Raw genomic sequence first — 55,740 nt, forward strand, 5'->3', positions numbered from 1 at the left:
CTGCTCCGGCTGGGCGTGCACGCGTTCATGATGACGCCGCTGCTCGCCCGCGGCGTGGTGCTGGGCCTCGCCACCTTCTACCGGACCCGGCCCGTCGGCCCCTTCACCGAGGACGAGATCGCCCTTGCCGGTGAACTCGCGGCCCGCGCCGCGGTCTGCGTCGACAACGCGCGCCTCTACCGTCGCGAACACGACACCGCCGCCGTACTGCAGCGCAGCATGCTGCCGCAGCACATCACCCCGCCGACGGGCATCGAAGTGGCCCACCGCTACCTGCCCGCCAGCGATGTCAACGAGGTCGGCGGCGACTGGTACGACGTCATCGCCCTGGAGGACGGCAGGGCCGCACTCGTCATCGGCGACGTGATGGGGCACGGCACCGCGGCCGCGGCGGTGATGGGGCGGCTCTCCGCGAGCGTCCGGGCCCTCGCCCGCCTCGACCTCGCCCCCGAGGACATGCTGTACCAGCTGGAGGCCGCCCTGAACGATCTCGCCGAGCCGATGCTCGCGACCTTCCTGTGCGTCGTCGTCGACCCGGCCGACGGCCACTGCCGCATCACCCGGGCCGGCCACCCGCCCCCGGCGGCCGTCTTCCCCGACGGCACCGTCCGCCTGCTCGACGTACCGCCGGGTGTGCCGTTGGGCGTCGGCGGCACGCGCTTCACGACCACCGACGTCACCCTGCCCCTCGGAAGCCTCCTCGTCCTGTACACCGACGGCCTCGTGGAGTCCCGCAGCAGCGACATCGACGCGCGCCTCGCCGAGCTGACCGACCTCCTCGCCGAGCCCGTCCCGTCCCTGGCCGGCCTCTGCGACCGCCTGCTCACCCACCTCGTCCCGGCCGCGGCGGACGACGACATCGCCCTCCTCGTCGCCCGCATCAGCACGGGGCGCTGAGCGTGACGGGGCCCGGGGTGGTTCAGCCGACCCAGGTACGGGTGAGCCCCTGCACGGCGGAGCCGTCGAGGTCGGCCAGTGTGGTGGCGACGAAGTCGCGGGCCCACTGCGAGGTCTGGACACGGAAGGGCGGACGGTCGGCGGTCAGGGCGTCGATGATCGGGGCGGCGGCCTCGGCCGGCGTCTGGGCGTTGCCGAAGGACTCCCGGGTGCGGGCGATGTACGCCTGGAGCGCCGGGGCGTAGGGCCCGGCGGCCGCGAGCAGGGCGGGCACGTCCAGGCCGAGGTTGGCGACGAACTCGCTGGCGACCGCGCCCGGTTCGACCACGGTGACGTCGACGCCGACGGTGGCGGCGACGGGTGCGAGGGACTGCATGAAGCCCTCGACGGCGAACTTGGCCGCGCAGTACGCCTCGTTGAAGGGCTGGCCGACGGCGCCGCCGACGCTGGTGACGGTGATCACCCGGCCGCGGGCGGCGCGCAGGTGGGGCAGGGCGGCGCGGGTCGCGGCGACCACGCCGAAGAAGTTGACCTCCATGGCGGCGCGGACCTCGTCGAGGCTCACCATCTCGACGGTGCCGACCTGGGCGGCGCCCGCGTTGTTCACCAGTGCGTCGAGGCGGCCGTGCTCCGCGACGACCTCCTCCAGGCAGCCGACGACGCTCTCGGGGTCGACCACGTCCAGGCGCTTGACCTGGATGCGGTCGGCGACCCCGTTCTCGACGGCGGCCTTCCGCAGGGCCTCCGACCTGCCCGTGTCGCGCATGGTCGCGACGGTCGTCCAGCCGGCCCGCGCGGCGCCGATCGCCGCGGCCAGGCCGATGCCGGAGGACGTGCCGGTGATCAGGACGGTCTTCTCGCTGTTCATCAAGGGGTTCTCCCGTCGGAGTGGCTGACGTCGACAGTAACCGGGGAACTCCCCGTTTACCAGGAACCGTAACCGGGGAGTTCCCCGTTTGTCCAAGTAGACTGATCACCTGACGAAAGGAGCAGTCTTGACCGCCCAGCCGAACCCGTTGCGCGCCGACGCCCGCCGCAACCGGGAGCGCATCCTCGAAGCGGCCGTGCGCGCCTTCTCCGAGCGGGGCGCGGACGTCCCGATCGACACGATCGCCAAGGCCGCGGGCGTCGGCTCGGCCACGCTGTACCGCCACTTCCCGACGCGCGAGGCACTGGTCGAGGCGGCCTACCGCAACGAGCTGGCCCGGGTCTGCGACAGCGCCGCAGAGCTGCTCGCCGCATACCCGCCCGACCGGGCGCTGCGCCTGTGGATGGACCGGTTCATCGACTACCTGGCCGCCAAACACGGCATGGCGGACGCCCTGCGGGCCGCGGCCGCCTCCGGCGCCGACCCCTTCTCCGAGACCCTCGACAGGCTCGGCACCGCGATCGGCACCCTGCTGGGCGCCGGCGCCGAAGCAGGACTCCTGCGCGCGGACGTCGACGCCTTCGACGTCGGCCTCAGCCTCGCCGGCGTCGCACTCGTCACCAGCGCTCCCGACCAGCGCGAGCGCGCCGGCCGCCTCCTCGACCTGCTCCTCGACGGGCTCCGCCACGGCACCGACCGGTAACCCGACCGGGGAGCCGTACCGCCCACGGGTGGAGAGGGATGTCCACCCGGGGCAGACCCCAGGGTTGACGTGGGGGAGCGGGGCGGCGGCCGAGCATGGCGGTATGAGTACGAAGGACTGGTTGATCGACATCGCCCTCGTCGGCGTGGTGCTGCTGCAACTGCGCGGTCGGCGGCTGACGCTGAAGGCGCTGCTGCTGCCCATCGGGCTCGTCGTCTGGGCGGCGACGACGTACCTGCACGCGATCCCGACCTCGGGCAACGACCTCGTGCTGATCGTCGGGACGACGCTGGTCGGCCTCGCGCTGGGCTCGGGTGCCGGACTGCTGACCCGGGTCTACCACGACGAAGCCGGCCGGGTCTTCGCCCGGGCCACGGCCATGGCGGCCGTGCTGTGGGTGGTGGGCTGCGGCTTCCGCATGGCGTTCCAGCTGTTCGCCACGAACGGCGGCGGCCAGGCGATCGGGCGCTTTTCGGCGGCCCACCACCTGGATGCGACGGCCTGGGCCCCGGCGATCCTGCTGATGGCCTTCGCCGAGGTCCTCTCCCGAAGCGGCATCGTGGCCTGGCGGGGCCGGGACGCGCTGCTCGGCCGGAACCCCGGCAGGACGGGCGACTGGTGAGCGACACCCCGAGGTACACCCCGAGGCACGCCCCGCGGCGCACGCCATGGCACACCCCAAGGCACGCGCCGCGGCGCACGCCGTGGCTGCGCGGGCTCGACGCACGCCGGACGCGGCATGCTGGACCGGTGCGTACCCACGATCTCCGCCCGGGCCCGGACGCGGCTTCCCGCCCTCCGGCACCGGCCGGGCTCCTCACGGGCCCGGCCGTCGGGCTGCTCGCCCTGGCCGGGCTCGTCTACGGAGCGGTGCAGGCCACCCAGGCCGGGACCGGCGGCCGGGGGACGGCCGCATGGGGGCTCATCGGGGTCATGGCGCTCGCCTGGATCGGCTGGTGGGTGGGGAGCCGCTCCGGCCGCCCGGCCCTCGCGGTGACCTCGGCGGCGGTGCTGGCCTGCGTCGGCGGGGCGATGGCGCCCCTGTCCTCGTACTCCGCGGTGGTCGTGGGCGTGGCCGCGCTGTGTGCCGCCGGCCGGCTGGCGCTGCGGCCGGCGGCGGCGCTCACCGCCCTGGGGGCCGTGGCCGCGACCGTGGCGCTCGCCGTCGACGGAGTGGGTTTCACGGCACTCCTGGCCGTCGCGGCGGGCGGACTGTGCGGCCTGCTGCTGGGCGTCGTACGCCGCCAGCGCCAGGAAAGCCTCTGGGCGCAGGCCGATCTGGCGGTGGCCAGGGAACGCGGCGCCGTCGAGCACGAGCGTGCGGAACTGCTCGCCGAGCGCAACCGCATCGCCCGGGAGGTGCACGACGTACTGGCGCACACGCTCTCGGCGCTCTCGGTGCAGATGACCGCCCTCGACTCCCTCGTCGAGGACGGCGCGAGCACGGACGACGTACGGGCGGCGATCGGCCGCTCCCGGCGCCTGGCCGTCGAGGGCCTGGAGGAGACCCGCCGGGCCGTGCGGGCGCTGCGCGACGAGCCGGTCGCCCCGGCCGAGCGGCTTGCCTCCCTCGCCGCCGGCGAAGGAGCCGTCTTCCGGGTCACCGGTACGGAGCGGCCGCTTCCGGCCGCCGTGGCCATCGCGCTGGTGCGGGCGGCGCAGGAAGCTCTGACCAACACGCGCAAGCACGCGCCGGGGGCCCATGTCACCGTCGTTCTCGGTTTCCGGGAGGCATCGACCAGCCTGACGGTCACGAACACGGCCCCGGCGTCCGCCCCGCACGGACTCCGCGCCGCGCCGGTCGGCGAGCTCGCCGCCACCGGCGGCGGCTACGGTCTGACCGGAATGCGCGAGCGCGTGGAGCTCCTCGGCGGCACACTGACCGCAGGCCCGCACGAGGGCGGCTGGCGCGTGCGGGTGGAGGTCCCGGAGTGAAGGTGCTCATCGTCGACGATCAGACGATCATCCGCGACGGCCTCGTCACCATCTGCGAACGTCTCCCCGGCATCGAGGTCGTCGCCGTCGCGGGCGACGGCGAGCAGGCCCTGGCCGCGGTCGCCGAACACTCCCCGGACGTGGTGCTGATGGATCTGCGCATGCCCCGCATGGACGGCATCGAGGCCACCCGCCGCATCACCGCCGGCCACCCCGGCACGCACGTCGTGGTGCTGACCACCTACAGCGACGACGAGTCGATCCAGGCCGCCCTGGCCGCCGGCGCGCTCGGCTACCTCACCAAGGACGCCGCCCGCGAGGACATCGACCGCGCACTGCGGGCCGCCGCCCGGGGCCAGGCGCTGCTCGACCCCGCCGTCCACGCCCGCCTCGTCGCCCTCGCCCGGCAGCAGCCCGCCCCCGGCTCGGCGGAGCTGCCCGACGGACTGACCGCCCGCGAGGCCGAGGTCCTCGCGGGCATGGCCCAGGGCCTGTCCAACCGCGAGATCGCCCGGTCCCTGTTCGTCAGCGAAGCCACCGTCAAGACCCATGTGAACCGCGTCTTCGCCAAGACCGGCAGCCGTGACCGCGGCCAGGCCATCGCCTACGCGCACCGCCGCGGACTCGCTTGAGCGCTGAGCCCTGAGCCCGAGTGCTGAGCCCGAGCCCTGAGCTCTCAGCCTCGATCCCCGAGCCCTGAACAGGGGCGCCGCTGCCGCCGCACCGACCGCTCACCGGCTCGCGCGCCGACGGCCCGGCCCGTCGGGCTCCTCGTCGGGCCAGCCCAGGAGCCGGGCCCCGATGACGGCGGTCTGGAGGGTGTAGCGCTGGCCGGGCTCACCGGGGTCCGCGCCCGTCAGCTTGTGTATGCGGTCCAGGCGGTACGTCATGGCGCGGACGCTCAGGGACAGGCGCCGGGCGGCCTCGGCGGCGACGCAGTTGGTGTCGAAGTACGCCGTGAGGGTGTCGATCAGCGGCTGGGCGCCGCCGCGGGCCCGCCGGAGCGGGCCGAGGACGCCGACCACGAGGTCCTCCATGGCCTGCCGGTCGCGGGTGAGGACCGGGTAGACGAGGAGGTCCGCGGAGTGCAGGACCGGCTCGTCCAGGTCCATGCGGGCGGCCAGATCGAGGGCGTTGAGAGCCTCCTCGTACGAGTGGACGACGCCTCCCGCGCCGGGGTGCGGGCGGCCGATGGCGATGTGGCCGCCGTCGGTGGCCGCGTGCGCCAGCTTCGCGAAGTACGTCAGCACTTCGGGTTCGTCGCCGGGAGCGACACAGATCAGCCGGCCGTCCTTGGTGGTCAGCAGAATGCGCCGGGCACCGAAGCGCGCGACGAGGGACGACTCGACGGAACGCGAGACGGGATACCCGTCCCCGTACGGTTCCGGCCCTTCGGCGACCGCGACCGCGTGGGCGTGCGACAGCAGCAGCCCGAACCGTTCGGCACGCTCGGCGAGCCTGCCGAGGTCACTGCGCCCGTACAGCAGGTCGTCCACGAACTCGCGCCGCGCCGCCTCCTCCTGTCGTACCGCCAGGCGCTGGGCGCGTTCATGACCTTCGGCGAAGGCGTCGACCGTCTGCTCCACGACGGCCAGGAGATGACGGTGCGCCGCCTCGGGCAGGCCGGGATGCGACGTCCGGGCGGCGGCCGCGAGATGGGCGCGGACCAGCGACCGCAGCCCGACGCCGGCCGCGGCGGCCTGCTCGCCGCGCGACCGCAGCGCCTCCAGCTCGTCGCGGGTCAGCCGCCGCCCGGTCGCGGAGACGCCGGCCAGCATCTCGGCGTACCCCTCCAGATAGTCCTCGGCCACCGGCCTTCCCGACACGCTTCCTCCCCGGATCCTGATGCGCCTCTGACGGGTTTGACAAGTTCCTGACGCGCGAGGACCAAGGGTGGCATGTCGTTGTGAGGGGACCGCCACCGGCATCAAGGAGCCGTCAAAGGCTGCCGGCGACGGCAACGCGAAGGGCCGGCCCTCGGCCGGCTCGCCGACGGGATCAGTCGCCCGTCGTGCCGTCCAGCATCTCGCGCAGGATGTCCAGATGGCCGTTGTGACGGGCCGTCTCCTCGGTGAGGTGGAGGAGGATCCAGCGCAGGTCGACGTGGAGACCATTGCGGACGGCCCGCCGGGCCTGCTTGTCCAGGCTGTTCCCGGCGACCAGTTCGCGGTAGCGGGCACTCTGTTCGGCGTATTCGTCGAGCAGCTGCGGGAGCGGGAAGTCGACGGCGATCCGCATCTCGCGGTCGGGGTCCTCCTCGGTCCAGGGACCCTGGTCCTCCTCGCCGAGGAAGACCACCTGGAACCAGTAGTACTCGACCCAGCGGAGGTGATTGACCAGTCCGCTCATGGTCATCAGCGGCGAGCCCGGCAGAAGCGCCTTGCGGGCGTTCTCCGCGGAGACGCCGTCGCACTTGGCGCGGGCGGTGTCACGTGCGTAGTCGAGGAACGTGGTGAGCTGGGTGCGCTCGTCCCACGCGGGCGGTGTGTCGTCGATTCTTGTCATCGCGCGAAGCTTCTCCGATACCGCGACCGGTGTCGACGCATTTACCGGTGCCGACGCATCTGTCGACGGGCCCGGCCCCACTCCCCCCGCGTTCCGTGGCTACTTGGCGTGCCAGAGGCCGAGGTTGTTCTGCTCGCTCTGTGCGGCCCGTTCCAGCGCGTCGGTCCGGCCCAGGACGCCATGGGGCAGGTAGCCGGAGCGGACACGCAGTTCCCAGCCGTGCACCTGGACGGCCAGGGCTGCCAGGGCGAGGGCGTCCAGAGGCAGCAGCGTCCGCGGGGCCGGGTCCGCGTCCACGCCTTCGCGGTGGGCGACCAGCCGGTTCACGAGTGCCTGCTCGAAGGCGGCCTGGTCGTCGTCGAGCAGGACGCGCAGCAGCCGCTGGTCCGGCGTCAGGGCGCCGGCCGCGTCCAGTCGCCCGGCAGCCGCGGCGCGCTCCTCCGCGTCGGGCTTGCGCAGGGGCACGGTCGGCCAGTCGCGGGGGAGGTCCCCGCTCGCCTCGGTCAGATAGCCGCAGAGCGCCTCCATCGCCGCCAGATCGGCCGGCTCCGACACCGACGTCGGCTTCGAGTACGGCACGCCGTCCCGGACGGCCGGTGCGAAGTCCTCCCGCAGCAGCAGCCCGGTGACCCGCTTCCAGTCCCACACCAGTCCGCTGACCACGACGGCCGCGAAGGTGTCCAGCCAGGTCCGCGCCGTGGGGGCCTCGTCGATGACGTCCTGGAAGGCGAGCTCCTCGCTCGTCAGCTCCTCGCGGACCAGCGGAAGCCTGATCTCCTGGTCGCCGTTGGGAAAGCAGCCGAGGCTGATCACACCGAGCGAGCACTCCGCCGCCGTCCGCAGCACGGCGCGTGACGCGTCGTCGAGTCCGGGTGCGCTCAGCGTGCGCGCGGCGACGTGGTCGAGCAGTTCGTCGCGCATCTCCCGCAGCCGGTCGAGACGGAAGGAGTCGTAGCGCATGCTGTGCCACCGGCCGAAGGCCCGCCCCTCGATGTCGTCGAGCGCCTGGGCGACGAGCTTCTCGCTCACCTCGTGATGTGCCACTTCCCGCATGACTGACCGTCCGTTCATGATCGATCCCACCGTGAAGCGGCACGCTACCAACGAGCTCGGACATCCCTGCCCGGGGGGCCGGTCCCGCCGGGGGATTCACACCGCGCCCGTCCAGCACGACCGGACAGGCGTCTGCGGAGGGCGTGCCCGAGAGCGACGGGTTGGCCGAGTGACGTCAGTGATGCGTCGTGCCGCCGTGGCGACGGAGGTAGGTCAGGACGGCGCGGACCCGGCGGTGGCCACTGTCGCCGGCGGGCAGGCCCAGTTTGAGGAAGATGCCGCCGACGTGTTTGTGGACGGCGTTGTCGGTGACGAAGAGCCGCTGGGCGATGGCGGAGTTGTCGTGCCCTTCGGCCATCAGCGCCAGGACCTCGCGTTCGCGGGGTGTGAGGGCGTCGACGGGATCGCCGCGCCCGGCGAGGAGCTGGGCGATGACCTCGGGGTCCATGGCCGTACCGCCGGTGGCCACGCGGCGCAGCGCGTCGGTGAACTGCGCGATGCGGCTCACCCGGTCCTTGAGGAGATAGCCGATGCCGCCGCGGGTGTCGGAGAGGAGGCGGCCGGCGTACTCCTGCTCGACGTACTGGGACAGGACCAGGACGGGAAGTCCGGGGTGGTCGCGACGGGCCTGGAGCGCGGCGCGGATGCCCTCGTCGCGGAAGCTCGGGGGCAGCCGCACGTCGACGATGGTGACGTCCGGGCGGTGGGTCTCTACGGCGGAGAGGAATCCGGGGGCGTCATCGGTGATCGCGGCCACCTCGAAGCCCTGCGAGTTCAGCAGGAGTTCGAGGCCGGACGCCAGCAGGACGTTGTCCTCGGCGACGACTACACGCACGGCAGCTCCACGGTGATGGTGGTCGGCCCGCCCGGCGGGCTGATGATCTTCAGGGTGCCATCCAGGGCGGCTGCGCGGCGGCGGATTCCGTCCAGGCCGCTGCCCCGCGACGCGTCGGCCCCGCCGGCCCCGTCGTCGGTGATCTCCGCGGACAGCGTCGGGCCGTCGCGGGTGACGCGCACGGCTGCCCTGGCGGCCCGGCTGTGCCGGGCGATGTTCGCGAGCGCCTCCGTGACGGCGAAGTAGGCGACCGCTTCGACCGCGGCGGGCACCTCACCGAGTTCGCCGATGTCGATGCGGGTCGGCACGCCGGTCCTGGTGGCCAGGGTGCCGAGCGCGCCGGCGAGTCCCTGGTCCGCCAGGACCGGAGGGTAGATGGTGCGGATGACGGAGCGCAGCTCGGCCATCGCCTCCTCGGTCTCGGCCTGCGCCTGCCGTATGAGCGCGGCAGCCGCCTCGGGGGCCTGGGGAAGGCTCTCCCCGGCCACGGCGAGCCGGATGGCGATGGCCACCAGCCGGGCCTGGGTGCCGTCGTGCAGGTCGCGCTCGATCCGGCGGAGTTCCGCGCCGTGCGCCTGCAGGACGTCCGCGCGCGTCTGCGTCAGCTCGACGACACGCGCGGCCAGTTGCTCCGCCGGCGACGGCGCCAGCACCGCCAGGCAGCAGCGCGCGTGCACCCGGGCGAGCGGTGGCAGGGCGATCGTCGCCAGCGCCGCGAGCAGCAGGAGCTGCGCCAGGTTGAGCGTCAGCGCGGGGGACCAGCCGTTGACACGGACACCGAACAGCAGCAGCCGTGGCGGATCCGACGCGGGAAAGGCCCACCACCCCACGGTGACGACAAAGGTGAGGAACAGGTTGCCCAGGCACAACAGAGCGAGTACGCCCGCGGGCAGGCCGCCGGCCACCTGCGTCACGAGCCACAGGAGTGCACGCCGCGGGGTGTACGCGCACGGCTCCACCGGCCGGCCGAGGAGCGCCCCGGCCCGCCGACGGTGGCGCTCCGCCCAGGCAGCCGCCAGCGACGGCACGCACAGCAGCGGCGCCGCCACGAGCGTCACCGTCGCGGTCAGCAGGGTGCCGAGCAGGTAGCGCCCGCTGCGCCCGGTCTGGATCAACCGCGCGCGAGCCTCACCGATCACGCCGTACACCGCCCGCCTTCGTGTGTCGTGTGCCCTGTGCCGTGAGCCGTACGGGACCGGGGGAGCGGCCCGCAGACGCGCCACTGTACGGGCCGGGCGCACCTGCGGCACTACAGCCACCTGTAGGTCTCAACCGGCCTCCCGTGGTAGCGACTTGCCATGCGTCGCCTGCCTAGCGTCTCGTCCATGACATCGACAACTCGGTCCTCCGCGCCGCAGCACCACCCCTCCCGGAAGCCCACCTCCGGCCGACGCCGCCGGATCCGCCGAGGATGGCTGGCCGTCGCGGCGGCCGCGCTCGGCACGGCGTCCGTGGCCATCGCCGTCCAGCCCTCGGACGGCACGGCCACGCCGTCCGCGACCGGCTACCAGCAGGACGACCTGCGCCGGGACACCGATGCCGTCCGGGCGCTCGGGATCACCGGCGTCCAGGCGCGGGTGACCACCGCCTCCGGCCCGGATCTCGTCGCCACCGCCGGAGTCGCCGTGGCGGGCACGAACCGCCCGGTGCCCCGCGACGGCTACTTCCGGATCGCCAGCACCGGCAAGGCGCTCATGGCCACGGTGATCCTGCAGTTGGTCGACGAGGGCAGGCTCTCACTGGACGACACGGTGGACCGCCGGCTGCCCGGCGTGATCGACGGCAACGGCAACGACCCACGGAAGATCACCGTGCGTCAGCTCCTGCAGAACACCAGCGGCCTCCACGACGACCTTCCCGGCTTCGACACCCCGCAGCAGTACTACCAGCACCGCTACGACACCTACAGCGCCGAGCAGATCGTCGCCCGGGCGGTGAAGCACCACCCGGACTTCGAGCCCGGCACCGGCTGGGGCTACTCCAACACCGGCTATGTCGTCCTCGGCATGATCGTCGAGAAGACCACCGGCCGGCCGTGGCAGGACGAGGTCGAGAGGCGGATCCTGAAGCCGCTCGGTATGAACCACACGTATCTGCCGGGCACCACGCCCACCCTTCGCCGCCCGCACGCCGACGGCTACCAGGTCTTCCCCTCCGGCGAACGGACCGACGTCACCGAACAGCTCGTCCCCGACCTCGGCGGCTACGTCTCCACCACGGCCGACGTCAACCGCTTCTTCCGGGGACTGCTCGGCGGCAGACTGCTGTCCCGGGCGCGCATGACCGACATGCAGCACACCGTCCCCGTCGACAAGCGGATCGAGACCTTCTGGCCCGGCGGCCGCTACGGCCTCGGCCTGGTCAGCCGCCCCCTCAGCTGCGGCGGCAGCTACTGGAGCCACGAAGGCGGCGAAGCCGGCTACATCACCCTGAACGGTGCCACGAAAGACGGCGGCCGCGCCGTCACCGTCTCCCTGTCCACCAGCTTCAACGACCTCGAGAACACGCTCCGGCAGCACAAGGCCGCCAGTGCCCTCGTCGACCGCGCACTGTGCGACACCCCCGGCAAGCGACAGGAGAAGTGACCCGCGTGCCCGTCGTGTCGGGCGCGGTGCGCCCCCTGCCCTCAGGCGGGCCGGCCGGGTGCCGGGATGCGGGCCAGGAGCTCCCGGGCGAGCTGATGCAGCTGTGCGGTGATCTCCTCCGGGGAGCGCTGCGGACCCCCGTTCTCCCAGTGCGCCGCCACCGCGTCGATCACGGGGTTCAACTCCTCGCAGCGGCCATAGGCCTCTGCCACGTTGTAGAAGATGAGGGCGATGCCCTCCGCGGGGCCGAGCCAGCCGCCGACGATCTCGGAAGCCCACCAGCGGGCGAGCGCCAGCCGGCCTGCCCAGTACTCCTCGGGCGGGTGGAAACCGAAGCCGAGCTCGTCCATCACCCGGCCGAACAACTCCGGTGCCAGATCGTGCTCGCAGGGGCTCAGCGCGGCGAGGTGCAGCAGCGACGGTGTGTCGAGACCGGCGCACAGGGCACGCAGAGCAGCCTCGGTCAGAAGCCCGGCTTCACCCTGCTGCCCGTCGACCCACGAGTGGGCGATCTCCCGCAGTTCCTGCACCGCGTCGGCCGGTGTTGCCGGTGCTTCCCCCATCGACATGGCGGAATACTCCCACGTCCCGCCGAGCCTGGTACGCCCTGCCTGCTGTGCTGTCCCAAAGGTCGCTCAACGCAGGCATCGGTTTTCACAAGTCCCGCTGCGGTGGGCCCGGGTGGCGCCCTCGTACCCTGCGCGAGGTCAAGGAGCGTACCCGCTGCGCCCACCGCACCGGGAAGCCCCTGGCGCGGGCGCTCCTGTGTCAACCGTACTGACGCTCCCTCGCTCGTCCCCGCTCAGTCCGTCCGCATCCCTGAGCGGCAGCGCTCGCGAGGGCGGGCGTCACGGCCTGTGGTCGCGTCCGTCCCGTGGGGCGAAGGCGGCGAGGGCCTCGGCGTCGGTCGCGCGGGCGTGCAGGAAGTAGTCGGCCCACTCGGCGATCTCGGGGTAGGACGAGTCCTGGCGGAGCTGCTCGGCGGCGGCGTTGAGGTCGAAGTGGGTCGTGCGCAGTGCGACGCCCGGGCCCAGGAGGGCCCAATGCGCTCCGGTTCGTCCGTAGGGCATGCCGATGCTGCCCGGGTTGACCACGAGTCGGCCGTGAGCGAGGCGGACGAACGGCATGTGGGTGTGGCCGCAGACCACGGTGCGGATGTCGGAATCCAGTCCGTCGAGGACTTCCTGCCAGCGGTCGAGGCGGGAGTCGACCAGCACGATCTCCTCGTCGTCGCGAGGGGTGGCGTGGCAGAACAGCACCTTTCCCAGGCCGTTCACGGACAGGGACAGTGACCGCGGCAGCGAGCCGAGCAGGTCGAGATGGTCCTCGCGGAGCTGTTCGGCTGCCCAGGGGCCGATCGGATCGGGGATCGTGTCGCGTTGGCCCCGGCGGTATTCGAGGAGTTCACGGTCGGCGTTGCCGCTGATCCAGATGACCCGGTCGCCGAGGCTGGTCAGCAGGTCGAGAACCCGGGTCGGTTGCGGGCCGGCGGTGATGTCGCCGGTGAGCACGATGTGGTCGGCGGCGCTGACGTCGGGCTCGGCGAGCACTGCCTCCAGGGCAGGCAGCACTCCGTGGATGTCGGACAGGACGGCTACTCGGTTCGGCATGGTCACCACTGTGGGCCGAAGACCGCCGAGCGGTGTGATCGTTCGCCCGGCGCGTAGTCGCCCCTGTCACGCGGCGGGTCGGGCGGCGAGCCGGACCGGGAAGGCCCGGCCCGGTGATGTTTGACGGACCACGCGCCGTCGTAAGGCGCGGTTCGCCGTTCGGCAGGGCCCGGGTCGAGGCGTCTGCGTGCGGACCCTCCCGTTCCGCCCGACCGGGTGAAGCCGGGGCTCGGCGCGGCGATGAGTCTGGCGTCGCCCGCCGGTCTGACTCTTGATGGAGAAAACCAACGCGTCGGGAGTACGGCATGGGCCTCATCCACATCGAGCTGTTCGCAACCCTTGATCTCGTCGGGCAGGCGCCCGGCGGCCCCGACGAGGACCCGCTGGGTTTCCCGTTCGGCGGCTGGCAGGCGCCCTTGCTGGACGAGGTCTCCGGGGCACAGGTCGGTGCCGCGTACGAGGGCACGGACGCCCTCCTGCTCGGCCGGCGGACGTACGACATCTTCGCCGCCTACTGGCCGCACCAGGAGGGAGGCGAGGACAACGAGATCGCCACGCTCTTCAACAGCGTCCCGAAATACGTGGCCTCCCGCGGCAGGCCCGACCTGTCATGGGCCGGGTCCGCACAGCTCGGCCCTGACCTGGCCGGGGCGGTGCGCGAGATCCGTGACCGGCACGAGCACGTGAAGGTCGTCGGGAGCCTGAACCTGGTGCAGAGTCTCCTGCGCGAGAAGCTCTTCGACCGTCTCGACCTCTGGGTGCACCCGATCGTGCTCGGCGTCGGGAAGAAGGTGTTCGACGGCGGCGCGGTGCCCACCAACCTCACGCTCCTCGAGCCCCCGGCAGCCGGCCCGAAGGGCACCGTGTTCCTGCGCTACGGGCTCGCCGAGGGCACGCCCGCGACAGGGGACATGAGCGCTCCCGACCGCGGTCTCGGCAGCGACGACTGAGACCACCCCGCGCCGGGCCCGTGAGGCTGCGAGGCGTCCTCTGTCTCGGACCCCGACGGCAACCCGCTGAACCTCACCCAGCCGATCCCGGCCGGGTGACGCCGCTCCGGGTGCCTGTACGGTCCAGCCGCTGCGTCGCCTGGCCGGGCCGGGCCCGGCCAGGCCAGGCCGGTCAGAGCATGCCTGTGCGGCCCGTCAGCCGGGTGAAGCGCTGGTACAGCGGCCGGTCTGTCCGTCCCGGGGCGGCCTTCCGGGCAGACCGCGCGGTCGGCTGCGTCTCGCAGTTGACCACGATGTTCGTCCCGCCCTCCCCGTCGCAGTCGTCGACGCCGGCCTGGCCGTCGAGGGTGTCGTCGGCGGGGCCGCCGCGCAGATAGTCGTTGCCGTCGCCGCCACGCAACGAGTCGCGGCCGCCGGCCGTGCCGAGAGTCTGGGACCAGTCCGAGTTGTCGCCGAAGATCCGGTCGTCGCCGCCGCGGCCGTCGATCTGGTCGTTGCCCGCGGTGGCCCCGGTGGGATCGACGAGGGAGCTGTCGCCGATGAGGATGATCTCGCCGGTGGTGCCGCCGACGATCCGGTCGTTGCCTGAGCCGACCGCGGTACTGCCGGACGTGTGGTCGCCGACGGCGCCGAACGCGCCGTCCGGTCCCAGGTCGATCAGGTCGTCGCCGCCGGCCCCGGTCGCGGGGCCGAACAACGCGACGCTGTCTCCCGTGACGTCACCGAGGGTGCCGGGGCCTTCGAGCAGGACGTCGTCACCGGCGCCCGACGCCGTGTAGTAGCCGACCGAGTCCCCGACGATGACGTCCTCGCCGTTGCCGCCGATGATCCGGTCCGGGGCGCCCCCGTTGGCGTGGTCGCCGCGGTCGTCCCCGTACAGGACGTCGTCGCCGTCGCCGCCGACGAGGACGTCGGGGGAGGCGCCACTGGCAGTGCCCTGGATCGCCAGGTTGTCCCCGATCAGGGCGTCGTCGCCGGTCCCGCCGTCGAGGTAGTCCCGGCCGGTGGCGCTCGTGACATCGCCGGTGTACGCGCGCTCGTCGCCGCCCAGCTCGTCGTTGCCGGCGTCGCCGAAGATACGGTCGTCGCCGGTCCCGCCCGAGATGTGGTCGTCGCCATCCCCGCCGTGGATGTAGTCGTTGCCCCCCAGGCCGCAGATCAAGTCGTTGCCGCCCTTGCCGTCGATGAAGTCATTGCCGGGTGTGCCGATGATGACGTCGTCGCCCGGGGTGCCCGTGGTGCCGCTGACGGTCGCGGCGGCCTCGAAGCAGGTGGGCGCGGCGGCGGCCGGGCCGCCGGTGGTGACGGTGAGTGCCGCGGCGACGAGCACGGGGGAGCAGAGAAGGCCGATGGTCCGGCGGTGGGAGGCGGGGCGGACGGCTGCTCTCAGGGTCATGCGGGGTGGTTCCTTCCCGTGGCAAGGAGGCAGGGACAGGGGCAGGGGGAATCGCCAAGGAGCGATCGCGTGGTGCGATGTGTGCCCCGCGCCGTGGATCACCTGGATATACGGAAAGTAATTTCACCCGATGAGTCGGCGGCCACCCGCGCCGCGCCCCGGGCTCGCCGACAGGGCGTCAGACCGCTTCCCGAGCCCGGCACCGGCTGGGCCGGGGCGGTGCCGGGCTGACACGGGATCCTGGTTGTCGGACACCCGAGAGCGTCTGCGGTTCAGCTGACGAACTCTTCGTCGCCGTAACGCACCTCGGCCGTGTTCCAGTCGATGCCCAGGTCCTTCGTGAACCTCTACGCCAGGGGCAGGTCGGAGATCGGGGCGATGAGGATGAGCCGCCCGTCGAGAGTGACCGAGCCGCCCGCGAGCTCGTCGCGAGCCTCGGGGTCCGCGAGCAGTGCGTCGCGCAGACGAGCCGGGCTGACGCCGGGGGCCTGGATCTCGACCGCGTCGGTTTCAGGCGAGGTGCGGGGCAGGCAGCGGAAGGTCAGTACGGCCTCCTGGCGGTACTGCTTGGCGATGACGCCGGCGATGTGGTGCAGCCCGTCCCGGCCGACCCGGTGGACGTCGAACTCGCGCGTGCGCTCATAGGTGGCCTGCTCGAGGTCGTCGGACCAGAAGACGCCGTCGAGGAGTTGCGAGGCGCCAGGCCTCGCGCCGTTGGCCTGGATGATCCCGCGCACCTCCCGATCGAAGCGCGTCAGGCGGGTCCTGAGCCGGGGGTCGGCCGGATCCGTGATGATCGCGGTGTTGTTCGTGGCGAAGACCTCGCCTGCTGGGCAATCCCGTTCCACCGGCCTCGCCTGTGCGCTTCCCGCGTCCGCAAGACCCAGCGTGAGGGCGCAGAGCGTGACCAGGACGCGCAGCCGCCGCCGTACGATGACGTTCTTCATAGCGTGATCAACGAGCTTCGGCGGCGTTCGTTGCGTCTGCCACAGGTCCTCGCGCTGCTCTGAACGCTCTCACCCCATGACGTCCAGGACGATCTTGCCCTGGAGGTGCCCCCGCTCGGCGCGGGCATGGGCGGCGGCCGCGTCGCGCAGAGGGAAGACGCTGTCCACGGCTACGCGCACCCGCCCGGTGTCGATGAGGGCGGCCAGCCCGGCCAGATCCGAACCACTCGAACGTACCTGCCGCATCGTCTCGACGGCGATCCCGAGTTCGGCCGCGCGCTCCGGGTGGTAGTCGCCCAGGATGACGGGTGCGATCCGGCCGCCGCGCCGAACGTTGGGCAGCAGGCGGTGACCGCCGACTGTGTCGAGCAGCAGGTCCACGTCGCGGGCGACGCTCTCGGCGGGCGTTCGGGTGTAGTCGACGAACCGGTCGACGCCCAGGCCCAGGAGGAAATCCTCGTGCCGCCCGGAGGCGACGCCGATCACCTGCTGCGCGCCGGCCACCCGGACCAGCTGCGCGGCGAAGTGGCCGACGCCGCCCGCCGCGCCGTTGACGATGACCGTGGAGCCGATGCGGCCGCGCAGGTGGGTGAAGACGAACTGGTACGCCGTGAGTCCGGCCATCGGTACGGCGGCGGCCTCTGTGTGGCCGAGAGTCGCCGGCTTGGGGGCCAGGTGGGCAGCGGGCGAGACCGCGTACTCGGCGTACCCGGACGCGCGGCCGGGGAAGTTGACCAGGCCGAACACCTCGTCGCCGGGCCGCCACTCGGTGACACCCGGGCCGAGGGCCGTGACCACGCCGGAGATGTCGCTGCCCAGGATCAGGGGCGGCGTCCAGTTCGGCCGGAGCTCGACCGGGAAGTTCTCGAAGCCGCGCCTCGCGTACCAGTCCGGCGGGTTGACACCTGCCGCGTGGACCCGGACCAGTACCTCACCCGGGCCGGGCTCGGGCCGGGCCACCTCCTCGTAGAGCAGTTCCTCGGGCTCGCCGAAGGCGTGCAGCCTGACCGCGTGCATCGTTGCCGTACCCATGGGTTCCTCCCTGAATCCCGATGCGGAGCACCCCGGATAGAATCCGGAGCACTGCTCCGGAAAAGCTAACCGGAGCGGTGCTCCGGTTGTCAAAGGTAAGGTGCCGTATGCCCATTGAGTCGCGCCCCGGCAAACCGCGCGCACCGCGCACCGACGCGCAGCGCAACCGCGACCGCATCCTGGAAGTGGCTGCGGAGGCCGTCGCGGAACAGGGAACCCTGGCCTCCCTGCGGGAGATCGCCCGGCGCGCCGGCATCGGCCTCGGCACGCTCTACCGGCACTTCCCGAACCGTGACGCCCTGCTGGAGGCCCTGCTGCACCGCCGCTTCACCCACCTCGCCGAGCGGGCGGACGCCCTCGCCGCCACCCCGCCGGAGCGTGCGCTGGCCGAGTGGCTGTACGAGTTCACCCTCGATGCGGGCGCGTACCAGGGCCTGCCGGCCACCCTGATGGCCACGCTGAACGATCCGCAATCACCCCTGCACACCGTCTGTCTGACGATGCGCCAGGCCGGTGGCAGGCTGCTGGAGGCGGCCCAGGAAGCAGGCAGGATCCGGCCGGACGTGGCACCCATCGACCTGTTCGCACTGGCCAACGCCCTCAGCTGGATCGCCGACCAGGCCCCGACACTCACCGAGCGCCGGGAACACCTCTTCCGCCTGGTGATGGACGGGCTGAGGCCGCGGTCCGACCACGACTGACCCGCCACCCGTGAAGCGCGGACGGGACGGCAGCGCCGCGAGGTGAATCCTATCCGGGCCGGTCTGCCTCTTGTATGTGTTCCGGCCGCACGGGCCGGCAGAACAGGAGGAGACACTCATGATGGTGACCGGTCTCGCGGTGATCGGAGCGCTGCTCGTGGGCGCGTGCGGCTGGCATTTGATGCGGCGTTACAAGGGCCGAAGCTGACGATGAACATGAACCCACGTTTTCGTTGGCCGGACGAGCGGCTCATCAAGGCTGCTCAGGACGGTGATGTCGGTTCGCTCACCACCGTCGTGATGGAATCGCAGCCGCATGTGCGCAAGTTCGCGCTGTCGCTCTGCGCCTCACCGCAGGACGCGGAGGACGCCGCGCAAGAGGCGCTGATCATCCTCTATCGGAAGATCGGCACCTTGCGGGCCACGGGCGCGCTCGCCTCGTGGATGTTCCGGATCGTGCGCAACGAATGCCTGCGGCAGGTACGGCTGCTCATCGCGTCGAGCGGCGAGGCGCCGGCCGAACCGCAGGGGCCCGTGCAGCCGTCCGCCGAGGAGGCGGTGCTGCACAGGCTGGAGGCGGAGCGGATCGCGGCCGCGGTCTCGGCTCTGCCCCGCGACCAGCGACAGGTCCTGATCATGCGGGATGTCCAGGGCCTGCCGGGCAAGACCGTCGCCCGCGCGCTCGGTCTGAGCACGGCCGCGATGAAATCGCGGCTGCACCGAGCCCGCGCGGCGCTGCGGCACGCACTGGAAGCGACCGGCCAAGCACCGGACCAAGCCGTCGGTCGACCAGCCGAAGGAGGAGAGTCACCATGCAGGTCGTGAATGCCGTGAAGCCCGTGCGGGAGACGAAGGAGCCGACAACCGCGCACTCCGCGGCGCCGGGGACGAACTTCGCCAGCAAGTCCGTCCCGCGCCACCTGGCGCGTGGCGCCATCGGATTCGGGCTGATCATCGGCTCCGTCGCCCTGGTGCCCGTCGCCGGCCCGGCCACCCTGCTGGCGGCCCCCTTGGCTCTGATCGCCTTCCGCGGCTGCCCCACCTGCTGGATGGTCGGCCTGGCTCAGACCGTTTCCCGGGGCCGCCTGGAGCGCCAGTGCGTGGACGGCGTCTGCACGCTCACCAAGGCGCACCCGGCGGCAGCGCGTGCAGACGAGCCGGCAGCTGAGCTCGGGGAACGGGATGACGGGCGGTGGACGTAGGCCGGACCGTCACCGCCCCGGCCCGTCACACGAGGTTCTTCTCCAGGGCCGCGACGTAGTTCTTGATGGGGTGGTCTCGCAGGGCGTCGCTGGCGGGGGCGAGGAGGTCCGCGGTGGCGCCCTTCAACCGGTCGGTCAGTGCGGCCGTCAGCGGCATGGAGGAGCGGATGCGGCCGCTCGCGTCGATGTAGTGCAGGGTCTCGACGTGCGTGTAGGCGGGCTCCGGCGGCAGTTGCGGGACGATGTCGTTGTTGTTGACGTAGCGGTGCAGGCGGTCCTTGAAACCCTTGTTGCAGGAGGCGGCCAGGAGCCGGTCGCAGGTGCGGGGCTGTCCGTACGTGTAGATGCCGTCGGCCTGCAGCCTCGGCTCCTCCAGGTACATGCGGCAGCCGGCGAGCATCGCCAGCGCGCCGCCGAGGCTGTGGCCGGTGAACCACACGCTCTGGTCGTTGTCGCGGAACTCCGCGAGCGCGTCCTTGACGGTCGGGAAGACCGAGTCGAGGGCCTGGCCGAAGCCGTAGTGGATGTAGCCGGTCCTGGCCGGTCCCGGCCACGGGGGAGTGGTGGCGTCCGAGAGCCAGTCCCGGATCTGGGCGGGCTCGGTGCCCCGGAATCCCGTGATGATCATCTGGTCGCTGGCGATCGTGTACGCCTGGGTGTCCTCGAGCGGGAACGGCGGCGTGAATCGCGTGTGGTGGTGACGTACCCGGCCGAAACCCCACTCGCGGGCTTTGGCGTCGATCGTGGCCTCGTCCTTGTAGGCGAGATCGGCGGCCTGGACCATCCAGTACGCGAGACGTGGGCTGTGCTTCTTGGCGCTGTGGTCGATCACCGACGGTTCGGACACGGCTTTGCTCCCGGCATGGGTGAGAAGTGCGTGGGACCGCCCGCTGAGCGGCGGCCCGCGGACTGATGCCGTCCGGCCCGTTCGCGTACCGAAAGACCGGCCCAGGTCGGACAGGCAACAAGACGCTAGCCGGGAACCGGTGCGGTTCCCGGCCGGCGAGCCCTGGCCGATGCGCAGAATCGATCCCCCGTCACCCGTACGGAAGGGGGACGGACCGGGACTGCTCGCGAAAGGTGTCTCAGTGTCCGGCAGGGCGAGCAGCGCGAGCGGGGCTGACCGGGAGTGTCTCGGTGCTGTTGCCGATGAAGCTGCGCTGGTGGGGCAGTTCGGTTTCGGGGACGGCGAGGTCGAGGTCGGGGAAGCGGGTGAAGAGCGCCTCCAGGGCGATGGTGGCCTCGAGGCGGGCGAGCGGGGCGCCCATGCAGTAGTGCGCGCCGTGGCCGAAGGAGAGGTGGCGGGCGGTACCGGGGCGGGTGACGTCGAAGCGGTCGGCGTCCGGGCCGTGGAAGGTCTTGTCGCGTCCGGCGGCGGTGTAGCCCGCCAGGACGGGGGTTCCCCGCGGGATCACGGTGTCGCCGAGGGGCAGGTCGCGGGTGGGGTAGCGGAACGGGAACCAGCTGACCGGGCTGTCCCAGCGCAGCGTCTCGTCCACCACGTCCGACCAGGTCGCCCTGCCTTCCAGGACCAGCGTCAGCTGGTCGCGGTGGGTGCACAGGGCCCGTACGGCGTTGCTGATCAGGTTGAGGGTGGTCTCGTGGCCCGCGACCAGCATCAGGCGCATCGTGCCGATGAGTTCGGCCTCGCTGAGCCGGTCGCCGTCGCCGTCGCGGGCGGCTATCAGGGCGCTGGTGAGGTCGTCGCCGGGGGCGGCTCGGCGGGCGGCCGCGATCGTGCCGAGCAGCTCGACGAGCTCGCGCACCGCGGCCATCACCTCCGCCGGGGTGGTGTCCGTGGCGATGATCACCGTGTAGGTGAGGTCGTGCAGCCGGCCCCGGTGCTCGGGGTCCACGGCGAGCAGCTCGCAGATGACGCTCAGCGGGAGCGGCAGCGCGAAGTGGGTGCGCAGGTCCGCGATGCCGTCGGGGTCCGCGGCGGCGGCTCGGGCGAGGTCGTCGAGGAAGCCGGCGGTCAGCTCCTCGATGCGCGGCCGCAGCCGCTCCACCTGGCGGGCGGTGAAGGCGTTGCCGACGAGAGAGCGCAGCCGGCGGTGGTCGCCACCGTCGGCGGTGTGCATGCCCTGGGCGTCGGCGAAGACCCGCAGCGGCCAGTCGGCGGGGATCGTGCCGTCGCTCAGAGCGGGGCAGTGACGGGCGTCCTTGGCCACGTCGGGGTGGGACAGGAACTCCTTGAGCGCGTCGTGCCCCAGGACCACCGCGGCGGGTACGCCGCCGGGCAGGACGATGTCCGCAACGGGCCCCCTGGCCCGCAGACCCTCGTTCAGGGCGTGCGGGCAGCCGCCGGCGGGATCGACGACGTGGGCGGGCGTGGGCGAGGGGGTATGAGTGGACAAGCCGGAACTCCTGACCGTAACGAACGAATACCGGCCAACAGTGCGACGCCGAAGGCCGGTTGTACAAGTCCGTCCCAACCGGAGCCTCCGCCGGCGCCCAGCCGGCGAACCGTTCCCGTGCATCGCCTGGCGCAGCCCGCAGCCCGCAGCCCGCAGCCGGTAGTGCAGTTGTTCGTCGGTGACCATGAGGTCGTCGCGTTCCGGCTCTGGACCGTTCAGGAGCTTGATGCGTGACCGGGGACGGACTCCTGCAGCCCCGGAAACGCGTCAGCGACCCCCTGCGCCGAAGTCCCGGCGAGACTCTCCGCGTCCTTCCGTCACATTTCCCTGCCGGCGTCCGTCAGCGAGATGAAACCAACCGGCAGATGGAAGGACAACACGATGCTGACGAACATCATGTACGCCACTCTCTACGTCACCGATCAGGACCGTGCGCTGCGGTTCTACACCGAGCAGCTCGGCCTGGAGAAGCGCATCGACTTCCCGAATCCCAGCGGGCGTTTCCTCACCGTGGGTGTTCCCGGCACCTCCGTCGAGATCCTCCTGTGGGCGAACGCCGAAGCGGCGGGGCAGCCGACCGAGCTGGTGCCGGGCGCCACGCCCGGCCCGGTCATCCTCGAGTCGGACGACCTGCGGGCGGACTTCAAGGTGTTCCGCGACCGCGGGGTGACCTTCGACCAGCCGGAGCCGGAGGACTACGGATTCGGCGTCCGTATCGAGACGTCGGACCCGGACGGCAACCGCATCTCCCTGCGCGAGCGCAGCCGCGCAGGCCGTGACAACGGCTGACAGCGCACAACCCCGGTGTGGCAGGCGGGGCTCGGCCCCGCGCACCGCCTGCCACACCGGGCCGAGACGAACGTCCGCGACCCCCGGCATCGGCGACGAACGCCTCCCCGTCCTGCGCCGGTTCCTGAGTGGTCGTCATGACTCCCTGCCAAAAACCCTTGCGCAATGGTCAAGAGTCGTTGACCATTGCTCGCATGCCTACCGATGATCTTCCAGAGACGTTTCACGTCACCACCGACGAGCAGCTACGCGCCGTCTCCAACCTCACGCGCCACCGGATCATGGCCGTACTCCGCTTCGAGCCCGCCACGATCACGCAGATCGCCGAGCGAGTGGGCCTCGCGAAGGGGAGTTCCAGCTACCACGTACGGCTGCTCGAACGAGCCGGCCTGGTGAAGGTCGTCCGAACGCGGAAGGTGCGAGGCGTCACCGAGCGGTACTACGCGATGGCCGCGCGGGCGATCGAGCTGCCGGATCCGGGCGAGGGAGGGCCGGACGTGCTGATGCGCCACGCGGTGGCGGACCTGGAGGCGTCGCCGGCGGGCCGGGAGCGCCACGTACGGATGGCGCATCTGCGGCTCACCGACGAGCAGTTCGCCGAACTCGGGTCGAAGCTGCAGGCACTGGCGGACGAGTACCGCGAACTGTCCGATCCGGCACTGCCGGACACGTCGCTCGTCTTCGCACTGTTCCACCCGGCATCGCGCAACCAGTCCGAAGGGGAGGTCAAGTGACCTCAGACATTCAGAAACTGCCGACCGGGTTCGGACGGCTGTGGACCGCGCAGACCGTCTCCTCGCTCGGCGACGGCGTCACGCATGCCGCGCTGCCCCTGCTCGCGCTGACGCTGACGCGGGATCCCATGGCGCTCGCCGTCGTCACGGCCGCCGGAACGCTGCCGTGGCTGCTCTTCGGGGTGCTCGGCGGCGCACTGGTGGACCGCTGGGACCGCCGCCGCACGATGTGGGTCACCGACGCGGCGCGTGCGGTGCTGCTCGCGATCCCGGCCGCTGCGGCCGCGCTCGACCTGCTGAGCATTCCCCTGCTCGCGGCCGTCGCTTTCCTGCTCGCCCTCGGCGGACTCTTCTTCGACACGGCCGCCGCGGCCTATCTGCCGGATCTGCTCGGCCGTCACCCCGCACTCCTGGAGCGCGCCAACTCCCGCCTCCGCGGCACCCAGACCGCCGCCTCCGGCTTCGCGGGACCGCCCGCGGGCAGCGCCCTGCTCGCACTCGGGCGCGCGGTTCCGCTGCTCGCCGACGCGGTGTCGTTCGCGCTCTCCGCACTGCTCGTACGTTCGCTGCCCGCCACGCCCCGGCCCGTAGCGGAGGCCCGTGAGTCGCTGCTTCGACAGGCGCGGGCCGGCGCCTCGTACGTCTTCCGTGACCGCTTGCTGCTCGGGCTCGCGCTCCGCCCGGCGGTCGGGAACATCGCCTTCCTCGCCGTGGAGACCGTCCTCGCCCTCTTCGCCCACGACCGCCTCGGCATCGGCGCCTTCGGCTTCGGCCTGCTCCTCACGGCGGAGGCCACCGGCGGCCTGCTCGGCGCGGGCATCGCCTCCTTCCTCGGCCGGCGGCTCGGCACCGGCACCGCGCTGATCTGCACCGCCGCCGTCGAGGGGCTTGCCGTCCTGGGCCTGGCCGCTGCCCCGAACCCGTACGTGGCCGGTCTGGCGCTCGCCGTCTGCGGGGCCGCCATGGGCGCCACGATGGTGCTCGGGCCCTCCCTCCGGCAGACGATCGTCCCGGCCCACCTCATGGGCCGGGTCGCCTCCACCTCCCGCATGCTGGCCATGTGCGCCGCCCCCTTCGGGGCTTTCGTCGGCGGCTGGCTTGCCACCACCTACGACATCCGCACCCCGCTGTACGCGGCTGCCGTCCTCCTCCTGGCGATGACAGCCGTCACGGCGTCCATGACCAACAACCGCCGGATCGAAGCGGCGCTGAGTGCCGCCGCCTCCGCCGCGGATCCCGATCACCAGGCTTCCCGGGACCGCGCCCAGGAGAGCGCACCTGACCTGGTGTGACGGGCGTCCGGGGCCCGGAAGGTGCAGGCCCTGCCGGGAGCGCCGGCTTCGCAGTCGCCCGTAGCGGTCCAGGAAGGTCACTCAAGGGCTCGGTAGTCCGGTGACGGATGAGCCGACGCGGGGTGTTCCACGACGTAGCCATCGCCATGGATCGCCCGCATCGCCCAGTGCCATGCCTCGTCGTGGAATATCAGCCCGCGGTACGGAGCCTCGGCCGGTTCGTACGGGTAGCGCTCCAAGGCGGCCTCCTCGGCCTCCTTCGGACCCAGCCCGCCGTGATGCCGCATCACCCATGCGTAGCCGCGCCGCTCGGACTGCAGGCAGTCGAGATACTCGGCTTCGTTCCAAGTCACCGCTCAACGGTAGACCGGTCGCGGAGGATGTCCTGCCGGCGCGGGCGGTCGCGTACCGGAGCACGGTGTCGGGACCCACCCCAGGTGCCGGAGAGACGCGCGGCGTGGGTGACCGACGGCGGGGGAGTGCCGAAAGCCCTTCGGCTGCCCCTGGTTAATGTTGGCCTCGGAGATGGGCCCGGACCTGCTTCGCGGGGAACTTTCCCGCGATGGACGTCGTCTGGGTAGGCACACGATCAAGCTTCGGGGGGCGGGCAGTTCATGGGGCTGAGGGGCAAGTACAGCGCGCACATAGCCATGGTCGCCTCGGCCGTCGTGCTCAGTCTGGCGGCGTGGGGGGCGACCGTGCTGACAGACCACGAGGCCGACACTCAGGCGCGGGCGGGGGCCAGGGGCCGGCCGGACGCCCGAGTTCCGGCGGAGCCTCAGGGCCGGCCCGAGCAGCCGGTGCGCATACCCGAGAGCATCGCGCACGCCGCCGAGGCCGGCGGCAGGTCGGTGAACATCACCATCGACGACGGGCCGGACCCGCGATGGACGCCGAAGGTGTTGAACGTGCTGAAGGAGAACGGGGTGAAGGCGGTGTTCTGCATCGTCGGGCCGCGCGCACAGGAGCACCCGGACCTGGTCAAGAGGATCGTCGCGGACGGGCACCGGCTCTGCGACCACACGGTGTCCCACGACACCTCGATGGACAAGAAGCCCGTCGCCTACCAGCAGCGGCAGATCCTGGACGCGCAGAAGATGATCGAGGACGCGGCCGGCGGAGTGAGGGTCGAGTACTACCGGGCGCCGGGTGGCGCGTTCACTCCGGACAGCAGGCGTATCGCCGCCGCTGCGGGGATGCGACCGCTTGGCTGGAACGTCGACACCAAGGACTTCGAGCGGCCCGGCACGGCGGCCATCGTCAGCACGGTGAAGCACGAGCTGCCCAACGGCCCGACGATCCTCTTCCACGACGGTGGCGGCGACCGCGGCCAGACGGTCGCAGCCCTCGAACAGGTGCTGCCCTGGCTCAAGCAGCAGGGCCACTCCTTCAGCTTCCCGGTGCGGACCACTCCCTGACGAGGACGAAGAACGTGCCGCTCGTCCCGCACACGCTGCGGACCGGCCCACGCCCGTCTGGTTGCTCTGCGAGGCGAGCGTGAACGTCGCGGTGCCACGGCAGCTGTTCAGGTCGACCGACTTGTGTTGACCGAGTGCGCTACGGGCGGACCGCCGAGATCAGTCCGCCGGGCCGCTCCTCGCGCTGCGGCGGCGTGCTGATCGGGCGGCCGTAGGCGGCAGCGCATGCGCGCAAGGTGTGGCTGTGGGCCTCCCAGCCGTGCCCGGCCAGCCAGCCCACCGGGTCGTCGGGCATCTCCGAGACCCACAGGGACGCCGCCGATCCCGGCACGGCGTCCGCGCCGAAGCGTTCGATCACGCCGCGCGAGCCCAACGTCAGCCCCATCCGACTGCCTGCCGCCGACGCCGCGCTGATCCGGGCCACCAGCAGCTCCACCGCGTCCTGGGGCAGATAGATCAGCAGTCCTTCGGCGATCCACACGGTCGGCACCGCCGGGTCGTGCCCCGCGGCAGCCAGCGCGCCCGGCCAGTCCTCACGCAGATCCACCGCGACGGTGATCCGCTCGCAGCGCGCGACGGCCCGCTCCTGTCGCAGCACCGAAGCCTTGAAGTCCAACGGCGCAGCGGTGTCCACCTCGAACAGCCGGGTGCCCTCCGGCCAGTCCATACGGAAAGCCCGACTGTCCATCCCGGCGCCCAGCAGCACGACCTGCCGTACCCCGGCGGCGGAGGCCTCCTCCAACAGGTCGTCGAGGAACTTCGTCCTGATGACGACGGAGAACGACACCGCCGACCGGCGGCGTCGCGCGGCCTCGTCATCGGGCGGCGGCGAGGAGGGCCACAGGCCGCCGGCGGTGGCGAAGGCCCGTGCCGGCGGGTCGCGGAACAGCGCGTCCTCCCGCTCGGTCTCCAGCGCCCGCACGCGGGCCACCCCCACCGCCGTGGCCCATACGCCTGACGGCTGCACCCGCTCCTGCTCATCAGTCACCGCGCCAGCCTAGACGGCCTCCCCCCGGGAGCGCTGGTCGACCTCGGTGGGAGTTCATCCCGTACGTGTCCGGAAAGTGATCACCGACATCCCTCCGCTGCCGCGTCCTGTCCCTGTAGAAGATCGAAAACAGGGGGAAACACGTGTGGACCGTGGTGTCGTCGAGCGGGGTGCCCGCGACCGAACGCTTCGACTGGTTCGCGGACATGGTGGCGCGCGAGGTGGTGCCCACAGTGATCAGCAGTGAGTGCCCGGCCCGCTTCCAGGCCGAGGCCGCCGTACTGGACCTGGGCGGCCTTCGAATGTCCCGCCTCGCCTACCTGCCTCTCCGCTCACGGCGCACCCCCGCGCTGATCAGACGCAGTGACCCGGAGCAGTACCAGTTGGCACTGGTCACCAAGAGCTCCATGGCGCTGTCCCAGCAGGACAACGACTGCGCAGCCACCACCGGAGACCTCGTGATGTGGGACACCTCCCGGCCGTGGCTGGCCCAGTCCCAGGCCCAGGGCGGCATGGGCGAGCTCGTCGTCCTCCAACTGCCCCGGTCGGCCCTCCCGCTGTCGGCCCGGCAGATCGAGCGCCTGCTCGCCCGCCGCATACCCGGCGGCCAGGGCATGGCGGCGATGCTGGCCTCCTTCATGAAATCCCTGGTGGACAACGGGGACCGGTGCACACCCCAGGAACTGGGCCGCCTCGGCACCATCGCGGCCGAACTCGCGGCGGCCTGCCTGGCACAGCACCTCGACATCGAGGAAGACCTGCCGGCCGAGGTCCGCGCAACCGCGCTGTTGCGGCAGATTCACATCTTCATCGACCACCGACTCGGTGACCCCGAGCTCGCTCCCTCCGTCATCGCGGCCCACCACAACATGTCCCTCCGCGCACTCCACCAGCTCTTCCACGGTACGAGTGAAAGCGTCCAGGCCAGGATCCGCCGACGGCGCCTGGAGCAGTGCCGCGCCGATCTGGCGCGTCCCGGACTGCGCGCACCGATACAGGCCATCGCGGCGCGCTGGGGCTTCAGCAGACCGGCGGTGTTCAGCCGGACCTTCCGCGAGGCGTACGGACTCAGCCCTTCCGAGTTCCGTGCGCTGAAGATCAAGGAACTCTGCGCTGAGGGCAAACCGCGGTGACGATCTTCTTTCCTAGGCTCGGTGGCGACTGATCAACCACCAGTACAGGGGAGCCTCCATGGTGAAGAAGACAGGCATCCAGGCGGCGATGGCAACGGCTGCCGTGGTCGCCTTCGGAGTGGTCACGGCATCTCCGGCGAGCGCCGGCGGCGTCAACATCCAGCGGATCGTCAACGTGAACAGCAACAAGTGCCTCGAGATCCCGATGTACCACGACTACGACGGAGCCCCGGCCCAGCAGTGGGACTGCAATGGCGGCGCCAACCAGAACTGGATCGTGGAGGGGGTGCAGACGGCCGACGGTCGCCTGGCCTGGACGTTCCGCAACGCAGAGAGCGGCAAGTGCCTCGAAGTCGCCGACTGGCGCACGGACGCGGGGGCCCCGGTGCGTGTGTGGCAGTGCACCGGTGGCGCCAACCAGCAGTGGGTCGACCAAGGCGGCCAGACCGGCGTGTCCCTCCGCAACGTCAACAGCGGTATGGCGCTGGACATGCCGGGGTTCAGCACGGCCAACGACACCGATGCGGTTCAGTGGTGGCCCAAGGGCTTCAGCGAGCCGGCCGCCAACCAGGAGTGGTACTACAGGGCCGGCTGAGCCCGCACGGCGACGGACGGCGCGCGACCGCGGCCAGGTTGTGGCATCGAAGGGTGTTCAACGGTTCGGGTTCCGGAATTGGGCGAGTGTCCTGGTGAGGGACTTGAGCGGTGAGGTGTTCTGTTTGACCGCAGGTGTGGACGTCTGGGGCGCGTCGGCACCGCTGGTCGCCTCGGCGAGTGCCGCGAGCGCCGACTCGGCTGCTTCCCGGTAGAGGTCGCAGGATGCCGTCATGGCTTCGAGCGCCTTGGCGTACCGGGTGACCATGGCCCGCGCGTGGACGAGTTCCTCGTCCGGCGTGTACAGGTGCCAGCCTTGGCGCAGTCGTGTCACGGCCTGTTCGGCGTCAGCCGGCATCGGCTGCGGAAGCGCGGCGAATTCCACGATCTTGTCGAGGAGTTCGGTTGGCTGTGTACCGTCCAGGAAGACGTTGCGTACGGTGAAGCGCTCCGCGTCGTAGTCCGGAACCTGCGGTGTCGTGGGCAGGACGACGGCGCCGCCCCGCGGTATCCCGACTCCCAGCTCGCGTTTCATCACGAAGTCGGCGGTCAGCGCCTGCTCCGGTGCGGCCCGGTGCTCGACCACCCGGTGGCGCAGGCTCGGCGGCAGGAACGCCGTGACCGGCCGGAGCCCCAGCGCGTCCGGTGTCATCGCCTCGTGCACCACGACATGGACGAACCAGCTGTGCCGGGTGCAGTCCCGCAGCCGGCGGCGGAGCTCGTCGTCGTCCTTCGGCAGCGGGTTCGCCGTGCGCAGGCGTACGCCCGGCACTGTGTCGTGATCCCATGCGACCTGGTCGCTGTCGGGCCAGAAGACGGTGGCGGGTGAGGGCCAGCCCGTTTCCCAGGCCCGTGCCGCCTCGGCGGCCAGGACCCAGGTGACGCCCTCGCTCTTCATACGTCGGGACTCGGGCTCGTACGTGGTCAGTTGCCCGCGCACGGTGACCTCGTCGGCCACGCGCCAGCGAGCCTCGAAGACGCGACGGGCCAGCGGGCCGGGGTCGGCGGACTCGTCCCGGGGGTAGAGGTCGGTGGACCGGGCCGCCTCGACGGGGTCGAGGTCCAGGAAGTCGTCGATCACCCCGGCGGCCTTGAGGGCGATCAGGTTGCGCCGGACGTCCCGCTCGGGCTCGGGCCCGAGGTGACGTCCACGTCCGAGCCACGTGGTGTCGGGGACGGTGGTCGGTGGAGTGCTGTTCTTGGCCATGGAACCGTTCGGTGGGTGAGCAGGGCCAGACCAGTATGGTCTGCGGCCCGGGCAGCGGGCGATACCCCGTCCACGCCATGGGTGACCGAATTCCGGACCATCCCGCGAGCACCCTTCCTCGCGTACGAACGGTTGTGGCACTCGCTCGTACGCCGATCACCTGGCATCGCGATCTGCAGGGAGCCGAGGACACTGCGCGCGAGGTACGGGCCCACGGCCGGCAGGCCTTCGTCGAGCACGCGGACCTGACCCGGCTGCCGGACGCCGTCGAGGTCGTCGACGTGCTCGCCGACCGGCTCGGCCGCGTGGACGTTCTGGTCAACAATGCCGGCACCGGCACGGCCACCACGCAACGGCGTCCGGGTGTTCCGCTGGGGCGGCCGGGGGACGCGCGCGAGGTGGCAGCCGTGATCGACTTCCTGGCCGGGCCGGACGCCTCGTACGTCACCGGCGCGTCCTGGGCCGTCGACGGCGGGATGCCGCGGATGGGCCCGATGGCCGGCTCGCACCTCCAGGACGGCTCCTGGCGCCAGGCCTGACGCAACGGACGCCCGGCCGACCGCTTCGACAACGCGCGGGTTTTCATGGTTGCAGCTCCGGTATGCACGCCGTGACGACGCCAAGCATCGCGGCCTACTTCCACTGGCGTGCCGAGTACCGACTGATGCCGGCCCTCGTGACCGCCCACAGGACGAGCGTGGAGAAGACGTTCCGGAGGAAGGTGATGGCCGGCACGCCGGTCGAGGCCATCAGCAGTTTGGCGAAAGCCGTTCCGAACTGCAGGGTCGTCGGCGTCCCACGCAACGGAACACGGCCACCACCCACTGTGCCGCTCCCTCGCCGAGTGACTCCGCCGAGCCGGGTCGGCACACACGCGTGCGCCGGGGGCCGAGCCGGGTCGGCACACGCGTGCGCCGGGGCCGCCCACGGGCATCACCCGGTGCCCAGCGGGCACTCGCAGGGGGTAAGACAGGCCCGACGACGGAAGGCGCAGGCCATGACGGGCTCCGGCGGTTCGCGGGACGCCGTGACCACGACCTTGGACGGCTTCGGCTCGGGCGCCTACCTGGTGGACGAGCAAGGCCGGATCGTGGCCGTGAACAGCCAGGGCGAGAAACTGCTCGGTCGCGCCGCCGCCGACCTGGTGGACCAGGACGCGCACGACCTGCTGCACCGCACCAGGTCGGGGGACCCCGTACCGCGGGCCCAGTGCCGGATGCGGGAGAGCGTCCTCGACGGACGCACGGAGCAGGGCGAGGGCGAGTGGCTCGAACGCGGCGACGGCACTCTGCTGCCGGTGTCGTGGCTGGCCACCCCCTGCCGCATCGACCCCCGGCCGACCGGCACGCTCGTCCTCTTCCACTCCGCCGGGCCCGCCGACCGGCCCGCGCGGCGGGCCCTCGCCGGTACGGGGCTCTCCGAACTGGAACGACTCGCCCTGCTCGCCGAGACGACCACCCTGCTCACCTCCACCCTCGACATCCACGAAGCACTGCGTCGCCTGATCAACCTCGTCGTGCCCCGGCTCGCCGACTGGGCGGTCATCGACCTGATCGGCGAGCGGGACGAGGTGCAGCGCTTCGCCGTCGCCCAGGCCCAGAACGGCGGCGTGACCTTCCGCGAGGACCTCCAGGGGCCGATGCCGCCGGTGCCGCAGGAGTCCTCCATGCCGCTGTCCCGAGCCCTGCGCGGCGTGGCGTCCTCCCTCGCCGGCCCCGAGACGTACCACGGGCCGCCCGACTCCGGCATCGCGGTCGAGCAGCAGCGCCTGTTCAAGGCGACCGGCATGCACTCGGCGGTCATGGTCCCGCTCCGCAGCCTGCACGACGTGCTCGGCGCCCTTACTCTGGGCCGCGCGGACCAGCCCCGGCGTTTCACCGCGGCCGACACCGTCCTCCTGGAGGACATCGCCCGCCGCGCCGGCTTCGCACTGGAGAACGCCCGTCTCTACGAGCGGCAGCGCAAGGTCGCCGAGACCATGCAGCGTCATCTCCTTCCGAAGCTGCCCTACACACCGGGCCGCACCATGACGGCCCGCTACCTGCCCGCGCCGGACGCCTCCCAGGTGGGCGGAGACTGGTACGACGCGTTCACCCTGAGGGACGGCGCGACGGCCCTCGTCATCGGCGACGTCGTGGGGCACGACCTGGACGCCGCGGCCGGCATGGCACAGCTGCGCAACATGCTGCGCGCCTACGCGCTGTCCCAGGAGAAGCCGCCGAGCAGGATCGTCGAGTGGCTCGACCGGGCCGTCCTGGACGTCGCCGAAGTCTCCATGGCCACTCTCGTCTTCGTCCGCATGACGCAGCGGAAGAATCACTGCGAGCTCTCCTGGACCAACGCCGGCCACCCGCCGCCGCTCCTCGTCACCCACGAGGGCGTCGCCCGTTACCTCACCGAGGGCCACGGAATCCTCCTCGGCGTCGCCCCGGACGAGGACCGCCCCGACGCGACGACCGAGTTCCCGCCGGGCGCGACCCTCCTTCTCTACACCGACGGCCTGATCGAGTCCCCGGGCCACAGCCTCGCCGACGGCCTGACGAACCTCCGCCGCCACGCCGCCTCCCTGGCCCACCGCCCCCTGGAGTCCTTTACGGACCAACTCCTCGCCCGCGCGCGCCCCGTGGACAACGACGACGACGTCGCCCTCCTGGCGATCCGCCACGCGACGGGCACCTGACCGCGTCGGTCGAGACGCGACGGGTACCTGACGTCGGTCGCCACGCGACGGGCCTCTGACCGCGTCGGGTCGCGAGACGGTGGCGCCAGACGACGGGACCGGGCGACCAGGCCGTTCACCACGGCCGGTGGCCGCACGGCGGAGGCCGGCCACCTCGGGTGGTGGACGCCGCGGTCATCGAGCGGCCGGGGCACGGGGGGCGCGCCTGCGCGCAGGCCGCGGGTCAGGTCGCCAGGTTCAGCGCGGCACGCCTGCACGCAGGCCGCGGGTCAGGTCACCAGGTTCGGGCGAGCAAGTGCGTGAACAGCGGCTCCAGTTGCTGTACAGCCGGGGACGTCAGCGGTGTGTCGCGCAGGGCGCAGAGGGCGGTGTCCAGGTGGCGGCGCGCCTCGTCGCGGGTTGCCGACCGGCCGCCGGCCTTCTCCACCAGCGCTGCGACGTGGGCGGCCTCGTCGTCGTCCATCCGCCCGGTGGACGTGAGGAACGCCGCGAGTTCGTGTGCGGCCTCGTTTCCTCCGGCCAGAGCCGAGAGGACCGGGTACGTTTTCTTGCCCCGGAGCAGGTCCGCGTGGACGGGCTTGCCGGTCACGGCCGGGTTGCCCCAGATGCCGAGGATGTCGTCCACCGCCTGGAAGGCGAGGCCGAGATGGCGCCCGGCCCGGTCGAGCGCGGTCACGGTGTGGTCGGGGGCGCCGCCCAGGATCGCGCCGAGCGCGAGCGCGCAGCCCAGCAGAGCGCCCGTCTTCTGGTCGGCCATCGAACGGTACTCGTCCGGGCTCACCGCTCCGGGCCCGTACCACGGACGGTCCTCGAAGCGCAGGTCCTGCGCCTGGCCGGTCACCAGTGTGTTCAGAATCCTGCAGAGGCACCGGACCGCGGCTCCCGTGTGCCGGCTCCGGGCCTCGGCCAGGGTCGACACGGCCTGGGCGAGGAGCGCGTCGCCGGCGAGAACGGCCGGGCCCGTGCCGTACGCCTTCCAGACCGCCGGACGCTGCCGGCGCAGTGCGTCGGCGTCCATGATGTCGTCGTGGAGCAGCGAGAAGGTGTGGACGAGTTCGACGGCCACGGCTCCCGGGACGGCGTCGGCGCCGTCGGCTCCGACGGCCTCTGCTCCGAGCACGGCCAGGGCCTGCCGCACTCCCTTGCCCTCTGATCCGCCCGGGGCCGGCGTCCCTGACGTGTCGGACCAGCCCAGTGCGTACGCCGCCATCTCACCGGTCCAGGGGTGCAACCTTCCCACCGCCTCCGTCAGCGCCGGCCGGACCAGTGCGCGGCAACGGTCCAGGACGGCGGACGGCGAGGGGTGGTGAGCGCGGGGCGGGCTCATCAGCGCGGCGCCCGCGGGACCGGCGGCGGACGACCCGGCAGGTGCGCCTACGCGTGCACGGGCCGGCGACGACGGCTTCGGCAGGGCGTTCATCGCAGCCCCTCCACGTCCGCCGCCCGCAGGGCCTCCGCCCCGACCGTCGGCAGCACCGGCTCCGCCGCCCCCGCCCCCTCATCGGCCTGGTCCGGTAGCGGCCCGACCCCGAGCTCGGCCGCGGCCTTGTCCACCATGTCCCGGGCGTGCCGCAGTCCGATCCGGTCCAGCGTCGAGCGCAGTTCGGCCAGTTCCGCGGCGGTGTGCGCGGCCTCGCGGCCCAGGCGGGCCTCGGCCTTCACCAGACCCAGCCTGGACAGTGCCGTCCCGCGCGGCTCCTCCATCTCGCGGAACTCTTCCAGCGCCTGCGCGTACAGCTCGCGGGCCTGCTCGTAACGGCCGGCCCGGTACAGGACGTTGCCCCGCATCTTGTGGTTGTACGCGAGCGCGCTGGAGAGGCGTATCTCCCGGCAGGCCTCCTCCGCCTGCGAGAGCAGCGACAGAGCGCGGTCCACGTCCCCGTCGCGTACGGACACGACGTCGGCGATGCCCCGCAGGGCCCACGCCCAGCCGCGCCGGTCCTCGGCACGCGACGCCGTCTCGGCCGCCTCCTCGAACAGGGCCAGGGCCTTGTCGTACGAGCCCGTGTTGCGGTGCATCTGCGCGATGCCCTCCAGCGCCCACACCGTGTGCCGGGCCTCGCCGCGGCGGCGGGCCTCGGCGAGCAGCTGCTCGTGGAGCCGGCCCACGGCCTCGTAATCGCCCTGTATGCGCCCGGTCTCAGCGAGCCCCGCCAGCGAGTAGCCCCGCACGACGACGTCCCCGCCCCGCTCGCCCGCCTCGGCCGCGAGCCGCAGGAGCCGGTACGCCAGCCGGAACGCACCGCGCTGCCGGGCCAGCGTGCCGCCACTCCACAGCGCCCACGCCATCGCCCCCTCGTGGCCGGCCGAACGCGCCGCCCGATAGCTCGCCTTCCACGCCCGGTCGGCCTCCGCGATCCGCCCGAGCCTGCGGCACGCCTCCGCCACGGCCAGCCCGCACCGCGCCATCTCCCGCAGGTCCCCGGCCCGTTCCGCCGCCCGGAGTTCCTCGATGCCCCGGGCGAGCACCTCGGGCAGCGAGGCGTTCACCGACAGCGACCCGAGCGTTCCCTGATACTCCGGCGCGGACGCCTTCGCCCGCCTCGCCTCACGCACCTGACCTGCCATCACAACCTCCTCCCGTCGGCCCGACGATCAAGCCGACGCGAGGGTGGAGACGGTGTCGGCGGTGCCGGGTTCCGTATCGGCCGGAAAGTCCATCTGCGTATGGGCGGCGGGTCATCCTCAAGTGCTACGCGGCCGACGGAAGGTCCTCAACGAGACGGACCCCAGGACCTGGTGACGTGGCACCGTCCGCTCGGCCGGAGCCCTCCTCGCCGTCCCCGCCCTCGCCACTGTCCTGGGCGGCAGGCTCTCCGACCGGCTCGGCGGACGCCACCGGACGGTCGTCGTCGTCCCCGGCATGGCCGTCGCCGCCGTCGCGCTGCTCCTGATGGCGAGCTCGCAGTCCGTCCCCGGCTTCGTCGTCTTCGGCACCCTCGCCGTCTTCGCGGCCTCCATGGCGTACATGCCGATCTTCGCTGTCCCGCCGGCCGGACTCGCTCCGGAGCATGTGGGCGTGGGCAGCGCCGTCGTCATCCTCGGCGGCCAGGTCGCCGGGATGATCACGCCGCCCGTCATGGGCCCGCTCGCCGACGCCTTCTCCTCCCAGGTCGCCTTCGGCTTCCTGGTGCTCGGCGCGGTGATCGCCGCCGCCACGGCCTGTCTGACCCCGCAGGACGCGGACGCCTCCCGTGCCGCCGCCGACCGCGCGCCCGCCCCCTCACTCACCGCAAAGGAAACCGCATGACCCCCGACGCGACCGTCCACCCGCTGCGCGCCGACATGGACGCCTTGCCCGTCAAGGAGGAGACGGCACTGCCGTACGCGTCCACCGCCACCGGCCTCGCAGACGGCGGTCGTCACCGTGGGCCCGCTGCACGCCGGGACGGAGGAGAACGTCATCCCGGACACCGCCGAGCTGCGCGTCACCATCCGCTCGACCACCCCCGCCGTACGCGAGCGGGTGCCCGCTGCCGTCGAGCGCATCGTCCGCGCGGAGGCCGCGGCCTCCGGCGCGCCCAAGGATCCCGAGTTCGCCCCCGTCCCCGGCCCGACGATCCCCATCGGCGTGACCGCCCTGCTCACGGCGGCCGGGGCGTGGCTGGGGACGGGAGGAGGGAGGGAGAAGGGGGCCGACGAGTCCTGAGGGCGCGGGCGATCCCAGGGTGGCCGCCCCGGTCAGTGCTCTGCCGTCGCCGGTCAATGTTCCTTGTCGGAGTGGTTTTGGACGGGGTGGAGGGTTCTACGCGCGTCGGAATCAGCGCCTCCATATGGGAAGGCACGATCCGGAACAGGCCAGATTGGAGCTATCCCCACACCTGTCCGCCAAAGGGCCGTTCAGGCCCCTGACCGGGGGAGAATCCCGTCGCACTGTCCAGAAATTTCAAAGGAAAGATCCGTGCGACCGAGACTTTTCGGCCTGACCGCCTCCGTGGCCGCGTTCGGACTGCTGGGCTCCCTCGTCACCGCGTGTGGCGCGTCCGGGAGCGGCGGGACGACGCTGCGCCTGGTGGCTCCCGAGTACGGCGACAGTCCGGGCACCAGCTCCAAGGCATACTGGGACAAACTGACCGCCGCGTTCACCGCTGCCCACCCCGGCACAAAGATCGAAGTGACGCTCTATCCGTGGGCCGACGTCGACCGTGAGGTGACGCGCATGGTCCAGGAGAACAAGGCCCCGGATGTGGCCTTGATGGGTGCCTACTCCGACTTCGCCGCACAGGGCCGCCTCTACGCGGCCGACGACGTGTTGTCGATCAGCTCGGAGGCCAATTTCCTGCCGCCGCTCGCGGACGCGGGCTCGATCCACTACACCCTCTACGGTCTGCCGTTCGTCGCCAGCAGCCGCCTGCTGTTCTACAACAAGGACCTGTTCGACAAGGCCGGGGCGAAGCCGCCGAAGACCTGGTCGGACCTCAAGGACGCGGCCGAGGCACTGAAGAAGGAGGGCGTGCTCTACCCGTACGCGCTGCCGCTCGGGCCCGAGGAGGCGCACGCCGAAGCCCTGATCTGGGAAGTGAGCAACGGCGGCGGGTACACCGACACCACCGGCGCCTACAGCATCGCGTCCGAGCGCAACACGCAGACCTTCCGCTGGCTCAAGGACAACCTCGTCACGCCGGGACTGACCGGCCCCGTCCCGCCGGCCGAGCTCAACCGGCAGGACGCCTTCGCCGCCTTCCTGCGCGGTGACGTCGGCATGGTCAACGGCTACCCCTCCCTCCTCCACGAGGCGCGCGCGAAGGGCATGAAGGTCGGCACCCTGACCATGCCGGTCTCGGACACCCTGAGCGACGGGGAGACACCGCCGTCGGTGGGCGTCGCCGACTGGATGATGGCCTTCAAGCACGACGACAACCGCGAACTGGTCGGGGCCTTCCTCGACTTCGTCTACGAGGACAAGAACCTCACCGAGTTCGCCGGGCGCTACCACCTCCTGCCCTCGACGGTGACCGCCACCCAGAACTCGCAGAACGGGGGAACCGACCCGAGCACCGAGCAGTTCCTGACCGCGCTGCGCAGCGCCGAGCTCTACCCCGTCAACGAACCGTCCTGGCTGAAGGTCAGCAACACCATCAAGCGCAACATCGGCAAGGCCGTCGAGCCCACCGCCGACCCCAAGGCCGTGCTGGAGGACATCGCCCAGCAGGCCCGCGACGCGGCGCAGCAGAAGTAGCCCCCGGAGTCTCGGACAACGACCGCGTCCTCTCACCTTCCGTCCCACCGGACACTTCTTCCGTCGCTCGCGACGTGCCCACAAGGCACGCGGGGCGACGACTCTCCCGGCACCGGCCGCCGTCCACCGGCCACCGGGCAGTCGGCTACGGCGCGGGGGTGGGTTCACGGCTCATGGCACGGTTTCGATGATGAAGAGCTGGGAGTCCGTGCCCTTGCAGGGTTCGGCGACGGCTTCCGTACCCGCTGCGGTGCTCGCCGCCCTGATGCCCAGACAGGTCCCGTCGGCGATCTGGATCAGATAGGTCTGGCCAACGGTCTCCTCGGACGTTCCGGCCTGTTGGGACGCGCCGGTCCCGGACGCGCCAGACCGGGTGGGGACGAATCGGAAGGAAGTAGTCCGCTCGCATGCCTCCCACGGTTCGAGCAGGCCCTTGCCGGGCCCGGACGTGAGGGCCTTCAGGCAGCCCTTTCCCTGGTCAGGGCGGTACCAGGAGATGCGGTAGGCGTCCTTGCCCGCCGGATCCAGGGTGGTGGTCTGTGGCGCCGTCTCATTGCAGGGGCGCTGCACGGCGACAAGGGAGCCGTACCGTCCGTCCGGTACCTGCCCGTCAGTGACGCACAGGCCCGGGGAGCTGAGCGGCCGAAGCAGGACGTGCCCGTGCGGCGGCCGCACGGACGTCGACCCGGAGATGGACGTGGACACGGATCCGGCCGGGTCCGCCGGCTTCCCCGAGCCGCCGGAGCCCCACAGGGACCAGGTGACGCCGATGATCAGTGCGACGGCGAGGAGTGACACGGCGGCGACGCGCGTACGGCGGGCGCCCTTCAGCCGCCGCAGCGAGCCCCGTTCCGTCACGGCAGACAGACTGCCCGTCGAGTGCCCCACGCTTCCTGAGGCCCCTGAGCCCGGTACCTGCGCCTGCGCCTCGGCCGCGGCTTCGGCGGCCCGCTGCCGGGCGGCCAGCCAGTCGTCCACGTAATCGCCCTCCCCGCACGCGCGCACGAACGCCGCCAGCAGCTCTTGCCGTGGCACCGAGCCGTGGCGCAGCACGTCGGCCAGCGTGCTGCGCGGCAGAAGCTCGCCATGCCGGGCGGCGCGCTCCTCGAGCTGCCGGTACGTCAGCCGGGAGCGCGCCTTGAGCTCGCGCAGTTCCGCGTTCAGGTCCGCCGCGGTCCCCAACTCCTGCAAGGCGAGCGCTCTCTGGTCCATGAGGCCCATGGTTGTTGTGGGCCTGTCATGGATCAAAACCCTTTCCGGACAACGTGCACCGGACGCTATCGCGCCTTCGGCGAGGTGTATCCGAGGACCCTGCCCGCCGTGGCGGACTGCGTCTTCTTGTAGGTGAGCTGTTCGAGCGAGGTGTTGCCCTCCACCGAGTTGTAGACCTTCCGGGAGGAGTTGTACGAGGTCACCACACCGACGTGGTCGGCCCGGCCGTCGCCGTTGTTGTCGTAGGACACGACGTCACCGGGCTTCGGCTTGTACCTGCCCGCCACCACCTGCCCCTTGGCGTGCCAGGTCCCGTTGGACCTGCCGTACGTACGGAAGGAGTCGGCGGCCGCGCTCAGACCGGTGACGTCGGCCTTGCCCCAGTACCAGGTGTACTTGGCGAAATCCGCGCACCAGGCACGCGAGGTCCACTTGACCGTCGTCCACGTCTTCTTCCAGGCGCCGTCGACCTTGACGTACATGTAGCCCTTGCTGCTCCCACAAGCCTGGTGGTTGTTGATCGTCCCGGTTCGCGGGGCGCTCGTGTGGTCCCAGCGGAGGTTGGCCCGGGCCGTCCAGAAGCCGGTGTAGAAGTTGCAGTTGTTCCGCTCGCTGTCGCCGTCGCGGGCGTCGCCCTCGTACTTCCGCTTCTGCACCTCGGCGTTGCCGCTCGTGTACTGGCCCAGCGCCTGCTGGGCAATCAGGCTCCCCGGTGCGGCCGCCGCCCGCGCCGGGCCGGCCGCCGCTTGCGCCGGGCCGGCCATGACGAGGCTCCCCAGGCTCAAGGCCAGAGCGGCCCCCGCGACGACCGTGGTCTTCGCCGTCTTCATCGCAGACATCTCTTGCTTCCTTCCGTCCATCGGTGCCGGGCCCGAGACGGGTTCCGGCTGACAGACCGAAAGGCTGGCCGGGCTGTTCAGAGCGAACAATGGATGGACGCGTCCGGGACGCGTCCGGGACATCACTGACGTGTCCGGCCTGGTCAGAGACTTGTCCGGGCCACGGATGACGAGGCGGCAGCGGGGGCAACCGCGGGCCGGCGCCGGTTCCGAGGGGATCGCGCCGGGCCGAGCGACAGCGCGAGGGCGCGGGCGGAAGCAAGCCCGCGGAAACTACTCACCCGTTTTATGGGTGTCGAGACCACGCCGCTGGCTCCGTCCTCGGTATACCGGTGGATTCAAAGGAGCCGCGCAACGCCAGGGGAGAACCGTCATGACGCTTCAGCGGATGGACAACGTCGGCATCATCGTCGAAGACCTCGACGCCGCCGTCGCCTTCTTCACCGAACTGGGCATGGAGGTCGAAGGCAGGGCGCAGATCGAGGGCCTCTTCGCGGACCAGGCCGTCGGACTCGACAATGTCCGCAGCGACATGGCGATGATGCGGACCCCGGACGGCCACGGCAAGCTGGAGCTCGCGCAGTACCACAACCCCGCGGCGATCCGCGACGGATCGCACAACCCGCCGCCGAACACACTGGGCCTGCACCGGGTGATGTTCGCCGTCGACGACATCGACGACACCATCGCCCGCCTCCGCTCCCATGGTGCCGAACTCCTCGGGGAGGTAGCGCAGTACAAGGACATCTATCGCCTCTGCTACCTCCGCGGCCCCTCAGGCATCATCGTCGCCCTGGCCGAACAGATCGGCTGACGGACGCTTGAGGGCACCGACGACGAACGCCCGCCGCGTCGCACGACACGTATCGACCCAGGCCGAGAAACAGCGTCGACACCGACGTGCCCAAGTCGGTCACGCAGCCGATGCCGCACCGACTCAAGCATCAGGGCCTCAGCAGTCCACCCACCCACCAGTCGTGCGGCTTGCCGTCGTTGGCGATGCCACGATTGCGCAGAGTCCCTTCGACAGTGAAGCCGAGTTTCTCGGCGACGGCACGCGACCCTGCGTTCCCGGCCATGGCCCACCATTCGATGCGGTGCACGTCGAGGGTGGCCCAGCCCCAGTCGCACAGCGCCCGCGCCGCCTCCACCGAGAAGCCCTGGGCGCGCTGTTCCTTGACCGCCCAGTAGCCGAGTTCCCAGACGCCACGACTGATGAGGGTCAGGCAGTACGAGCCGACCAGGGCGCCGGTGTCCTTGCGGAACGCGCCGAGCGTGTAGTCCTTGTCCTCGGCCCACTGGGCGGGCAGCGTCTCGCCGACGAGCTTCTCCGCGTCCGCGCGACGGAACGGCACCGGCACCGGCGTATAGAACTGGATGTCTTCGTCCTGGCAGGCTTCGTGGACCGCATCCACGTCGGCAGAGGTGAAGGCTCGCAGCAGCAGACGGTCGGTCTCCATCGTCACCGGGTCCATTGCGGCAGTATGACCAGCATCCGCGAGCAACGACGAGCGAATATCGCCCGAGAACCCTGGGTGGCCCGGGTAACCCCTTACGGGACGTGGTGCTGACCGGCCTGACGAACAGCGTCGAGCGGGTGCCCCGGTGGTCGCCGGGCGACGACGAGACCGCCAGGGCCGAGGAGCTCATCGGGCTGCTCGGGCTCGGCGACCGGCGCGAAGCGCGCTGGCCGGTGCTGTCCCAGGGACAGCGCACCGCGCCCTCATCGCCCGCTCCCTGATGCCCAGACCGCGACTGCTCCTGCTCGACGAGCCCGCGACCGGCCTGGACATCGCGGGCAGAGAGCAGCTCATCGACCGTCTGGACCTGCTCGCCCACAGCCGTCCCCGGCTGGCTTCCGTGCTCGTCACCCATCACTTGGAGGAGCTTCCGCCCGGGACGACTCACGCGATGCTGCTGCGTGACGGCCGTTGCCTGGCGGCCGGACCGGCCGAGGAGGTCCTGACCGGCGACCAGGTCAGCGCCTGTTTCGACCATCCGGTCCGGCTCACCCGGGTCGACGGACGATGGAGCGTACGGACGAGGCACCCCGCCGCGAGGTAAGGGAAGGCCGGGCCGGCCGGCTGACGGGTCGGGCCGCGCAGGTGGTCGGGGCGGCCCGCACAAGTGGTCTTTTTGGGCGAGTGCGGCCCCGGCCGCGTCCGCTCGTACCGAGAGCTCGAGCTCGTTCACGTTGTCACCACTGCGGCGGCGGCTGGGTCGCCGACGTCAACGCGGTATCCGCTTGCCCGAAGGGGCAACAGCGGCTGCCTCGGTGAACGCTCGCCTGGGACTGCCGCCTCGCACCACGCCGGGCCCACGCTGGAGGTTGGCGCGGACTCCGGGCAGCGAGGGGCTTCGTATGCGAGAGGCGGCTCACGAGCAGAAGGAACCGGAGCGCTCGCCGGAACACCGGGTCCGGCCGGACGGCGACCAGGTGGCCGAGTCTCCGGCGACGACGCGACCGGCGCCGGCGGTACGGCCACTCAGCGCGCGTACCGCCCAGCTCATCCAGGCCGGTGCGGGCAACCGCGCCCTGGCCGGGATGATCGCTCAGCGACGCGCCGCAGAAAAACCGGCCACCGAAGCCAAGCCCCCGGCCGCCGAACCCCAAGAGCTGGCACCTCCGGCCCGTCCTCCGCTGGACAGCCTCCTCGTGGCCGAGCCCCCTGAACCGTCGGACCCCACCGCGACGGTGCAGCGTTATGCGCGTCCGCCCGCAGCCTCAACTCCCAAGTTCAACGCCCTCAAGTCCGATGTCCGAGGGAAGCAGAAGGCCCTGGCCGCGCACCCCCCGCCCGCGTCGAAGGCCGACGCCGCCCAGGCCGCCGCCAAGCCGCCCGCCGACGACAAGGAGGCTCAGGGCAAAGCCGCCAACGCGGAGAAGATGAACGCCGCCCAACCCGGCACCTTCGACAAGGCCGCGTTCATCGCCGCGGTCAACAAAGCGATCGCGGAACAAGCGCCCAAGAACCTCGACGAGGCGGACAAGTTCGGCAGCTCCGGTAAGGCCGACGCCGTCAAGGGCCAGGTCCAAGGCCAGGTCGGTCAAGGCAAGGAGCAGTCAGCCAGGCAGATCGAGACCACCACCAAGGCCGCGCCGGACACCAGCCAGGCCAAGGAGAAGCCGGTCACCCCGCTCGCCCAGGAGCCCGCCCCGGTGAACCCGGGCACCCCCGACCCGGCCAACGCGGTCCCGGACAAGGCTCCGCCGGCGGCGACCGACCTCTCGGCGGGGCCGAAGCAGGTCGACCAGCAGATGGCCGACGCCCAGGTCACCGAAGACCAACTCGCCAGGTCCAACGAGCCCGAGTTCACCGGCGCGCTCAAGGAGAAGAAGGCCGGTGAACAGCACGCCGCCACCGCGCCCGGGCAGATCCGGGCGGCGGAGAACCAGACCTTGACCCAGGCAAAAGCAGGGGCGCAGGCCGGTGCGGCCTCCTCGATCGAGGCGATGCGCGGGCAGAAGTCCGCCGCCAACGCGGCGGTAGCGAAGGGCCAGCAGGGCGCGCAGGGCAAGGACGAGCAGCAGCGCGCGCAGGTCACGGCGAAGTTGCAGGCGGTGTTCGACGCCACTCAGAAGGACGTCGAGTCCATCCTCACCGGGTTGGACAAGAAAGTCGACGACGCCTTCACAAGCGGGGAGAAGGCGGCCCGGGACGCGTTCACCGCTGAGCACAAGCGGCGGATGGACGAGTACAAGCACAAACGCTATTCCGGGTTCACGGGCAAGCTGCGATGGGTGAAGGACAAGTTCGCCGGTCTGCCGGACGAGGCGAACCAGATCTTCGTGACTGCCCGGCAGGGCTATGTGGCCCGGATGCAGAACGTCATCTCGACCGTGGCGGACGTGATCGGCGGGGAGCTGACCCGGGCGAAGCAGCGCATCGCGAGCGGCCGTCAGCAGTTGCAGGCCGAAGTGCAGAAACTCCCGGCCGACCTGCAGGCCATCGGCAAACAGGCGGCGGGTGAATTCGCCGGAAAGTTCGACGAGCTGACCGCCAACGTCGACGCCAAAGGCCAGGAACTGGTGCAGACACTGGCCACCAAATACAACGAGGCGCTCAAGAGCGTCGACGCGGAGATCGAGGCGGAGAAGGAGAAGAACAAGGGTCTGATCGCCAAGGCCGTCAACGCGGTCAAGGGCGTCATCGACACCATCCTCAAACTCAAAGACCTGCTGCTCGGGGTCCTCGCCAAGGCCGCACACGCGGTGACGGCGATCCTGAAGGACCCGGTCGGGTTCCTCGGCCACCTCGTCACAGCCGTCGGCGCCGGGTTGAGAGCGTTCCTCGCCAACATCGGCACCCATCTCAAGAAGGGGCTGATCGGCTGGCTGCTCGGCAGCATGGCCAACGCCGGTATCCAGCTGCCCGACAAGTTCGACCTGCGCGGCATCCTGTCCATGATCGCCTCACTGCTCGGCCTGACCTGGTCCGCGATCCGCGGCCGGATCGTCCAGCGCGGGATCCCGGAACAGGCCATGGCCGCCGTCGAGGCCGGTGTCCCGCTCGTGGCCAAGCTGCAGTCGCAGGGCGTGGCCGGAGTCACGGAGGAGATCAAGGAACAGGTCGGCGACCTCAAGGAAAACCTGCTCGGCAAGATCTCCGAATATCTGATCCCCACGGTGCTGATCGCCGGTATCACGTGGATCATCAGCCTGTTGAACCCGGCATCGGCGTTCATCAAGGCCTGCAAGATGATCATTGACATCGTCACGTTCATCATCGACCGCGGCGCCCAGATCATCGAATTCGTCAACGCCGTCCTCGACGCCGTCATCGCCATCGCCGGCGGAGGCGCCGGCGGCGTCCCCGCCCTCATCGAGGGTGCCCTGGCCAAGTCCATCCCGGTCCTGATCGGCGCCCTCGCCGCGATCCTCGGCATCGGCGGCATCGCCAACAAGGTGAAGAGCTTCTTCCAGGCCCTGTCCAAGCCGGTGATGAAGGCCGTCGACTGGATCGTCGGGAAGATCGTCGCGGTGGGCAAGAAGGTCTGGGCGAAGCTCAAGTCCAAGCTCAAGGGGGACAAGGGCGCCAAGGGCGAAAAGGGTGCCAAGGGTGACAAGAGCACGGCCGGGCCGGACCAAAAGCAGCCGGGCGAAGGCCACACCCTGAAACCGGACTGGGAAACGGTCAACTTCTCCGCGGACGGGCACGCGCACCGGCTCTTCGTCGTGGCCTCCGGCGGCAAGGCCACGCTCATGGTCGCCAGCACGGAACAGCCGGTCGTGGGCTATCTCAAACGCGTCATCGCCGACGAGAAGACCAGCCCCGAGGTCAAGCAGAAGGCTCAGACCGCGCTCCAGCTGGCGACAACCGCCGGTGGTCAGGCGAACGAGATCGCGAAGCTCGCCGTGCACGTGCCTGAGAAGGGGGAAGCGGCGGCCAAGCAGAAGATGTCCGAGGAGCAGGCAGAGCTCTCCGGAGAACAAAGGCAGCTTGCCGACTTGCTCAAGGACATCTTCGAACAGAAGAACTCCATCGAGCCCTGGCTCGGCAAGCCCGTGGCCAATGTACCGAAGGGACTGCTCGGCTACGACGTACGGCCGGACAGCGGAACGTTCCTGTTCGGGCAGAGCTACTCGTTCCTGCAGATTCAACGCGCGGGCGGGTTCGGATCGGCCGACGAGCGCAGCTTCCCGATGGTGCACGTCGACCCGAACGAACTGGTGCAGAAGGGCGCGGGCATCCTGCGGGCCGACATGGAGGTGATCAAGGCGTACCGCGCCGCGATCGCCACCCACCAGAACAAGCTGAAGCTCGACGAAGCGCCGGATCTCGAGGGCAATCCCGACGGCCTCGCCAACCAGCTGGAGAACGGCGCCAACAAGCAACGGCCGTTCAACATGGGCATCCGCAAGCAGATGGAAGCCATCGTGAACTTCCTTCAGAAGGGCGGAGATCTCACCGGCGTCGAGGTGAAGGTCGGGAAGAAGCGCATCGACTACACGGCCCGGATGACCACCGACGGCCGGACGCAACACGTCATGATCGAGTACAAGCACGTGACCGGCAAGCTCAGCACCGAACGCCGGGCCGAGTTGGTGACCAAATTGACGGCCCAGCTCACCGGTCAAATAGAAGGCGGTCGTGGAAAATACACCACGCACATCATCGACTGGCCTGAGTTCGGCGGCCTCGACACGCGTTCGCAGGCAGCGTTCCGTGAGGTCATCGAGGACGCGAAGGAGGTGGGTGCGAAGATGGGCATCGAGGTGAGATGGAACGGGTGACGGCCATGGATGATGCGTACGCCGCGGGCAGCGAGCTGGTCCTTCGGATGGAGGCGTCCGATGACACCGAGAGCACCGTGCTGCGCAGAGCCGTTGCCGCGCTGGGCCGGTTCGCCGGCGAAGACCTTCAGCCGAAAGGTGCCCGGAGCACGCGCTTCCTCAACGGGGAGGGAGAGGCCATGACGGTCGCCCTCACGCATCCTGCTCACTCGGCACTCAACTCCTGGGTTCAAGTGAGTCTCGGCGATTTCGAGCCGGATGGCATCGGCTCGGTCTTCATGACCGTCCACCTGGACGAGCCCGGGGACGTCCTCCAGCTGGAATGGGAGATGGCCGTCGCCCTGACCACACAGCTCGTGGCAGGCCTCAGCCCGGGCCTGGTGCATCTCACGGCGTGGCATCTTGACGGTCACGGGCAGATCTATCCGTCCACGCGCCTCCGGCCCGGCTCCAACCTGCCGGAAGAGTTCGGACCGTGGACCTATGTCTCCGGCGCCTCCGGCAAGGGGCTGACCGATCAGGTTCGCCATCGACTCGCGGCCCTTCCCGCGTACGCTTCCCAGCCGCTCGGGGACGGCTGGCTGGTGAGAGCCGTCGAGAATCCCGCTGCCGAGCCGACCGAACAGTTCCTGGACGCGCTGAAGGCACTGGACACCGAACCGATCACCTACCGAGCGGCTCGTCTCGCGGCCGCTTGAACGGGTTGGAGCCGTGCCGGGAGCCTGCCAGGGCGGACTGGCAGCTCTCGACTGCGGAGGCCGGACGCCGTACTCGCTATGTGATCACCGCGTATCGGAAGAACGGCAGACCAGAGCTCTCAACCAGCGCGGCTGAGGCGCCCTGCCGGCACCGCCTCCTGCAGACGACCCGCCCGCCGAATGAGGCCACGAACGCCGACAGCAAGCGCCCAGAACAGGAGAGGAAGAGCGGCGACCCGTTCCATACCTCCCATGCCCAGACCGAGGTAGTGGTGGGAGAGGAACAGCCCGAAGGCCGTGAGCGCGGTGACTCCCAGCAGGCCGCTGCCCCACCGCAGGGCGGTCGGTACGTGTTCCGCCAGGCCGAACCCGGCCACCACGAGACCGATGTTGCCCGCTGCCATGATGAAGAGGGCGCCCAGGACATGCTGGTTCTCGTTGACATCCGCCGGAGCCAGCCCGGCCAAGACGAATCCCACGCCGGCACCGGCGAGCAGCAGACGGGCCACGGCAGCGGCCCGTCCCCTGCGCCAAAGGGCACCACCGGTCAGGGCGACACCGACAACGAGCAGCACTCCCAGGGCGACGAACGAAACATTCATCAGACCGTGCTCGGGTGAACAGATATAGCGCGGCTCAGGATCTGGCTGCAGAGCGCAGTGAGCGTTGCCCAAGTCGCTGATGTTGTTCCCCGCCCAGCTGTACGGTCTGGCCCAAGCCGACTCGGCAATCCCGTGGATGACGAAGAACTGCACCACGCCCACGATCCAAGCCGAGTACCCGATCCGGACTCTCACCTGTCCACCTTCCGCCACGCGAACAACGTGCGGACAGCCCATCATGCGGCGCCGGACTCAGGCACTCCGACAAGCCCCCTGGAACAGGGTGGGGCAGACCCCCCTTGGAACAGGGTGGGGCAGACCCTACTGCGGCCGGCCGGGCCCCGCCGGCACCCCGCTCGGGGACCGCCCCCTGCTCGGGGCGGCCCCGCGCCGTCGAACCGCCGGTCAGCCGGCCTGGCCGGTGGGCATGATGGTGACCTGCTGGAGGTTCACCCGCGGCGGCAGTGTGGCGATGAAGCCGACGGTCTCTGCGATGTCCTGCGCCGTGAGCCACTCCATGGTCTGCCTGGAGCCGTTCAGCCAGTCCCGGGCGCCCTGGTCGGTCACGTGGCTCTGCAGCTCGGTGCCGACGATGCCCGGTTCGATCGCCGAGACGCGCACGTTCTTCGCGCCGAGCTCGGCCCGGAGGTGTCGGGAGAGGTGGGTGACGTACGCCTTCGTGCCGGAGTAGACCGCGAAGTTCGGGAAGATGTTCTGCGCGGCGATCGAAGAGGTGTTGATCAGGTCGGCCACACCGCGCTCGGCGGCGGTCTTGACCAGCTGCGGGGTAAAGGCGCCGATCGCGTTCATCAGACCGGTGATGTTCAGGTCGATCTGGTGCTTCCACTGGTCCGTCGCCAGTTCCTCGATCGGAGCGGGCAGCATGACGCCGGCGTTGTTCAGGAGCAGGTCCGCGCCGCCGAACTCGGCTGCCACCCGGTCGGCGGCGCGCTGCACAGCGGCGGCGTCGGTCACGTCAGCAGCGATCGCCACCGCGCCGCCGCCGTTCTTCTCGACACGGGCGACGAGGTCGGCCAGCCGGTCGGCGCGCCGCGCCAGGACGACGACGCGGGCACCCAGGGACGCCAGTTGCTCGGCGGACGCCTCGCCGATGCCACTGGAGGCGCCGGTGACGACCGCGACGCGACCGGCCAGGGGCTGGGGCATGGTGTGCGTGGACATGTTGCGTACCTTCCAAGGGATGGGGGAGGGGATCGCGGCCGGCTCTGTCAGCCGCACATCCAGCACACCACCCGGACGAGCCCCTCAGGACGCCATGACTGGCCCTGCCCGAACAGGTACCCGCAGGGCCACCCTGGAGCGGACACGGCATCGCTGACGTGTTCACACTGGAGCCATGGACCGCACCAAGGAAATCTCCGGCTTCCTGCGCTCACGGCGCGCGCGCATCACCCCGGAAGAGGCCGGGCTGCCCTCTGACGGACGGGTCCGCCGCGTTCCCGGCCTGCGCAGGGACGAGGCGGCCCGCTTGGCCGGCGTCAGTACCGAGTACTACACGCGTATGGAGCAAGGGCGGGCGGGCAACCCCTCCACCGAGGTCGTGGAAGCGATCGCCCGCGCGCTACGACTGGACGAGACCGAACGCGAACACCTCACCGACCTTCTGCGGTCCGGCACCGGCGCCCAGACCGCGCGCCGCGCGCCGGCCAGGGCCCAGCGGGTCCGGCCGGGCCTGCACCTGATGCTGGAGACCCTCAACCACGTACCGGCCTTCATCCTGGGCCGGCGCACCGACGTGCTGGCCTCCAACCGGCTCGCCAGGGCCGTACTCACCGACTTCGACGCCCTGCCCGCCACCCGCCGCAACCTGGCACGCTACTACCTCCTCGACCCCCTGGCCCGCGAGCGCGTGGGCGACTGGGAACGCATCGCCTCGGAGACCGTGGCCATCCTCCGGCTGGAAGCAGGCCGCCACCCCGACGACCGGCAGCTGGCCGACCTCGTCGGCGAACTCACCCTGCGGTGCGCCGAGTTCACCGCCTGGTGGAACGACCACCGGGTACTGCGCCGCACCCACGGCGCCAAGCACTACCACCACCCCCTCGTCGGAGACCTGCACTTCTCCTACGAGTCCTTCCAGGCCCCCGGCGACCCGGAACAGACCCTGTGCGTCTACAACGTCGAACCAGACTCCGAAACCGCCCAGGCCCTGCAGATCCTGGCCAGCTGGAACGCCCCCGAGACCACGGCACCCGCCACCCCGCGCCCCAGCTGACACCACCCCCCATCCGTCCGACCGCGAAAGGGTCGCCGCGCCGCGCTGCCAGGCCCGACTCCTGGGCGCTCAGCTTCCTGACGTACTCCAGGCCGTGGAAGAGGTTGTCCGGACTTCGTGGTGGTGCACGCGGTCAGGCGTCAGTCCTGGGGCACCGAGACGTATGCCTCCTTGGGCGTGGTGGTCGGTGTGTAACGGGACGCGGTGGGCGCGGTCGGGATCAGGTCGCGGTGGACCACCTTGGCCACGGCCTGGATCGTGTTGACCCCGTAGCTCATGGTGCTGTTCCCGTCGGTGAGTACGGAGATGGTGTAGTCGTGGCCGCCGCCCTGGAACGTGCCGATGCTGTGTACCCGCCAGCCACGGGTGGCGCGCTGCAGCCAGCCGTTCTTGACGTGCACGGACACGGAGGAGGGCGCGCCGGCGGGGGTTCCCCACCGCTGCGAGGTGATGACGTGCCCCATGAGCTTGAGGATGTAGGCGCGGGAGTTGTCGCTCAGGACATTGTTCTTGGCGGTGATCAGTGAGAGCAGCCGCTGCTCGTCGGTGATGTTGATCTGGGTGAGTCCCCAGTAGCCGCCGGAGCCCGGCACCGTCCGCGTCATGCCGGCGGCCGTCAGGAAGCCCTTCACCTTGGTGACGCCGAGCTGGTTCCACAGGGAGGTGGTGGCCGCGTTGTCGGACTTGGTGATCATGGCGGTGGCGAGGTCGGACTCGCGCGAGGTCAGGTACCGGTTGGTCTTCTTGGCGTCCCACAGGAGCGTGGCGAGGACGGTCACCTTCACGACGCTGGCAGAGTCGTACGAGGTCGTGGCGCGCAGGGTGCAGGTGGTGTTCGTGGTGCGGTCGCGCAGGCCGACGGCGACGGTACCGCTGCGCGTGGCGAGGGCTGCGGTGATGTCCCTCTGAAGCTTGGCCGCGAGCCCGGCCTTGCCGGACGTGCAGCTGACCTGCGGCGCGGTAGCGGCGGAAGCAGGCGCCGCGCCCGCGACGACGGGCACGAGCATCCCGGCAGCAGCCACGGCCGGAAGCACGCGGGCGCGCAGGGATATGTGGTGAGTCATGTGGGTCCCCCCTGGAAACGAAACGAACACGCCTACGGCGCATTCGCCTTGCATGACTCTTGAGCGTGCGGATGGTTGTACGAATCCAGCGGATCCGAGGGATCGGGCGCCCCGCGGGCGAGATGCCGCCGCGAAAGGCGAGGCCGCAGGAGCGGTCGTCGGCGGGCCGCGGATGGCGAGTGCGTGACCGCGCGATGCGCGAACGAGGCAACAACGGGGGCGGCCGGCACGAAGGGTTCACCTGGAACCAGGCGCCTCGATACATCAGCACCCGCGACTGGCACCAGGCCGCGCGACCATCACGTCACGTGAGACGAGCTCTCAACCTTGCTTGGTGCGGCCGACCTGGCGGCCTGCTCGATCTTCGCGCGGTAGGCGGCCCGGGCTTCCTCGTCGATCGGCTTCTCGTGTTCGGCGCGCAACCCGGTCCGGCCGTCGAGGCCCTCGCGCAGGATGTCGGCGTGCCCGGCATGCCGGACGGACTCGCTGAGGACGTGGACCATGACGGCGAACAGGTTCGTGTTGGGACAGGGCTCCGGCCACCACGGCACGTGGCCGGGGGCGTCGAGGGCCAGCTCGTTGATCGTCGCGTCCGAGTGTTCCCAGGTGCGCCGGTAGAACGCGATGATCTGGTCGCGTGTCTCGTCCTCGGCTGCCCACTGATCGCTGCCGTCGGAGTCCTGCCACCGGGGCAACGGTTCCGGAGAAGGACGGTCGAAGACCTCGCCGAAGTACCTGGCCTCGACGGTCGCCAGGTGCTTGACCAGGCCGAGGAGGTTGGTCCCGGTCGCCGTCAAAGGTCGGCGAACGTCGTATTCGGACAAGCCGTCGAGTTTCCAGAGCAGCGCCTCACGGTCCCGCCGCAGTCTCCCGTGCAGGTTGCCCTTCGCGAATTCATCGATCATGCGTCATGAGCCTGCCATGGGCCGCTCGTGGTCTCAAGATCCATCCCGTACCTGGTCCGCAACGACCGGCAGAGCCGGGGGCCCGGCCAGGCCGCCACACTCACGGCTACGAGAAGCTCACGAAGCTTGCCACGTGAGACAACCTCTCGGAGGGTGTCTCATCGCCGTAGCTCGCTGGGTGAGGTCGTCCAGGAGGCGCGTGATCCCTGCTTCCGCATCCGGCGCATCGGCATTCACGTTCCGTGCTCACGCATGTCCCTGCGTTCCTCATCGGTCCATTTGCGTGTGTCGCGCGGCTCGACATAGGGCTCTTGGTCTCTGGGGTGGCCCCCGATGATGGCGCGCTCGCGAGCCATCTCGGCGTCGAATTCCAGGCCGAGCAGGATGGCCAGGTTCGTGATCCAGAGCCAGACCAAGAAGATGATCACTCCGGCGAGGGTTCCGTAGGTCTTGTTGTAGGAGGCGAAGTTCGCCACGTAGAACGCGAAACCCGCGGAGGCGATCATCCAGATCACCAGCGCCAGGAAGCTGCCCGGCGTGATCCACTTGAAGCCGCGGCCCCGTGCGTTGGGAGAGGCCCAGTACAGAATCGCGATCATGAAGGTGACCAGCACGACCAGGACCGGCCATTTGGCGATCGACCACACCGTCAAGGCTGTGTCTCCGACGCCCAGGGCCGTACCGAGCTGCCGGGCGAGAGGGCCTGTGAACACCACGAGCAGCGCGCTGATGCAGGCCAGGAGCATCAGCACCAGCGTGAGGACCAGTCGCAGCGGCGTGATCTTCCAGACCGGGCGGCCCTCGGGAATGTCGTAGACGGCGTTCGAGGTGCGAATGAACGCGGCCACATAACCCGAGGCCGACCACAGAGCCACCACCAGGCCGACGATGGCCGTCACGGTGCTCGTGCCGCCGGAGGACTGCAGCTGGGTCACCGCATGGGTGATGATGTCGCGGGCCGCAGCTGGGGTGAGCTTCGTGAGATTGTCCAAGACCTTCCGCGTCGCTGAATCCCCCGCGATGCCCAGCAGTGAGACCAGAAGCAGCAGGGCAGGAAACAGCGCCAGGATCCCGTAGTACGTCAGCGCCGCCGCCCGGTCGGCCAGCTCGTCGGCCCTGAACTCCTTCACCGTCCGCTTCAGCACCGCCCCCCAGGACCGCTTGCTCATATCCGTGGGCTCATCCGGCGTATCGCGCCGCTTCACCTGCGGATCAGACCCCGCTCCGTCCCCAGGCCTGTCGTCCACTTCACGGCCGGCGCCGGGGTGCCGCTGCTCGTGCTGGTTCTGGTCATCTGGCTGACGCTGCCATATCGGTGCCATGCCGTACGAGTAACCGCAAATGGCGCCGATGAACATCGGGACGGACGCAGCGATCACAGCGATGCGGTCGTTCGCCGATGCCGCCAGTCGGCAGGCCCTGACCGGGCCATTCGGACGGTTCTGGGACAGGTGCGAACATCAGCCTGGCGTCGCTCACGCACGGGAAGCCGAAAGCGTGCGTTCGCGCGAGTTCGAAAAGGTCACCGACAGCCAGGGCGGCCATGGCGCCGAATCACGTCGACCGAATCGACTCGCCGGCGGCCTGGGCGGCGCCGTGTCGCTCGGCCTGCCGACGCCGAGAGCGGACCTGCAAGGGGTGATCACGCCGCGGACAGGGAAGAAGCGGGAAGCACGACAGGCGGCTCGGCCGAACGCCGCTATGGCGGCGGTCGGCCCAGACCTGTGCGATGGCACGCTGACGTCGGCGCGACCCACACGGCACGGTTGTCCATGCGTGCCTCAGGCGGTTGGGTCCCACAGCCCGCCAGCCTCGCCTCGAGCGAGGTGCTCGGCATAGACGCCGACCTTCCAGGCGATGACGGAACGGCACTCCTCCAGCGCCTGGATCTGTGCGTCGACGCGCTGTCGGTGGGCGTCGAGCAGTCGCAGGCGTTCCGCCTCGTTGCCGGGGCCGTGCCGCACCAGTTCGGCGAACCGCTTGAGGTCGGAGAGCGGCATGCCGGATTCCCGGAGCTGGACGCAGATCAGCAGCCAGTCCACGTTGAAGGCGGTGTACTGCCGTCGGCCGCCCGCCGTGCGGTGGACCGGTCCGACCAGCAGGCCCTCGCGCTCGTAGAAGCGCAGGGCGTGCACGCTGAGTCCGGTCCGCTCGGCCACCTCACCGATGCTCAGTGGCTGCCCAGGGGCCTCGGCGGTCGGCATGCCACTCAGTCTAGGACTTGATCTAGACCTTGCTCTAGATCGTAGCGTCGGCGGCATGACCACGACCGATCAGCAGCCGCTCGGCTCACCCTTCTCCGCCGACACCACCGCCGAGGGCGTCATGGACGGCCTGGACCTTTCCGGCATGACCGCCCTGGTGACCGGGGGCTACTCCGGGCTCGGTCTGGAGACCACCCGGCGGCTGGCGGCCGCCGGGGCCCACGTCGTCGTTCCGGCCCGCCGTCCCGACACCGCGCGCACCGTTCTTCAGGACGTGGAGGGCTGCGAGGTCATCGCCATGGACCTGGCCGATCTCGGCAGCGTGCGCACCGCCGCCGTACAGATCCGCGACCGGCTCGACCGGCTCGACATTCTGATGGCCGTCGCGGGCATCATGGCCACCCCGGAGCGGAGAGTCGGGCCCGGCTGGGAAAGCCAACTCGCCGCCAACCACTTCGGCCACTTCGCACTCACCAGCGCCCTCTACCCGCTCCTGACCGCCGCAGACGGCGCGCGCGTCGTGGTCAACAGCTCCGCCGGACATACCCTGACCGACATCCGCTGGCACGACCCGCACCTCCGTACCGGCTATGACAAGTGGCTGGCCTACGGCCAATCCAAGAACGCCAACGCCCTGTTCGCCGTACACCTCGACGCCCTGGGACACGACGACGGCGTCCGGGCGCTCGCCCTCCACCCCGGCAAGATCATCACCGGTCTCCAACGGGAGATGAGCCTCCAGGAGCAGATGGACCGCGGATGGGTGGACGAGCACGGCAACGTCATCGGCGCCGACTTCAAGACCCCCTCCCAAGGCGCCGCCACCGGCCTGTGGGCAGCCACGTCGCCCCTCCTCGACGGACTCGGCGGGCTCTACCTGGAGGACTGCGACGTCGCACGCGTCTCCGGCCCGGAGCAGTCCATGGACGACGGCGGCGTCCGCGACTACGCCATCGACCCCGACGCCGCCGCACGACTCTGGGAGCTGTCCATCGCAGCCACCGGCACCACCCCGATCACCCGATGTACCCGCGCTCAGCGCACGCCGCGCTAAGCGTGCCGCGCGGCGCTGTCAAGCGGCGACGCGCGACCATGCCCCGTTGCGCACAGAGCAGCAGATCATGTCGCTGACCGCCGAATCGGGTGTACGGCGCCCAGCGGTCTTGCCGGCCGTCGACGAAGGAGAGCTGGAACAAGCCGTGCGTGACAGCCGCCTGGAGTGGAAGTTCCGCACCAACAGTGCCGGCAGGACGCTCACGACCGGCGGCGTCCGCGGCGGATCACCGGACTCTGCCGTCGACCGGGTCGCGGACTTCTACGGCGCCTACGTTGACGCCGTGGACGACGGCACCGACGACCTGGGCGACAACCTTCGCAGTCACTACCTCACCGAGGACCTCCGCCAGCGGCTCGCCGCCTGGGAGGAGGTCAACCATGCGGACGGCGTGCTGCGCGCCCAGGACGTACCCACCGCGTGGGAGGTGCGTTACCACGATTCCGGTGCCGGACACCTGTTCACCACAGTCACACTGACCTGGGGCACCGGCCCGGACGCCGGACACACCCGGCTGGCGGTGCAGAGCGACCTGAGCACGAAGCTCATCTCGGATATCGAAGATGCGTGACGCGGGCTCCACACCTCCGGGGGCAACAACGCGTTCGTCACGCCGCTTGGGTCTGTTGCGAAAGTGCTGATCGCAGCCGCTCGTTGGGGACTTGGACCAGCATGGTTGCCACTTGGTGCACGGCAAGTTCCTCGTATCTCGCGGCGGCAGCGCAACGACCTTGACCTCAACCGCACTTGAGGTTCTAGCCTGGCGATCATGACGACTTCAAGCAACCCGCAGAACGGCACCGCCACGCTTGGCCGGCGGCCCATCGCCCTGGTCGCCTGGGGCGCCACCGAGGCGATCCTGCGGCACTCGCAAGCCGCCTTGGCGCGTATCGACGTGACCCAGCCCCAGTGGTGGGCGCTCAACAACATCGTCCGCGCCGAGCACGGCCTCACCAGGGAGGAGATCCGCGCCGTGGCCGTGCCCTACGGCATGGGCACCCAGGTGATAGTCGACGCCGCCGACGCCCTCGTACACCGGGGCTGGCTCGGCATCGGCGCGGACGGTCGGCTGACCATCACGGAACAGGGCCGCGCAGGCCT

General features: G+C 70.8%; 54 protein-coding genes and 2 pseudogenes (2 of these 56 running past the window's edge). 29 read left to right on the forward strand and 27 right to left on the reverse strand.

Going from position 1 to position 55,740, the window contains the following annotated elements; all coding sequences use genetic code 11:
• A protein-coding gene (locus ACIRSU_RS12365) for a SpoIIE family protein phosphatase (protein WP_403791499.1) crosses the window boundary here: on the forward strand, positions 1–897 show its final stretch. The gene continues 1,173 nt to the left of window position 1, outside the view; the window shows 897 of its 2,070 coding nt (coding positions 1,174–2,070); its start codon lies off the left edge, out of view; the stop codon is at positions 895–897.
• A gap of 22 nt (positions 898–919) precedes the next feature.
• Here ACIRSU_RS12365 and ACIRSU_RS12370 read toward each other — a convergent pair whose 3' ends face one another.
• Positions 920–1,765, reverse strand: a complete 846-nt coding sequence (locus ACIRSU_RS12370) for an SDR family NAD(P)-dependent oxidoreductase (RefSeq protein WP_403791240.1) — start codon at positions 1,763–1,765, stop codon at positions 920–922.
• 127 nt (positions 1,766–1,892) lie between these two features.
• Between ACIRSU_RS12370 and ACIRSU_RS12375 the strand changes: the two genes are divergently transcribed.
• The 4 genes from ACIRSU_RS12375 (at position 1,893) to ACIRSU_RS12390 (ending at position 5,035) form a co-directional block, all read left to right on the forward strand.
• Positions 1,893–2,468, forward strand: coding sequence for a TetR/AcrR family transcriptional regulator (locus tag ACIRSU_RS12375; protein WP_403791242.1), 576 nt, complete (start codon positions 1,893–1,895; stop codon positions 2,466–2,468).
• Positions 2,469–2,571: 103 nt separating this feature from the next.
• Complete coding sequence (locus ACIRSU_RS12380) at positions 2,572–3,090, forward strand: hypothetical protein (protein WP_403791244.1); 519 nt, start codon at positions 2,572–2,574, stop codon at positions 3,088–3,090.
• Between the two features lie 128 nt (positions 3,091–3,218).
• Entirely contained in the window at positions 3,219–4,403 is a 1,185-nt protein-coding gene (locus tag ACIRSU_RS12385) for a sensor histidine kinase (RefSeq protein WP_403791246.1), read from the forward strand.
• Positions 4,400–5,035 carry a response regulator gene (locus tag ACIRSU_RS12390; protein ID WP_403791248.1) on the forward strand — a complete coding sequence of 212 codons (636 nt, stop codon included), beginning with the start codon at positions 4,400–4,402 and terminating at the stop codon, positions 5,033–5,035. The genes ACIRSU_RS12385 and ACIRSU_RS12390 overlap by 4 nt, the downstream gene beginning before the upstream one ends.
• Before the next feature lie 99 nt (positions 5,036–5,134).
• On the opposite strand, the gene ACIRSU_RS12395 is transcribed toward ACIRSU_RS12390, so the two are convergent.
• The 5 genes from ACIRSU_RS12395 to ACIRSU_RS12415 form a co-directional block, all read right to left on the reverse strand.
• Positions 5,135–6,181, reverse strand: a complete 1,047-nt coding sequence (locus tag ACIRSU_RS12395) for a PucR family transcriptional regulator (RefSeq protein WP_403791500.1) — start codon at positions 6,179–6,181, stop codon at positions 5,135–5,137.
• Between the two features lie 220 nt (positions 6,182–6,401).
• Positions 6,402–6,908 carry a DinB family protein gene (locus ACIRSU_RS12400; RefSeq protein ID WP_403791250.1) on the reverse strand — a complete coding sequence of 169 codons (507 nt, stop codon included), beginning with the start codon at positions 6,906–6,908 and terminating at the stop codon, positions 6,402–6,404.
• A 99-nt stretch (positions 6,909–7,007) separates the two neighbouring features.
• The gene (locus ACIRSU_RS12405) at positions 7,008–7,961 is read right to left on the reverse strand and encodes an immunity 49 family protein (RefSeq protein WP_403791252.1); all 954 of its coding nucleotides are present in this window, start codon (positions 7,959–7,961) and stop codon (positions 7,008–7,010) included.
• Between the two features lie 175 nt (positions 7,962–8,136).
• Positions 8,137–8,796: a response regulator gene (locus tag ACIRSU_RS12410; RefSeq protein ID WP_403791255.1), complete on the reverse strand. Its 660-nt coding sequence runs from the start codon at positions 8,794–8,796 to the stop codon at positions 8,137–8,139.
• A complete protein-coding gene (locus ACIRSU_RS12415) occupies positions 8,787–9,935 on the reverse strand; it encodes a sensor histidine kinase (RefSeq protein ID WP_403791257.1) in 1,149 nt (382 codons plus the stop codon). Before ACIRSU_RS12415 ends, ACIRSU_RS12410 begins: the two co-directional genes overlap by 10 nt.
• A gap of 186 nt (positions 9,936–10,121) precedes the next feature.
• Here ACIRSU_RS12415 and ACIRSU_RS12420 point away from each other — a divergent pair, with 186 nt between their 5' ends.
• Positions 10,122–11,381 (forward strand): serine hydrolase domain-containing protein, encoded by a 1,260-nt coding sequence (locus ACIRSU_RS12420; RefSeq protein ID WP_403791259.1) that lies wholly within the window; start codon positions 10,122–10,124, stop codon positions 11,379–11,381.
• 41 nt (positions 11,382–11,422) lie between these two features.
• Here ACIRSU_RS12420 and ACIRSU_RS12425 read toward each other — a convergent pair whose 3' ends face one another.
• Positions 11,423–11,950 (reverse strand): hypothetical protein, encoded by a 528-nt coding sequence (locus tag ACIRSU_RS12425; RefSeq protein ID WP_403791261.1) that lies wholly within the window; start codon positions 11,948–11,950, stop codon positions 11,423–11,425.
• Between the two features lie 279 nt (positions 11,951–12,229).
• The gene (locus tag ACIRSU_RS12430) at positions 12,230–12,991 is read right to left on the reverse strand and encodes a metallophosphoesterase family protein (protein WP_403791263.1); all 762 of its coding nucleotides are present in this window, start codon (positions 12,989–12,991) and stop codon (positions 12,230–12,232) included.
• 305 nt (positions 12,992–13,296) lie between these two features.
• On the opposite strand from ACIRSU_RS12430, the gene ACIRSU_RS12435 reads away from it, so the two are divergent.
• Complete coding sequence (locus ACIRSU_RS12435; protein WP_403791266.1) at positions 13,297–13,941, forward strand: dihydrofolate reductase family protein; 645 nt, start codon at positions 13,297–13,299, stop codon at positions 13,939–13,941.
• A gap of 172 nt (positions 13,942–14,113) precedes the next feature.
• Here ACIRSU_RS12435 and ACIRSU_RS12440 read toward each other — a convergent pair whose 3' ends face one another.
• The 3 genes from ACIRSU_RS12440 to ACIRSU_RS12450 all read right to left on the reverse strand — a co-directional run bounded on the left by ACIRSU_RS12440 (position 14,114) and on the right by ACIRSU_RS12450 (position 17,316).
• Positions 14,114–15,337, reverse strand: a complete 1,224-nt coding sequence (locus tag ACIRSU_RS12440; protein WP_403791268.1) for a calcium-binding protein — start codon at positions 15,335–15,337, stop codon at positions 14,114–14,116.
• A gap of 347 nt (positions 15,338–15,684) precedes the next feature.
• Entirely contained in the window at positions 15,685–16,284 is a 600-nt protein-coding gene (locus ACIRSU_RS12445; protein ID WP_403791270.1) for a hypothetical protein, read from the reverse strand.
• Positions 16,285–16,353: 69 nt separating this feature from the next.
• A complete protein-coding gene (locus ACIRSU_RS12450) occupies positions 16,354–17,316 on the reverse strand; it encodes an NADP-dependent oxidoreductase (protein ID WP_403791272.1) in 963 nt (320 codons plus the stop codon).
• Between the two features lie 107 nt (positions 17,317–17,423).
• Here ACIRSU_RS12450 and ACIRSU_RS12455 point away from each other — a divergent pair, with 107 nt between their 5' ends.
• From ACIRSU_RS12455 to ACIRSU_RS12465, 3 genes are all read left to right on the forward strand, one after another.
• The gene (locus tag ACIRSU_RS12455) at positions 17,424–18,017 is read left to right on the forward strand and encodes a TetR/AcrR family transcriptional regulator (protein WP_403791274.1); all 594 of its coding nucleotides are present in this window, start codon (positions 17,424–17,426) and stop codon (positions 18,015–18,017) included.
• A 216-nt stretch (positions 18,018–18,233) separates the two neighbouring features.
• Positions 18,234–18,842 (forward strand): RNA polymerase sigma factor, encoded by a 609-nt coding sequence (locus tag ACIRSU_RS12460; protein ID WP_403791502.1) that lies wholly within the window; start codon positions 18,234–18,236, stop codon positions 18,840–18,842.
• On the forward strand, positions 18,830–19,219 hold the full coding sequence (locus ACIRSU_RS12465; protein ID WP_403791275.1) for a hypothetical protein: 390 nt from the start codon (positions 18,830–18,832) through the stop codon (positions 19,217–19,219). The genes ACIRSU_RS12460 and ACIRSU_RS12465 overlap by 13 nt, the downstream gene beginning before the upstream one ends.
• 25 nt (positions 19,220–19,244) lie before the next feature.
• Here ACIRSU_RS12465 and ACIRSU_RS12470 read toward each other — a convergent pair whose 3' ends face one another.
• Positions 19,245–20,066 carry a lipase family protein gene (locus ACIRSU_RS12470; RefSeq protein WP_403791277.1) on the reverse strand — a complete coding sequence of 274 codons (822 nt, stop codon included), beginning with the start codon at positions 20,064–20,066 and terminating at the stop codon, positions 19,245–19,247.
• A 238-nt stretch (positions 20,067–20,304) separates the two neighbouring features.
• Entirely contained in the window at positions 20,305–21,576 is a 1,272-nt protein-coding gene (locus ACIRSU_RS12475) for a cytochrome P450 (RefSeq protein ID WP_403791279.1), read from the reverse strand.
• Positions 21,577–21,957: 381 nt separating this feature from the next.
• Between ACIRSU_RS12475 and ACIRSU_RS12480 the strand changes: the two genes are divergently transcribed.
• From ACIRSU_RS12480 to ACIRSU_RS12490, 3 genes are all read left to right on the forward strand, one after another.
• Positions 21,958–22,365 (forward strand): VOC family protein, encoded by a 408-nt coding sequence (locus ACIRSU_RS12480; RefSeq protein WP_403791280.1) that lies wholly within the window; start codon positions 21,958–21,960, stop codon positions 22,363–22,365.
• Positions 22,366–22,559: 194 nt separating this feature from the next.
• Positions 22,560–23,099 (forward strand): ArsR/SmtB family transcription factor, encoded by a 540-nt coding sequence (locus ACIRSU_RS12485; protein ID WP_403791282.1) that lies wholly within the window; start codon positions 22,560–22,562, stop codon positions 23,097–23,099.
• The gene (locus ACIRSU_RS12490) at positions 23,096–24,391 is read left to right on the forward strand and encodes an MFS transporter (RefSeq protein WP_403791284.1); all 1,296 of its coding nucleotides are present in this window, start codon (positions 23,096–23,098) and stop codon (positions 24,389–24,391) included. The genes ACIRSU_RS12485 and ACIRSU_RS12490 overlap by 4 nt, the downstream gene beginning before the upstream one ends.
• 77 nt (positions 24,392–24,468) lie before the next feature.
• Here ACIRSU_RS12490 and ACIRSU_RS12495 read toward each other — a convergent pair whose 3' ends face one another.
• Positions 24,469–24,744, reverse strand: a complete 276-nt coding sequence (locus ACIRSU_RS12495) for a hypothetical protein (RefSeq protein ID WP_403791286.1) — start codon at positions 24,742–24,744, stop codon at positions 24,469–24,471.
• A gap of 261 nt (positions 24,745–25,005) precedes the next feature.
• Here ACIRSU_RS12495 and ACIRSU_RS12500 point away from each other — a divergent pair, with 261 nt between their 5' ends.
• The gene (locus ACIRSU_RS12500; protein ID WP_403791288.1) at positions 25,006–25,809 is read left to right on the forward strand and encodes a polysaccharide deacetylase family protein; all 804 of its coding nucleotides are present in this window, start codon (positions 25,006–25,008) and stop codon (positions 25,807–25,809) included.
• 139 nt (positions 25,810–25,948) lie between these two features.
• On the opposite strand, the gene ACIRSU_RS12505 is transcribed toward ACIRSU_RS12500, so the two are convergent.
• Positions 25,949–26,797: a class I SAM-dependent methyltransferase gene (locus ACIRSU_RS12505; protein ID WP_403791290.1), complete on the reverse strand. Its 849-nt coding sequence runs from the start codon at positions 26,795–26,797 to the stop codon at positions 25,949–25,951.
• Between the two features lie 143 nt (positions 26,798–26,940).
• On the opposite strand from ACIRSU_RS12505, the gene ACIRSU_RS12510 reads away from it, so the two are divergent.
• Positions 26,941–27,930, forward strand: coding sequence for a helix-turn-helix domain-containing protein (locus tag ACIRSU_RS12510; protein ID WP_403791293.1), 990 nt, complete (start codon positions 26,941–26,943; stop codon positions 27,928–27,930).
• Positions 27,931–27,988: 58 nt separating this feature from the next.
• On the forward strand, positions 27,989–28,525 hold the full coding sequence (locus tag ACIRSU_RS12515; protein ID WP_403791295.1) for an RICIN domain-containing protein: 537 nt from the start codon (positions 27,989–27,991) through the stop codon (positions 28,523–28,525).
• Between the two features lie 57 nt (positions 28,526–28,582).
• On the opposite strand, the gene ACIRSU_RS12520 is transcribed toward ACIRSU_RS12515, so the two are convergent.
• Positions 28,583–29,731 (reverse strand): hypothetical protein, encoded by a 1,149-nt coding sequence (locus ACIRSU_RS12520; RefSeq protein ID WP_403791297.1) that lies wholly within the window; start codon positions 29,729–29,731, stop codon positions 28,583–28,585.
• A 77-nt stretch (positions 29,732–29,808) separates the two neighbouring features.
• On the opposite strand from ACIRSU_RS12520, the gene ACIRSU_RS12525 reads away from it, so the two are divergent.
• The gene (locus ACIRSU_RS12525) at positions 29,809–30,270 is read left to right on the forward strand and encodes an SDR family oxidoreductase (RefSeq protein ID WP_403791299.1); all 462 of its coding nucleotides are present in this window, start codon (positions 29,809–29,811) and stop codon (positions 30,268–30,270) included.
• 458 nt (positions 30,271–30,728) lie between these two features.
• The gene (locus ACIRSU_RS12530; RefSeq protein ID WP_403791301.1) at positions 30,729–32,411 is read left to right on the forward strand and encodes a SpoIIE family protein phosphatase; all 1,683 of its coding nucleotides are present in this window, start codon (positions 30,729–30,731) and stop codon (positions 32,409–32,411) included.
• A 274-nt stretch (positions 32,412–32,685) separates the two neighbouring features.
• Here ACIRSU_RS12530 and ACIRSU_RS12535 read toward each other — a convergent pair whose 3' ends face one another.
• Positions 32,686–33,738: a polyprenyl synthetase family protein gene (locus tag ACIRSU_RS12535; protein WP_403791303.1), complete on the reverse strand. Its 1,053-nt coding sequence runs from the start codon at positions 33,736–33,738 to the stop codon at positions 32,686–32,688.
• An 89-nt stretch (positions 33,739–33,827) separates the two neighbouring features.
• Positions 33,828–34,979, reverse strand: coding sequence for a tetratricopeptide repeat protein (locus ACIRSU_RS12540; protein WP_403791305.1), 1,152 nt, complete (start codon positions 34,977–34,979; stop codon positions 33,828–33,830).
• Between the two features lie 214 nt (positions 34,980–35,193).
• Here ACIRSU_RS12540 and ACIRSU_RS12545 point away from each other — a divergent pair.
• From ACIRSU_RS12545 to ACIRSU_RS12555, 3 genes and pseudogenes are all read left to right on the forward strand, one after another.
• Positions 35,194–35,661: pseudogene (locus ACIRSU_RS12545) on the forward strand (MFS transporter); the annotation flags it as partial.
• A gap of 117 nt (positions 35,662–35,778) precedes the next feature.
• Positions 35,779–36,060 carry a peptidase dimerization domain-containing protein gene (locus ACIRSU_RS12550; protein WP_403791306.1) on the forward strand — a complete coding sequence of 94 codons (282 nt, stop codon included), beginning with the start codon at positions 35,779–35,781 and terminating at the stop codon, positions 36,058–36,060.
• 252 nt (positions 36,061–36,312) lie between these two features.
• On the forward strand, positions 36,313–37,590 hold the full coding sequence (locus tag ACIRSU_RS12555) for an extracellular solute-binding protein (protein ID WP_403791308.1): 1,278 nt from the start codon (positions 36,313–36,315) through the stop codon (positions 37,588–37,590).
• A 171-nt stretch (positions 37,591–37,761) separates the two neighbouring features.
• Here ACIRSU_RS12555 and ACIRSU_RS12560 read toward each other — a convergent pair whose 3' ends face one another.
• The gene (locus ACIRSU_RS12560) at positions 37,762–38,802 is read right to left on the reverse strand and encodes an RICIN domain-containing protein (RefSeq protein ID WP_403791310.1); all 1,041 of its coding nucleotides are present in this window, start codon (positions 38,800–38,802) and stop codon (positions 37,762–37,764) included.
• Between the two features lie 65 nt (positions 38,803–38,867).
• Positions 38,868–39,641 (reverse strand): CHAP domain-containing protein, encoded by a 774-nt coding sequence (locus ACIRSU_RS12565; protein ID WP_403791312.1) that lies wholly within the window; start codon positions 39,639–39,641, stop codon positions 38,868–38,870.
• A gap of 373 nt (positions 39,642–40,014) precedes the next feature.
• Here ACIRSU_RS12565 and ACIRSU_RS12570 point away from each other — a divergent pair, with 373 nt between their 5' ends.
• Positions 40,015–40,455, forward strand: a complete 441-nt coding sequence (locus tag ACIRSU_RS12570; RefSeq protein ID WP_403791314.1) for a VOC family protein — start codon at positions 40,015–40,017, stop codon at positions 40,453–40,455.
• Positions 40,456–40,585: 130 nt separating this feature from the next.
• Here the strand turns inward: ACIRSU_RS12570 and ACIRSU_RS12575 are convergent, their stop codons facing one another.
• Complete coding sequence (locus tag ACIRSU_RS12575; protein WP_403791316.1) at positions 40,586–41,116, reverse strand: GNAT family N-acetyltransferase; 531 nt, start codon at positions 41,114–41,116, stop codon at positions 40,586–40,588.
• Between the two features lie 77 nt (positions 41,117–41,193).
• On the opposite strand from ACIRSU_RS12575, the pseudogene ACIRSU_RS12580 reads away from it, so the two are divergent.
• The 3 genes and pseudogenes from ACIRSU_RS12580 to ACIRSU_RS12590 form a co-directional block, all read left to right on the forward strand.
• A pseudogene (locus ACIRSU_RS12580) lies at positions 41,194–41,705 on the forward strand (ATP-binding cassette domain-containing protein); the annotation flags it as partial.
• Between the two features lie 298 nt (positions 41,706–42,003).
• Positions 42,004–45,876 (forward strand): hypothetical protein, encoded by a 3,873-nt coding sequence (locus ACIRSU_RS12585; RefSeq protein ID WP_403791318.1) that lies wholly within the window; start codon positions 42,004–42,006, stop codon positions 45,874–45,876.
• On the forward strand, positions 45,864–46,574 hold the full coding sequence (locus ACIRSU_RS12590; RefSeq protein ID WP_403791320.1) for a hypothetical protein: 711 nt from the start codon (positions 45,864–45,866) through the stop codon (positions 46,572–46,574). The genes ACIRSU_RS12585 and ACIRSU_RS12590 overlap by 13 nt, the downstream gene beginning before the upstream one ends.
• A gap of 119 nt (positions 46,575–46,693) precedes the next feature.
• On the opposite strand, the gene ACIRSU_RS12595 is transcribed toward ACIRSU_RS12590, so the two are convergent.
• Together ACIRSU_RS12595 and ACIRSU_RS12600 are read right to left on the reverse strand one after the other, a co-directional pair.
• Complete coding sequence (locus ACIRSU_RS12595; protein ID WP_403791322.1) at positions 46,694–47,332, reverse strand: DUF998 domain-containing protein; 639 nt, start codon at positions 47,330–47,332, stop codon at positions 46,694–46,696.
• 249 nt (positions 47,333–47,581) lie between these two features.
• Positions 47,582–48,358: an SDR family oxidoreductase gene (locus tag ACIRSU_RS12600; RefSeq protein ID WP_403791324.1), complete on the reverse strand. Its 777-nt coding sequence runs from the start codon at positions 48,356–48,358 to the stop codon at positions 47,582–47,584.
• 175 nt (positions 48,359–48,533) lie between these two features.
• Between ACIRSU_RS12600 and ACIRSU_RS12605 the strand changes: the two genes are divergently transcribed.
• Positions 48,534–49,412 (forward strand): helix-turn-helix transcriptional regulator, encoded by an 879-nt coding sequence (locus ACIRSU_RS12605; RefSeq protein ID WP_403791326.1) that lies wholly within the window; start codon positions 48,534–48,536, stop codon positions 49,410–49,412.
• 140 nt (positions 49,413–49,552) lie between these two features.
• On the opposite strand, the gene ACIRSU_RS12610 is transcribed toward ACIRSU_RS12605, so the two are convergent.
• From ACIRSU_RS12610 to ACIRSU_RS12625, 4 genes are all read right to left on the reverse strand, one after another.
• Positions 49,553–50,476 (reverse strand): serine hydrolase, encoded by a 924-nt coding sequence (locus ACIRSU_RS12610; RefSeq protein ID WP_403791328.1) that lies wholly within the window; start codon positions 50,474–50,476, stop codon positions 49,553–49,555.
• 299 nt (positions 50,477–50,775) lie between these two features.
• Positions 50,776–51,381: a DinB family protein gene (locus ACIRSU_RS12615; protein WP_403791330.1), complete on the reverse strand. Its 606-nt coding sequence runs from the start codon at positions 51,379–51,381 to the stop codon at positions 50,776–50,778.
• A gap of 233 nt (positions 51,382–51,614) precedes the next feature.
• Positions 51,615–52,703, reverse strand: a complete 1,089-nt coding sequence (locus ACIRSU_RS12620; RefSeq protein WP_403791503.1) for a YihY/virulence factor BrkB family protein — start codon at positions 52,701–52,703, stop codon at positions 51,615–51,617.
• A 459-nt stretch (positions 52,704–53,162) separates the two neighbouring features.
• Positions 53,163–53,585: a MerR family transcriptional regulator gene (locus tag ACIRSU_RS12625; RefSeq protein ID WP_403791332.1), complete on the reverse strand. Its 423-nt coding sequence runs from the start codon at positions 53,583–53,585 to the stop codon at positions 53,163–53,165.
• Positions 53,586–53,640: 55 nt separating this feature from the next.
• On the opposite strand from ACIRSU_RS12625, the gene ACIRSU_RS12630 reads away from it, so the two are divergent.
• The 3 genes from ACIRSU_RS12630 to ACIRSU_RS12640 all read left to right on the forward strand — a co-directional run.
• On the forward strand, positions 53,641–54,639 hold the full coding sequence (locus tag ACIRSU_RS12630; protein ID WP_403791333.1) for an oxidoreductase: 999 nt from the start codon (positions 53,641–53,643) through the stop codon (positions 54,637–54,639).
• A gap of 46 nt (positions 54,640–54,685) precedes the next feature.
• Positions 54,686–55,210 (forward strand): hypothetical protein, encoded by a 525-nt coding sequence (locus ACIRSU_RS12635; protein WP_403791335.1) that lies wholly within the window; start codon positions 54,686–54,688, stop codon positions 55,208–55,210.
• Between the two features lie 198 nt (positions 55,211–55,408).
• A protein-coding gene (locus ACIRSU_RS12640; RefSeq protein ID WP_403791337.1) for a MarR family winged helix-turn-helix transcriptional regulator crosses the window boundary here: on the forward strand, positions 55,409–55,740 show its 5' portion. The gene runs 130 nt beyond the window's last position; 332 of the gene's 462 nt are visible here — the first part of the coding sequence; the start codon lies at positions 55,409–55,411; the stop codon falls past the right edge of the window.

This window comes from Streptomyces sp. NPDC101160 (assembly GCF_044768205.1).
Taxonomy (GTDB): Bacteria; Actinomycetota; Actinomycetes; order Streptomycetales; family Streptomycetaceae; genus Streptomyces.

Coding starts and splice junctions, on each gene's coding strand:
- ACIRSU_RS12405 (WP_403791252.1), bottom strand. CDS start 7,961: ATGCGGGAAGTGGCACATCACGAGGTGAGCGAGAAGCTCGTCGCCCAG.
- ACIRSU_RS12420 (WP_403791259.1), top strand. CDS start 10,122: ATGACATCGACAACTCGGTCCTCCGCGCCGCAGCACCACCCCTCCCGG.
- ACIRSU_RS12590 (WP_403791320.1), top strand. CDS start 45,864: ATGGAACGGGTGACGGCCATGGATGATGCGTACGCCGCGGGCAGCGAG.
- ACIRSU_RS12560 (WP_403791310.1), bottom strand. CDS start 38,802: ATGGACCAGAGAGCGCTCGCCTTGCAGGAGTTGGGGACCGCGGCGGAC.
- ACIRSU_RS12440 (WP_403791268.1), bottom strand. CDS start 15,337: ATGACCCTGAGAGCAGCCGTCCGCCCCGCCTCCCACCGCCGGACCATC.
- ACIRSU_RS12620 (WP_403791503.1), bottom strand. CDS start 52,703: ATGGCACCGATATGGCAGCGTCAGCCAGATGACCAGAACCAGCACGAG.
- ACIRSU_RS12525 (WP_403791299.1), top strand. CDS start 29,809: ATGGGTGACCGAATTCCGGACCATCCCGCGAGCACCCTTCCTCGCGTA.
- ACIRSU_RS12485 (WP_403791282.1), top strand. CDS start 22,560: ATGCCTACCGATGATCTTCCAGAGACGTTTCACGTCACCACCGACGAG.
- ACIRSU_RS12445 (WP_403791270.1), bottom strand. CDS start 16,284: ATGAAGAACGTCATCGTACGGCGGCGGCTGCGCGTCCTGGTCACGCTC.
- ACIRSU_RS12370 (WP_403791240.1), bottom strand. CDS start 1,765: ATGAACAGCGAGAAGACCGTCCTGATCACCGGCACGTCCTCCGGCATC.
- ACIRSU_RS12535 (WP_403791303.1), bottom strand. CDS start 33,738: ATGAGCCCGCCCCGCGCTCACCACCCCTCGCCGTCCGCCGTCCTGGAC.
- ACIRSU_RS12400 (WP_403791250.1), bottom strand. CDS start 6,908: ATGACAAGAATCGACGACACACCGCCCGCGTGGGACGAGCGCACCCAG.
- ACIRSU_RS12515 (WP_403791295.1), top strand. CDS start 27,989: ATGGTGAAGAAGACAGGCATCCAGGCGGCGATGGCAACGGCTGCCGTG.
- ACIRSU_RS12605 (WP_403791326.1), top strand. CDS start 48,534: ATGGACCGCACCAAGGAAATCTCCGGCTTCCTGCGCTCACGGCGCGCG.
- ACIRSU_RS12530 (WP_403791301.1), top strand. CDS start 30,729: ATGACGGGCTCCGGCGGTTCGCGGGACGCCGTGACCACGACCTTGGAC.
- ACIRSU_RS12465 (WP_403791275.1), top strand. CDS start 18,830: ATGCAGGTCGTGAATGCCGTGAAGCCCGTGCGGGAGACGAAGGAGCCG.
- ACIRSU_RS12565 (WP_403791312.1), bottom strand. CDS start 39,641: ATGTCTGCGATGAAGACGGCGAAGACCACGGTCGTCGCGGGGGCCGCT.
- ACIRSU_RS12610 (WP_403791328.1), bottom strand. CDS start 50,476: ATGACTCACCACATATCCCTGCGCGCCCGCGTGCTTCCGGCCGTGGCT.
- ACIRSU_RS12455 (WP_403791274.1), top strand. CDS start 17,424: ATGCCCATTGAGTCGCGCCCCGGCAAACCGCGCGCACCGCGCACCGAC.
- ACIRSU_RS12430 (WP_403791263.1), bottom strand. CDS start 12,991: ATGCCGAACCGAGTAGCCGTCCTGTCCGACATCCACGGAGTGCTGCCT.
- ACIRSU_RS12460 (WP_403791502.1), top strand. CDS start 18,234: ATGAACCCACGTTTTCGTTGGCCGGACGAGCGGCTCATCAAGGCTGCT.
- ACIRSU_RS12395 (WP_403791500.1), bottom strand. CDS start 6,181: ATGCTGGCCGGCGTCTCCGCGACCGGGCGGCGGCTGACCCGCGACGAG.
- ACIRSU_RS12480 (WP_403791280.1), top strand. CDS start 21,958: ATGCTGACGAACATCATGTACGCCACTCTCTACGTCACCGATCAGGAC.
- ACIRSU_RS12540 (WP_403791305.1), bottom strand. CDS start 34,979: ATGGCAGGTCAGGTGCGTGAGGCGAGGCGGGCGAAGGCGTCCGCGCCG.
- ACIRSU_RS12520 (WP_403791297.1), bottom strand. CDS start 29,731: ATGGCCAAGAACAGCACTCCACCGACCACCGTCCCCGACACCACGTGG.
- ACIRSU_RS12435 (WP_403791266.1), top strand. CDS start 13,297: ATGGGCCTCATCCACATCGAGCTGTTCGCAACCCTTGATCTCGTCGGG.
- ACIRSU_RS12500 (WP_403791288.1), top strand. CDS start 25,006: ATGGGGCTGAGGGGCAAGTACAGCGCGCACATAGCCATGGTCGCCTCG.
- ACIRSU_RS12570 (WP_403791314.1), top strand. CDS start 40,015: ATGACGCTTCAGCGGATGGACAACGTCGGCATCATCGTCGAAGACCTC.
- ACIRSU_RS12630 (WP_403791333.1), top strand. CDS start 53,641: ATGACCACGACCGATCAGCAGCCGCTCGGCTCACCCTTCTCCGCCGAC.
- ACIRSU_RS12585 (WP_403791318.1), top strand. CDS start 42,004: ATGCGAGAGGCGGCTCACGAGCAGAAGGAACCGGAGCGCTCGCCGGAA.
- ACIRSU_RS12615 (WP_403791330.1), bottom strand. CDS start 51,381: ATGATCGATGAATTCGCGAAGGGCAACCTGCACGGGAGACTGCGGCGG.
- ACIRSU_RS12380 (WP_403791244.1), top strand. CDS start 2,572: ATGAGTACGAAGGACTGGTTGATCGACATCGCCCTCGTCGGCGTGGTG.
- ACIRSU_RS12625 (WP_403791332.1), bottom strand. CDS start 53,585: ATGCCGACCGCCGAGGCCCCTGGGCAGCCACTGAGCATCGGTGAGGTG.
- ACIRSU_RS12575 (WP_403791316.1), bottom strand. CDS start 41,116: ATGGACCCGGTGACGATGGAGACCGACCGTCTGCTGCTGCGAGCCTTC.
- ACIRSU_RS12425 (WP_403791261.1), bottom strand. CDS start 11,950: ATGTCGATGGGGGAAGCACCGGCAACACCGGCCGACGCGGTGCAGGAA.
- ACIRSU_RS12450 (WP_403791272.1), bottom strand. CDS start 17,316: ATGGGTACGGCAACGATGCACGCGGTCAGGCTGCACGCCTTCGGCGAG.
- ACIRSU_RS12600 (WP_403791324.1), bottom strand. CDS start 48,358: ATGTCCACGCACACCATGCCCCAGCCCCTGGCCGGTCGCGTCGCGGTC.